Source organism: Dictyoglomus sp. DH, assembly GCF_055181375.1.
In genome coordinates this window covers 57,672-115,342 of the sequence record NZ_CM143706.1, presented here as the reverse complement: position 1 = coordinate 115,342, position 57,671 = coordinate 57,672, and the positions used below count along the sequence as shown (strand labels likewise).

50 protein-coding genes and 1 pseudogene (2 of these 51 cut by a window edge) are annotated in these 57,671 nt (G+C 29.6%); 18 read left to right on the top strand and 33 right to left on the bottom strand.

The features are described 5' to 3' along the window. Nucleotides 1-591, bottom strand: the 5' portion of a protein-coding gene (locus tag ACY3JJ_RS00535; RefSeq protein WP_463091872.1) for a serpin family protein. 609 nt of this gene lie to the left of the window's left edge; 591 of the gene's 1,200 nt are visible here — the first part of the coding sequence; it begins with the start codon at nucleotides 589-591; the stop codon falls past the left edge of the window. 168 nt (nucleotides 592-759) lie between these two features. On the opposite strand from ACY3JJ_RS00535, the gene ACY3JJ_RS00530 reads away from it, so the two are divergent. From ACY3JJ_RS00530 to ACY3JJ_RS00520, 3 genes are all read left to right on the top strand, one after another. Beyond that, entirely contained in the window at nucleotides 760-1,089 is a 330-nt protein-coding gene (locus ACY3JJ_RS00530) for a DUF262 domain-containing protein (protein ID WP_463091871.1), read from the top strand. Between the two features lie 146 nt (nucleotides 1,090-1,235). Then, nucleotides 1,236-1,559 (top strand): hypothetical protein, encoded by a 324-nt coding sequence (locus ACY3JJ_RS00525; protein ID WP_463091870.1) that lies wholly within the window; start codon nucleotides 1,236-1,238, stop codon nucleotides 1,557-1,559. A gap of 39 nt (nucleotides 1,560-1,598) precedes the next feature. Beyond that, nucleotides 1,599-2,555: a hypothetical protein gene (locus ACY3JJ_RS00520; RefSeq protein WP_463091869.1), complete on the top strand. Its 957-nt coding sequence runs from the start codon at nucleotides 1,599-1,601 to the stop codon at nucleotides 2,553-2,555. Here the strand turns inward: ACY3JJ_RS00520 and ACY3JJ_RS00515 are convergent. Next, complete coding sequence (locus ACY3JJ_RS00515) at nucleotides 2,552-3,916, bottom strand: ADP-ribosylglycohydrolase family protein (protein WP_463091868.1); 1,365 nt, start codon at nucleotides 3,914-3,916, stop codon at nucleotides 2,552-2,554. The genes ACY3JJ_RS00520 and ACY3JJ_RS00515 overlap by 4 nt on opposite strands. Before the next feature lie 19 nt (nucleotides 3,917-3,935). Continuing rightward, nucleotides 3,936-4,868, bottom strand: coding sequence for a ribokinase (gene rbsK / locus ACY3JJ_RS00510; protein WP_463091867.1), 933 nt, complete (start codon nucleotides 4,866-4,868; stop codon nucleotides 3,936-3,938). A 174-nt stretch (nucleotides 4,869-5,042) separates the two neighbouring features. On the opposite strand from rbsK, the gene ACY3JJ_RS00505 reads away from it, so the two are divergent. The 3 genes from ACY3JJ_RS00505 (at nucleotide 5,043) to ACY3JJ_RS00495 (ending at nucleotide 9,441) form a co-directional block, all read left to right on the top strand. Then, a complete protein-coding gene (locus ACY3JJ_RS00505) occupies nucleotides 5,043-5,600 on the top strand; it encodes a DUF2207 family protein (RefSeq protein ID WP_463091866.1) in 558 nt (185 codons plus the stop codon). 157 nt (nucleotides 5,601-5,757) lie between these two features. Beyond that, nucleotides 5,758-6,030 (top strand): hypothetical protein, encoded by a 273-nt coding sequence (locus tag ACY3JJ_RS00500; RefSeq protein ID WP_463091865.1) that lies wholly within the window; start codon nucleotides 5,758-5,760, stop codon nucleotides 6,028-6,030. A gap of 156 nt (nucleotides 6,031-6,186) precedes the next feature. After that, a complete protein-coding gene (locus ACY3JJ_RS00495; protein WP_463091864.1) occupies nucleotides 6,187-9,441 on the top strand; it encodes a hypothetical protein in 3,255 nt (1,084 codons plus the stop codon). A gap of 2 nt (nucleotides 9,442-9,443) precedes the next feature. On the opposite strand, the gene ACY3JJ_RS00490 is transcribed toward ACY3JJ_RS00495, so the two are convergent. From ACY3JJ_RS00490 to ACY3JJ_RS00475, 4 genes and pseudogenes are all read right to left on the bottom strand, one after another. After that, nucleotides 9,444-9,695, bottom strand: a complete 252-nt coding sequence (locus tag ACY3JJ_RS00490) for a hypothetical protein (protein WP_463091863.1) — start codon at nucleotides 9,693-9,695, stop codon at nucleotides 9,444-9,446. 66 nt (nucleotides 9,696-9,761) lie between these two features. Further along, nucleotides 9,762-10,058: pseudogene (locus ACY3JJ_RS00485) on the bottom strand (ATP-binding cassette domain-containing protein); the annotation flags it as partial. Nucleotides 10,059-10,218: 160 nt separating this feature from the next. Continuing rightward, nucleotides 10,219-10,515, bottom strand: coding sequence for an ABC transporter transmembrane domain-containing protein (locus ACY3JJ_RS00480; RefSeq protein ID WP_463091862.1), 297 nt, complete (start codon nucleotides 10,513-10,515; stop codon nucleotides 10,219-10,221). After that, complete coding sequence (locus ACY3JJ_RS00475) at nucleotides 10,512-11,207, bottom strand: ABC transporter transmembrane domain-containing protein (RefSeq protein ID WP_463091861.1); 696 nt, start codon at nucleotides 11,205-11,207, stop codon at nucleotides 10,512-10,514. The genes ACY3JJ_RS00480 and ACY3JJ_RS00475 overlap by 4 nt, the downstream gene beginning before the upstream one ends. Nucleotides 11,208-11,440: 233 nt before the next feature. Between ACY3JJ_RS00475 and ACY3JJ_RS00470 the strand changes: the two genes are divergently transcribed. From ACY3JJ_RS00470 to ACY3JJ_RS00460, 3 genes are all read left to right on the top strand, one after another. Next, nucleotides 11,441-12,490, top strand: a complete 1,050-nt coding sequence (locus ACY3JJ_RS00470; RefSeq protein ID WP_463091860.1) for a LamG-like jellyroll fold domain-containing protein — start codon at nucleotides 11,441-11,443, stop codon at nucleotides 12,488-12,490. A gap of 120 nt (nucleotides 12,491-12,610) precedes the next feature. Next, nucleotides 12,611-12,931: a nucleotidyltransferase family protein gene (locus ACY3JJ_RS00465; protein WP_463091859.1), complete on the top strand. Its 321-nt coding sequence runs from the start codon at nucleotides 12,611-12,613 to the stop codon at nucleotides 12,929-12,931. Nucleotides 12,932-13,047: 116 nt separating this feature from the next. Further along, nucleotides 13,048-13,389 carry a ribonuclease toxin HepT-like protein gene (locus ACY3JJ_RS00460; RefSeq protein ID WP_463091858.1) on the top strand — a complete coding sequence of 114 codons (342 nt, stop codon included), beginning with the start codon at nucleotides 13,048-13,050 and terminating at the stop codon, nucleotides 13,387-13,389. Here the strand turns inward: ACY3JJ_RS00460 and ACY3JJ_RS00455 are convergent, their stop codons facing one another. The 4 genes from ACY3JJ_RS00455 to ACY3JJ_RS00440 form a co-directional block, all read right to left on the bottom strand. Next, nucleotides 13,390-14,793 (bottom strand): peptidase associated/transthyretin-like domain-containing protein, encoded by a 1,404-nt coding sequence (locus ACY3JJ_RS00455; protein WP_463091857.1) that lies wholly within the window; start codon nucleotides 14,791-14,793, stop codon nucleotides 13,390-13,392. It lies immediately after the preceding gene. An 88-nt stretch (nucleotides 14,794-14,881) separates the two neighbouring features. Next, complete coding sequence (locus ACY3JJ_RS00450) at nucleotides 14,882-16,291, bottom strand: right-handed parallel beta-helix repeat-containing protein (protein WP_463091856.1); 1,410 nt, start codon at nucleotides 16,289-16,291, stop codon at nucleotides 14,882-14,884. A 216-nt stretch (nucleotides 16,292-16,507) separates the two neighbouring features. After that, nucleotides 16,508-16,792 (bottom strand): MjaI family restriction endonuclease, encoded by a 285-nt coding sequence (locus ACY3JJ_RS00445; protein WP_463091855.1) that lies wholly within the window; start codon nucleotides 16,790-16,792, stop codon nucleotides 16,508-16,510. A gap of 4 nt (nucleotides 16,793-16,796) precedes the next feature. Continuing rightward, nucleotides 16,797-18,047, bottom strand: a complete 1,251-nt coding sequence (locus ACY3JJ_RS00440) for a DNA-methyltransferase (protein ID WP_463092608.1) — start codon at nucleotides 18,045-18,047, stop codon at nucleotides 16,797-16,799. A 190-nt stretch (nucleotides 18,048-18,237) separates the two neighbouring features. Between ACY3JJ_RS00440 and ACY3JJ_RS00435 the strand changes: the two genes are divergently transcribed. The 3 genes from ACY3JJ_RS00435 (at nucleotide 18,238) to ACY3JJ_RS00425 (ending at nucleotide 20,147) form a co-directional block, all read left to right on the top strand. After that, the gene (locus tag ACY3JJ_RS00435) at nucleotides 18,238-18,813 is read left to right on the top strand and encodes a hypothetical protein (RefSeq protein ID WP_463091854.1); all 576 of its coding nucleotides are present in this window, start codon (nucleotides 18,238-18,240) and stop codon (nucleotides 18,811-18,813) included. Nucleotides 18,814-18,893: 80 nt separating this feature from the next. Then, nucleotides 18,894-19,457: a hypothetical protein gene (locus tag ACY3JJ_RS00430; RefSeq protein WP_463091853.1), complete on the top strand. Its 564-nt coding sequence runs from the start codon at nucleotides 18,894-18,896 to the stop codon at nucleotides 19,455-19,457. A gap of 36 nt (nucleotides 19,458-19,493) precedes the next feature. Beyond that, nucleotides 19,494-20,147, top strand: a complete 654-nt coding sequence (locus ACY3JJ_RS00425; protein WP_463091852.1) for a DUF7424 family protein — start codon at nucleotides 19,494-19,496, stop codon at nucleotides 20,145-20,147. 39 nt (nucleotides 20,148-20,186) lie between these two features. On the opposite strand, the gene ACY3JJ_RS00420 is transcribed toward ACY3JJ_RS00425, so the two are convergent. The 9 genes from ACY3JJ_RS00420 to ACY3JJ_RS00380 form a co-directional block, all read right to left on the bottom strand. After that, nucleotides 20,187-21,194, bottom strand: coding sequence for a sigma-70 family RNA polymerase sigma factor (locus tag ACY3JJ_RS00420; protein ID WP_463091851.1), 1,008 nt, complete (start codon nucleotides 21,192-21,194; stop codon nucleotides 20,187-20,189). After that, complete coding sequence (locus ACY3JJ_RS00415) at nucleotides 21,181-21,375, bottom strand: winged helix-turn-helix domain-containing protein (protein WP_463092607.1); 195 nt, start codon at nucleotides 21,373-21,375, stop codon at nucleotides 21,181-21,183. The genes ACY3JJ_RS00420 and ACY3JJ_RS00415 overlap by 14 nt, the downstream gene beginning before the upstream one ends. Before the next feature lie 17 nt (nucleotides 21,376-21,392). Further along, on the bottom strand, nucleotides 21,393-21,740 hold the full coding sequence (locus tag ACY3JJ_RS00410; RefSeq protein WP_463091850.1) for a hypothetical protein: 348 nt from the start codon (nucleotides 21,738-21,740) through the stop codon (nucleotides 21,393-21,395). 1 nt (nucleotide 21,741) lies between these two features. Further along, a complete protein-coding gene (brxL, locus tag ACY3JJ_RS00405) occupies nucleotides 21,742-23,175 on the bottom strand; it encodes a BREX system Lon protease-like protein BrxL (protein WP_463091849.1) in 1,434 nt (477 codons plus the stop codon). Beyond that, the gene (gene pglZ / locus ACY3JJ_RS00400; RefSeq protein ID WP_463091848.1) at nucleotides 23,172-25,511 is read right to left on the bottom strand and encodes a BREX-4 system phosphatase PglZ; all 2,340 of its coding nucleotides are present in this window, start codon (nucleotides 25,509-25,511) and stop codon (nucleotides 23,172-23,174) included. Before pglZ ends, brxL begins: the two co-directional genes overlap by 4 nt. Continuing rightward, the gene (locus ACY3JJ_RS00395; protein WP_463091847.1) at nucleotides 25,512-29,690 is read right to left on the bottom strand and encodes a hypothetical protein; all 4,179 of its coding nucleotides are present in this window, start codon (nucleotides 29,688-29,690) and stop codon (nucleotides 25,512-25,514) included. Further along, nucleotides 29,687-30,472 (bottom strand): hypothetical protein, encoded by a 786-nt coding sequence (locus tag ACY3JJ_RS00390; RefSeq protein ID WP_463091846.1) that lies wholly within the window; start codon nucleotides 30,470-30,472, stop codon nucleotides 29,687-29,689. Before ACY3JJ_RS00390 ends, ACY3JJ_RS00395 begins: the two co-directional genes overlap by 4 nt. Continuing rightward, nucleotides 30,469-32,817, bottom strand: a complete 2,349-nt coding sequence (locus tag ACY3JJ_RS00385) for a phosphoadenosine phosphosulfate reductase domain-containing protein (RefSeq protein WP_463091845.1) — start codon at nucleotides 32,815-32,817, stop codon at nucleotides 30,469-30,471. Before ACY3JJ_RS00385 ends, ACY3JJ_RS00390 begins: the two co-directional genes overlap by 4 nt. A gap of 107 nt (nucleotides 32,818-32,924) precedes the next feature. Continuing rightward, nucleotides 32,925-33,440, bottom strand: a complete 516-nt coding sequence (locus ACY3JJ_RS00380) for a hypothetical protein (protein WP_463091844.1) — start codon at nucleotides 33,438-33,440, stop codon at nucleotides 32,925-32,927. Between the two features lie 422 nt (nucleotides 33,441-33,862). Between ACY3JJ_RS00380 and ACY3JJ_RS00375 the strand changes: the two genes are divergently transcribed. Beyond that, nucleotides 33,863-36,763, top strand: a complete 2,901-nt coding sequence (locus tag ACY3JJ_RS00375) for a beta/gamma crystallin-related protein (protein ID WP_463091843.1) — start codon at nucleotides 33,863-33,865, stop codon at nucleotides 36,761-36,763. Nucleotides 36,764-36,856: 93 nt separating this feature from the next. Here the strand turns inward: ACY3JJ_RS00375 and ACY3JJ_RS00370 are convergent, their stop codons facing one another. From ACY3JJ_RS00370 to ACY3JJ_RS00330, 9 genes are all read right to left on the bottom strand, one after another. Then, nucleotides 36,857-40,414 (bottom strand): IPT/TIG domain-containing protein, encoded by a 3,558-nt coding sequence (locus ACY3JJ_RS00370; protein WP_463091842.1) that lies wholly within the window; start codon nucleotides 40,412-40,414, stop codon nucleotides 36,857-36,859. A 230-nt stretch (nucleotides 40,415-40,644) separates the two neighbouring features. Continuing rightward, nucleotides 40,645-42,882, bottom strand: a complete 2,238-nt coding sequence (gene hypF / locus ACY3JJ_RS00365) for a carbamoyltransferase HypF (protein WP_463091841.1) — start codon at nucleotides 42,880-42,882, stop codon at nucleotides 40,645-40,647. Beyond that, nucleotides 42,882-43,304: a hydrogenase maturation protease gene (locus ACY3JJ_RS00360; RefSeq protein ID WP_463091840.1), complete on the bottom strand. Its 423-nt coding sequence runs from the start codon at nucleotides 43,302-43,304 to the stop codon at nucleotides 42,882-42,884. The genes hypF and ACY3JJ_RS00360 overlap by 1 nt, the downstream gene beginning before the upstream one ends. Beyond that, complete coding sequence (locus tag ACY3JJ_RS00355) at nucleotides 43,301-44,725, bottom strand: Ni/Fe hydrogenase subunit alpha (protein WP_463091839.1); 1,425 nt, start codon at nucleotides 44,723-44,725, stop codon at nucleotides 43,301-43,303. The genes ACY3JJ_RS00360 and ACY3JJ_RS00355 overlap by 4 nt, the downstream gene beginning before the upstream one ends. Nucleotides 44,726-44,738: 13 nt before the next feature. Further along, the gene (locus tag ACY3JJ_RS00350; protein WP_463091838.1) at nucleotides 44,739-45,281 is read right to left on the bottom strand and encodes an NADH-quinone oxidoreductase subunit B family protein; all 543 of its coding nucleotides are present in this window, start codon (nucleotides 45,279-45,281) and stop codon (nucleotides 44,739-44,741) included. 15 nt (nucleotides 45,282-45,296) lie between these two features. Then, nucleotides 45,297-46,976 (bottom strand): 2Fe-2S iron-sulfur cluster-binding protein, encoded by a 1,680-nt coding sequence (locus tag ACY3JJ_RS00345; RefSeq protein ID WP_463091837.1) that lies wholly within the window; start codon nucleotides 46,974-46,976, stop codon nucleotides 45,297-45,299. A gap of 28 nt (nucleotides 46,977-47,004) precedes the next feature. After that, complete coding sequence (locus ACY3JJ_RS00340; RefSeq protein ID WP_463091836.1) at nucleotides 47,005-47,736, bottom strand: P-loop NTPase; 732 nt, start codon at nucleotides 47,734-47,736, stop codon at nucleotides 47,005-47,007. Beyond that, nucleotides 47,733-48,131, bottom strand: coding sequence for a hydrogenase nickel incorporation protein HypA (gene hypA, locus ACY3JJ_RS00335; protein ID WP_463091835.1), 399 nt, complete (start codon nucleotides 48,129-48,131; stop codon nucleotides 47,733-47,735). Before hypA ends, ACY3JJ_RS00340 begins: the two co-directional genes overlap by 4 nt. Nucleotides 48,132-48,235: 104 nt before the next feature. Continuing rightward, nucleotides 48,236-49,102, bottom strand: coding sequence for a homocysteine S-methyltransferase family protein (locus ACY3JJ_RS00330; RefSeq protein ID WP_463091834.1), 867 nt, complete (start codon nucleotides 49,100-49,102; stop codon nucleotides 48,236-48,238). Between the two features lie 70 nt (nucleotides 49,103-49,172). Here ACY3JJ_RS00330 and ACY3JJ_RS00325 point away from each other — a divergent pair, with 70 nt between their 5' ends. Then, a complete protein-coding gene (locus ACY3JJ_RS00325; RefSeq protein ID WP_463091833.1) occupies nucleotides 49,173-50,396 on the top strand; it encodes a glycerol-3-phosphate acyltransferase in 1,224 nt (407 codons plus the stop codon). Here the strand turns inward: ACY3JJ_RS00325 and ACY3JJ_RS00320 are convergent. Then, a complete protein-coding gene (locus tag ACY3JJ_RS00320; RefSeq protein ID WP_463091832.1) occupies nucleotides 50,393-51,106 on the bottom strand; it encodes a glycosyltransferase family 2 protein in 714 nt (237 codons plus the stop codon). The genes ACY3JJ_RS00325 and ACY3JJ_RS00320 overlap by 4 nt on opposite strands. A gap of 102 nt (nucleotides 51,107-51,208) precedes the next feature. Between ACY3JJ_RS00320 and ACY3JJ_RS00315 the strand changes: the two genes are divergently transcribed. The 3 genes from ACY3JJ_RS00315 to ACY3JJ_RS00305 are packed head-to-tail and all read left to right on the top strand — an operon-like array spanning nucleotide 51,209 to nucleotide 52,570. Next, a complete protein-coding gene (locus ACY3JJ_RS00315; RefSeq protein ID WP_463091831.1) occupies nucleotides 51,209-51,670 on the top strand; it encodes an RNA polymerase sigma factor in 462 nt (153 codons plus the stop codon). Further along, on the top strand, nucleotides 51,660-52,109 hold the full coding sequence (locus ACY3JJ_RS00310) for a hypothetical protein (protein ID WP_463091830.1): 450 nt from the start codon (nucleotides 51,660-51,662) through the stop codon (nucleotides 52,107-52,109). The genes ACY3JJ_RS00315 and ACY3JJ_RS00310 overlap by 11 nt, the downstream gene beginning before the upstream one ends. A 5-nt stretch (nucleotides 52,110-52,114) precedes the next feature. Then, nucleotides 52,115-52,570, top strand: coding sequence for a hypothetical protein (locus ACY3JJ_RS00305; RefSeq protein WP_463091829.1), 456 nt, complete (start codon nucleotides 52,115-52,117; stop codon nucleotides 52,568-52,570). 28 nt (nucleotides 52,571-52,598) lie between these two features. Here ACY3JJ_RS00305 and ACY3JJ_RS00300 read toward each other — a convergent pair whose 3' ends face one another. From ACY3JJ_RS00300 to ACY3JJ_RS00290, 3 genes are read right to left on the bottom strand one after another with little or no spacing between them, the layout of a single operon-like run. Beyond that, nucleotides 52,599-54,026 (bottom strand): phosphomannomutase/phosphoglucomutase, encoded by a 1,428-nt coding sequence (locus ACY3JJ_RS00300; protein ID WP_463091828.1) that lies wholly within the window; start codon nucleotides 54,024-54,026, stop codon nucleotides 52,599-52,601. Between the two features lie 42 nt (nucleotides 54,027-54,068). Next, the gene (locus ACY3JJ_RS00295; RefSeq protein WP_463091827.1) at nucleotides 54,069-55,241 is read right to left on the bottom strand and encodes a M20 metallopeptidase family protein; all 1,173 of its coding nucleotides are present in this window, start codon (nucleotides 55,239-55,241) and stop codon (nucleotides 54,069-54,071) included. Next, nucleotides 55,238-56,605 (bottom strand): HD domain-containing phosphohydrolase, encoded by a 1,368-nt coding sequence (locus tag ACY3JJ_RS00290; protein ID WP_463091826.1) that lies wholly within the window; start codon nucleotides 56,603-56,605, stop codon nucleotides 55,238-55,240. Before ACY3JJ_RS00290 ends, ACY3JJ_RS00295 begins: the two co-directional genes overlap by 4 nt. Nucleotides 56,606-56,700: 95 nt before the next feature. Here ACY3JJ_RS00290 and ACY3JJ_RS00285 point away from each other — a divergent pair, with 95 nt between their 5' ends. Beyond that, nucleotides 56,701-57,671, top strand: partial view of a competence/damage-inducible protein A gene (locus ACY3JJ_RS00285; protein ID WP_463091825.1) — the 5' portion only. It continues 265 nt past the right edge of the window; only the first 971 of its 1,236 coding nucleotides appear in the window; its start codon is at nucleotides 56,701-56,703; the stop codon falls past the right edge of the window.

The following is a 57,671-nucleotide window of genomic DNA, read 5'->3' as shown; positions in this document are numbered from 1 at the left end:
TTTTCCCTTAGAGTAAATTGCATTAACAAGTATTAGCCGTGTTAGAGCAGAGATATCTTCTGGATGTATTAAATTTTTAATTTTATTATTTGTCTTATCCTCTACCCATTTATTAATGGTTAATCTTGCTTTTTCTCTATTTTCTTCATTTACAAAGTCTACCTCATTAAATCCTGCCTCGTAATATTTATTTAACAGATTTATAAATTCCTTTTGGAAAGGATAATTAGTCTGTCCCCAAAGGGAATTTGCAATAGCCAGCTGATAACTTTTATTGGGTCTATTAAAGTATGAATTTAAGGATGAAAAAGCTTTGTGAAGATCTTCTTGAGAAAGTTTAAAATACAATACTTTTGCCATTTGTTTTTCTGTATTTCCTCGTGCTCCTGCATAAGTCATTGCTAAAGCTGATGATATGCTATAGGGCGATATAAAAATATTTCCTTTTTCTTCAGTAATTATTTTTTTATACAGATCTATACCAAAGGCATTATTGCTTGCAGATATTATTGCTGTATTATTATCCATAGACAGGGAAAAGGAAAGTATTAAAAGGAAAAGAATGGAAAAAACTATAAATCTCTTTTTCATAATATACCTCCTAATCGGGAATGATATTGTCCCATAAATAGTATGACACAATTTTTAATAAATAACAAAATTAAGTAATATTTGGAAAATTAATAAGTTGAAAGTCTTCTTTATATCGTGATATCATGTAAATATGCTACTTTATAAAATAGACGGAGGATATAAGAAATGATTATTCAAAAATTCTCAGTTAATCAATACCCTATATCAACATTACTTTCTTGGATTCAATCTGGTAAAGTGGTAGTTCCTGAGATACAACGACCTTTTGTGTGGGAATCTACTCAAGTTAGAGATTTTATAGATTCATTATATAAAGGTTATCCTGTGGGATATATCATTATTTGGCAAAATCCTAATGTGAAAGCAAAGGACGGAACATCGTCAAAAGGTAAAAAGATATTAATAGATGGACAGCAAAGGGTTACAGCTCTAATGTCCGCAGTTTTAGGTAAAGAGGTAGTAGATAAAGATTATAGGAGGAAAAAATTAGGATAGCCTTTAATCCTAAGAAGAAAATATTTGAGGTAACAAATACAGCTATAGAAAAGAACAAGGAATGGATTTCAGATATTTCAAAAGTTTTTTCCCAAGATTTTAATTTTTTAAAGTTAGTAGAAGATTATGTTTTATCTAATCCTTATGTGATTAAAGATGATATATTTTTGTCTCTCGATGCTCTAAGAAGTATAGTTAATGTACCTGTAGGAGTTATTGAATTAAACTCAGATTTAGATTTAGAGGAAGTTACAGAGATATTTATTAGAATGAATTCAAAAGGTACCCAACTTAGTCAGTCTGATTTTGCCATGTCGAAATTTGCTGTCAATGATAAATATGGGGGAGATATCATTCGTAAGGCTATAGATTATTTTTGTTATTTAGCTGACAAACCTGAATTTTATCATGAAATTTTAGAAAACGATAAAGAGTTTGCTAATACAGATTACTTTAAAAAGATGGCATAGCTTAAAGAGAGTAAAGAAGATTTATATGACCCATCATATGTGGATTTGTTGAGGACTATATTTACTTATAAATTCAAAAGGGGTAAATTACAAGATTTAGTTGCTTTATTATCTGGAAGAGATTTTAAAACCAAGGAATATAAAGAAGAAATAATAGAGGATACTATAAGCAAATTTAGAGAAGGATTATTTGATTATATAAATGAATCTAATTTTAAAAAATTTATTATGATAATTAGGTCTGCAGGTTTCATAGATAGTTCTATGATAAGAGCATATAACCCGTTGAGTTTTTCCTATGCTTTATTTCTTACATTAAAGGAGAAAGGGATACATCCTGCTAAAATAGAATCTTATGTAAGAAAGTGGTTTGTCATGTCTGTACTAACATCAAGGTATTCAGGATCGGCTGATTCTCAGTTTGATGAAGATATTAAAAGATTAGAGGAGAGTAATCCTGAAGAGTTTATAAATAATATTTTTGAGGCAGAACTTTCAGATTCTTTTTGGAGTAATACTCTACCAGAGAGTATGATTACTTCAAGCGATTATCCTTATTTTCAAGTTTTTCTTGCAGCTCAAGTAAAGATGAAAGATAGAGGTTTCTTGTCAAAGGATATTACTGTTGAGGATCTTATTTCTATAAAGGGAGATGTGCATCATATATTTCCGAAAGATTATCTAAAAAAGATTGGGTTTAGTGATCGAAAGGATTATAACCAAATAGCTAATTACGTTATGGCACAATCAGAGATAAATTTGGCTATAGGTAATAAACCCCCGAAAGAGTATATTAAGGATCTTATAAGTCAATGTAATACTAAGAATTTGAAATACGGAGGTATAAATAATCTTGATGATCTTGTAGAAAATTTTAAGATGCATTGTATACCTATAACCATTCTTGAAAATAATGATATGGATTATTCAGATTTTCTACAAGAGAGAAGGAAGTTGATGGCACAGAAAATTAGGAGATATTTTGAAATGCTCTAAGTTGGATTTTGTATCTTTTTAACTATATCCAGTGTTTTCTTGGCTAGATCAGAAATTTTGCAAATATTATAACCAGATACTCCTGATTCTACTGTGTCATTTAAGGGTTTTATCCAGTATTCTGGAAGATTTTTTGCTCCATATATTGCTCCTAAGATGGAACCTACTGTTGCCCCATTACAATCAGTATCAAGTCCACAAGATACAGCATTTGTTATTCCTTTTTCAAAGGAAAGGTCGCTATACAAAAGGGATGCAACCACAACTTGAGCGTTTGATAAAACATGGCACCAATTATGCCAATATTCTTCATTTTTCCTATTTTTCTCGTAGGTTTTATAAATATATTCTCTTACCCAATCAAAAGCTTTACCTCCTTTTTTAAATTCTATGATGTTTTTAATAGCTTCATAGAATCTACTATTTTTAGGGACTGTAGAAAGTCCTACTTTTATTATTTCTTCTATGTTATCCGTTACAAAAGCCCAGGAAAGAGATGATGCTATAAAAATCTCTCCATAGATTCCATTTTTTACATGAGACACACAAGCGTCTCTAAATGCGAATTCTGCTGACTTTTTGGGGTTTCCTGGATTAATATATCCCCAAAAATCAGCCCTTATTTGAGCGCCAATCCATTCTCTGTAAGGGTTTCTAAATTCTCCTGATTTAGGAGGCATAATTAAGTTTACAAGATTCTGATAAGCAACTCTCTCTGCGGTATATGTGTGAAATATGGGAAGATTAAAAAGCCATGATTCCGCTACATCTTCAGGAGTGAAGTTTTCTCCGTAATTCTTAAAAATGTAGAGTCCAAGAATAGTATAGTTTATATCATCATCTTCAATCATATGGTCAATTTTATTAATCCATCCTCGCCACTTTACATCCTCTATTCCATATTTTTCTTTTATCTCTTTATCAACATCCGAAGAAAGATACTTTTTTATGGGGAAATTATTAGTATCTTTCAAAAAATTCCATATTTTATTACGAGACCAACCTTCTATAGGTTTACCTAAAAGGCATCCTGCCATTCTCCCTAAGTAGGCACCATAGATCTTGTCTAAAAGTTTCTCATCAAGAGTTATTTTTACTCTATAATTTTCCTTTTCCTCATCAGACTCTCTAAATATTTCTTCCAATTTTGATGGTTCATTATATTTATAATCCTTTCTTATTTGAATAGCCTGAATCTTATCTAATAGCTTTTTGGCTATCTCTTCTCTTTTTTCCCAATCTTTTATTTTAGATATATTTTCTATTTCCTCCTTCAATGTAGATAAATCTTTTCCTTCATCGGTACTTTGTAACACTTCTACCTTTAATCTCTCATAGTAAGATAAATAAAATTTTTGCATGTTTCAAGTTTCTCCAAAGTTAATTGGAATATTCTTTCAAAAATCTTTCTACTTCTTCTCTGTAAGGCATGGAAGAGGCAGCTCCCATTTTTGTAACACTTAAGGCAGCTACTGCACTGGCAAAAGTTACTGCAGAGATTAAGTCTTTCCCTTCTGAAAGGGCTACTGCAAGGCCTCCATTAAAAGCATCACCAGCTCCTGTTGTATCCACAGCTTCCACTTTAAATGGTGGTATATGTTTTCTTTTGTTTTCAGTTACTACAAAAGCCCCATCTTTTCCGAGAGTTACAACTACCCCCTTTGTCCCATAAGAAAGCATTTTTATTGATGCTTTTTCTACATCTTCTAAGGTTTCTATCTTAATCCCTGTGATAATCTCTAATTCGTTTCTATTAGGAGTTATAATATCAGCTTTACCCAATATTTTATCATCTAATTTCCTTGCTGGGGCTGGATTTAATATGGTTAGTGGTTTCCTTTTATTTAAAACCAAATCCAATACATAGGATATTGTTTCTATAGGGATTTCTAATTGTAGTAGGACTACCTCAGAACTTAAAATTATATCTTTCACTGCATTTATCTGCTCAATATTAACCTCCATGTTTGCTCCAGGAGCTACCACAATCATATTTTCTCCTGTTTTATCATCTACTATTATTAAAGCTATCCCTGTATGAGTTTTATCGCTTACCTTTAGGTAATCTACTTTTACACTCTCTTTCAATAGGAAATCTTTTGCCATTTCTCCGAAGTTATCATTACCTATGCATCCTATAAAGTATACTTCTGCCCCTAATCTTGCAGAACATACTGCTTGGTTTGATCCTTTTCCGCCGGGCCCCATTATAAAAGGACCTCCTAATATTGTTTCTCCTGGTTTTGGAAGATGAGGGGCTTTAGAAACTAGATCAGTATTGTAGCTTCCTATAACTGTTATTCTTTTTCTCATAAAAGGTCCTCCATTGTTTATAATCTATTTAATGTTTATTGTTTATTATAAATGAAATTTTATAGTTTTCTGTAAAAAAGAATATTCTAAGATATTTAAGAAAATTAGCAAATTTTTGTTATAATTAATTTATGAAGAAAATTATTATCCTTTTTAACAATTTTATTTTTTCTTTTGAGTTTTGAGGTATTTGCAAAAGGCAAAAGAAGTACCTATATAGAGAAACAGTATGACGTAACAGTAAAAGAAAACAAAGGTCAATCAAAGGATTTATATATATCTCTATTGATTATTTTACTTTTCATGGGTTATTTAATAACATCTTTATTATCTACCTTTTTCTTAAAAGAGCCTGCGGTTTATTACAAAAATAAATATGAGATAAATCCTCCTCTTAAATTACCTCCAGCATGGGTTGAGCTACTTTTGAAAAAACATGGAAAAGTTTCGGAAAGAGCTTATTCTGCCACATTTATAGATCTTGCTTTTAATGAATATATTATTGTTAAGGAGGAAGATAAAAATTACAAAGTTATTATGACAGATAAAGAAATAGATGATAATTTAAGTGAAGAACAAAAAATATTACTTTTTTTATTAAGAAGAATAGGAAATGAGTTTAATTTATCCGATATCTCTAAATTAAATCTAAAAAATTTTGAAAAAGCTTTTAATAGAGCAATAGGAGAAAATCTTTATAAGAAGTTAAGATGGATTAATGTAAAAACCTAAAAAATATTTTCTATTAAATATTTACTTATGGGTTTTGGTTTTATTTATATCATTATTAATCTTTGATTTAGGCCTAATAATAATTTCAGCTCATAATCTAATTTTTGGATCAATATTTATTTCTAAATGTTCAACTTATACTTATGAAGGTAAATTAATGGCATTTAGATGGAGGGCTTATAAAAGATATATAAAGGATAATCTTGATGATTTGATTAAAAATAATGATGGTATAAATAAAATTAAAGATCTAATTATATATAGTATCCTTTTTGGATTTCATAAGAAGATACTGAAAAATTTGGGAGAAGATAATATACTTAAGGATATTTTTTCAAAATGGTTCATTACGCCTCAAGAAAAAGTCAATAAATTATTTAAGTCTTTGAATATTTTTATTGGAGAACTTAATAAAGTATTTAGAATATAAATAAAAGATTGAGAAGAGCAAGTTTTAAATCAAGAGATGAAAATTTGTATTACTTGAATGTTTGATCCTATTACAAAGGAATTTTTATTGCTTAGTAAATAAATGTGATATATAATAAGTTTTAGGATGAAACAAATTGAAAGTTGGGAGAGTATTATGAATAGCAAAGTTAAATACGAAGTGGATAAAGATAAAGATTTAACCTTTAATATATATAATTATAACTATGCATATCCTTTTTCCAGTTTCCTTCCTGGTATCTCTGGAATTATAGGTATTCCTATGTGGTGTTTTTATGTGAATAGGGCACAGTGTATTGCAAGTTTTGGATTTGAAAGTAAAGATGGTGCTATCCTTGAGTTTCATCCTGCTAATAAAGCTTATAGATTGACCCCTATATATGGATTTAGAACTTTTATAAAGATAAATGGAGTTATTTATGAGCCTTTTAGAGAATCCTTTGAAAATCAAAAATTTGAAAAAGAAAATTATATGAGTATTACACCATATGATCTTACCATATATGAGGTAAATAATACTCTTAATATTGCATGTAAAGTAAATTATTTTACTCTTCCTAATGAGCCTATAGGAGCTTTAATAAGGGTATTAGTTATTAAGAATCTTAAAAATAAAGATATTGATTTAGAAATTATTGATGGAATACCACAGTTTTTACCTTATGGACTTACAAATGAGGTTATGAAAAATATGTCCAGAACAATAGAAGCATGGTATCGGGTTGATAATGTAGAAAATAATGCTTCTTTTTATAGGTTATATACAACCTTTCAAGATGTAACTGAAGTTAAGGTTATAAAAGATGGACATTTTTATTTTTCTTTTGAAGAAGATAATAAACTTCTTCCTATAATTGTAGATCCGTCTTTAATATTCTATCCAGCTGATGATTTTTCATATCCATTTAATTTTGCAAAGGAAGATTTTAAGATTAATACCTTGTTTTATGGTGATAGGACCCCCTCAGCTTTTTCTTATTCTCAAATTTCTCTTTCGCCTTATGAGGAAAAGAGTATTATCTCTATTATAGGAAGATCTGACTCTGTAGAGAGATTGAATTCCATTATTAATGGGTATTCTAAAAAAGAATTTATTGAAAGAAAGGCAAAAGAAAATGAAATACTTATAAGAAGTATTATTGATAATTCCTTTGTTTGTAGTTCTTCAAAAGAATTTGATTCTTATGCTAAACAAAGCTTTCTTGATAATATATTAAGAGGTGGACTTCCTGTTACTTTAGAGTATGGAGGAAAGAAAGATGTTATTTACCTTTTCTCAAGAAAACATGGAGATTTGGAGAGAGATTATAACTTTTTTAGACTTGAAGCTAATTATTTTTCTCAGGGTAATGCCAATTATAGAGATATAAATCAAAATAGAAGGAATGATATATATTTCAATCCAAAGGTAGATTATTTTAATATATGGTATTTTGTAAATCTTATTCGACTGGATGGATATAATCCTCTTGTGATTAAAGGAATTAAATATTTGTTATCTGAGGAAAAATTAGATCAATTAAAAGACTGGCTAGATGAAGATATAGAAAAGGAGCTTTATGAGATCTTAAAAAGGCCTTTTATTCCTTATGATGTTATAAGGATTCTTGAAAAATACAAATATAGATTGAAAAAGGGGGATTTAATAGAGTTTATATCATTTCTTCTTACAAATTCTAAAAAGATTGAAGATGCAGAACATGGAGAAGGATATTGGGTTGATCATTGGTTCTACAATTTAGATCTTATAGAAAGTTATGAGTCTGTTTTTCCAGATAAAATGGCTAATCTACTTTTGGATTTAAATATCTTTACCTATTATGATAATTCAGAAATTGTTTTACCAAGAGATGAAAGGTATGTTTTAACAGATAAAGGTGTAAGACAGTATAGATCACTAAAAAGGGATGAAGAAAAAGAAAAACTCATAAAATCAAGGGACATAGAACCCAATAAAGTAAGGACAAAATATGGTAAAGGGGATATATATTATACTAACTTGATCTCTAAGTTGCTTACCCTTGCAGTAGTAAAATATTCAACTCTTGATCCTGATAATGTGGGAATAGAGATGGAGGCTGGAAAACCAGGTTGGAATGATGCTTTAAATGGGCTTCCTGGACTTTTTGGATCTTCTGTAAATGAGACTTTTGAACTTAAAAGGTTAATTCTTTTATTAATAAGATGGATAGATAAATATCATCTATCAGATAGAGAGATAAAAATTCCAATTGAAGTCATGGATTTGATTAATGGTCTTTTTGAAATTACAAAGAAAAATCTAATAGGGGAAATTTCTAATTTTAATTTCTGGGATGAAAGCTCAAAATTAAGAGAGTTTTATAGAGAAAGAACAAGATTGGGGATAAGTGGAGATGAGATGACAGTAAAGCTATCTGATGTTGTTGACAGGATAAAAGTTTTTTTAGAGAAAATAGATATAGGACTTGAGAAAGCATTTATTAAAGATAAAGGATTGTACCATACATATTTCTATTATGATCTAATAGATTATGAAATATTAGAAAAAGAGGGGAAGAAGGTAATAAAGCCTAAAAGATTTGAAAGAAATGAGTTACCTCTCTTTCTTGAGGGTCAGGTGCATTATCTAAAAGTAGAGAAAGACCCTAATAAAAAGAAGGAAATAATTAAGAGAATAAAAGAAAGTGATCTCTATGATAAGAAATTGAAGATGTATAAAGTGAATGAATCATTGAAAGACGCCCCATTGGAAATTGGAAGAATAAAGGCCTTTCTTCCAGGATGGCTTGAAAATGAGAGTGTATTTCTCCATCTTGAGTACAAATATCTTTTAGAGATTTTAAGATCAAAAGAATTTGATACCTACTATGAGGATATGAAAAAGTGTCTTGTACCATTTATGAGCCCTGAAGTATATAAAAGGAGTATATTTGAAAATGTCTCTTTTATTGTGAGTAGTGCTAACCCTGATGAAAATTTGCATGGTGCTGGTTTTTCAGCGAGACTTTCTGGAAGTACAGCGGAATTTTATAACATGCTTATTCTTATGACATTAGGAGGAAATCCCTTTTATCTTGATGAAAATAATAGACTTTGTTTTAAACCAGAACCCTCAATTCCTAACTTTTTATTTACATTAGAAGATGAAGAGGTAACATATTTTGGAAATGGAAACGAGGAAAAGATATTTGTACCACGAAATGCTTTTGTAATAAAATTCTTTAATACTCTCATATATTTTATAAATCAAAAAAGAAAAGACTTGTTGGGTAAGGATATAAAAGTAAAGAAATATATATTGTATAAAAGAAATGGAGAAAAAGAAGAGATAAGTAAAGAAGTACTTGAGTATCCATACTCTCTTTATTTAAGAGATGGAGAATATGAAAAGATAGAGTGCATAATTTAAAATTAACTTTGTATATCTAACATATCTTGGTCATTGCTTTCTTTAAATCCTTTTTCCCAAAGTTCCTTATATTTACCATTAAGAGATATGAGTTCTTCATGGGTACCTTCTTCTATAATTTTCCCATCATCAAGGACTATTATTCTTTCTGCTATTTTTATGGATGAAAATCGGTGAGCAATGATTAAAACAGTTTTATCTTTTAACTCCTCTTTCAATATATTTTGTAAGGTGTGTTCTGTTTCTGTGTCCAAGGCATATGTAGCTTCATCAAGAATAAAAAATCTTGCATCCTTTTTAAGTAGAGCTCTTGCAATGGCAATTTTGGGCCTTTCTCCACCAGATATTAAAATTCCTCTTTCTCCAATCTCTCTCTCAAAATCTATATTCTCTATAATAAAGTCATAGGCAAGACTATTTTTGGTAGCAGAAATGATATCTTCATCCTTTGCATTATAATTACCATATCTAATATTTTCCTTAATACTTTCAGGAAATAGGTATATATCTTGATTAGCAACAGAAATTTTTTCTCTTAGAGTTGATAGATTACAGTCCTTTATATTTGTTCCAAAAATTTTAATTTCGCCCTTTTGAGGTTTATAAAGGCCAAGTATAAGCTTAACGATAGTAGATTTTCCACTACCACTTTCTCATACAAAGCCACCTTTTCTCCTCTTTTTACTTTAAAACTTATACCTTTTAATATTTCTTTCTCATCATATGAAAAATATACATCTTCAAGTTCTATATCGTAATTACTTACTTTTTCTTCTTTTACATCTCCCCTTTTTCATCTTCTTGATTTAATAATTCCTCTATTCTTTCTGAAGAAGATTTTGCCTTTCTATAGGAATTTATTACATTAGGAAGCACATTCATAGGAGCTAAAAATACATTCATAAGCTCTATAAAGGCAATAATTCCTCCAAGGGTTAATTCTCCTTTAAGGACTAAATTTCCCCCATAAAAGAACATAAGTACAAAAGGTATAATCTGTAACATTATTTTAATTGGTTCAGAAAGGACTTCAAATCTGGCTGAATTAAGTCCTGATTTAAAAGACTTTATCAATTCCTTTTCGTATTTATAAAAAGTTCCTTTTCTAAATTAAAAGCTTTAAACAAGGTTATGCCAGAAATCGCATCTTGAGCAACAGAGTTTACATCGCTAAGAGCTTCTTGTTGTCTTTTTGTATATTTCTCTACTGGTTTGCTATTAATCAAAGCAAGAATGATGGAAATAGAAATTACAGCAAAACAAAATAAAGTTAGTTTCCAGTTTATAGATATAGCAAGAATAATACCGAGAATAAAAGTAATAGGATGATATAAGAGATCGTTTAAGGAGTTACTTAAAAAGCCTTGAATAAGGGAGAGGTCATTTGAAAGTCTTGATATATAATCACCAGTAGTATTTTTCTCTATATAACTAATATTCATATTTATTAACTTCTTACCTATATCATTTCTTATATCTCTTAATACATTTTCAGAGAATTTTCTTAAAAGGTATGCTTTAAAGTACTCTAAAAATATTTTTGCTAACATTATTGACAAAATCATTGTAAATATCTCTATAAAAAGGTCTTTATTTTTCAGCAAAATGGCGTTTGCAATATTCTTTTCAAGGCTAATGAGATATATGTTTGTGAAGGAAACAATAATAGAAAGAACTAAAGTAATAATAAGAAGTGTTATATTTTTCTTCACTATATGTAAAGTTTTATTTTTAAATTGTTTTCTTTTTATAAAAATTTCCTCCAATTTGGGCCTTTATTATTAATAATTTTAAAAATAAATTTTAGATTTTGTCAATATTAATTTTATAATTTTTAATATTTAACTTTAAAAATTATTTCAAAAAAGTGTGATCTATATCACTTTGCTAATTAATGTATTAAAGATAAAATATAATTAGAGATTAAAAAATTATAGTTAGGTCCTCTTAAAACTATAACTTTTTAATCTCTAATTTATTTGAAAGGGAGGAGATCCTAATGAAAACCTCTATATTAAAGCTTTTTGGGATTATTTTTATACTCCTTTTTATAGCAGGTGGTTGTGTGACTAAACCTGCAGTTTCAAATCAGCCACCTCTTGCTCCATCAAATCCAAATCCACAAAATAATGCAACTAATGTTCCAATTACAGTTACTCTTTCTTGGACGTGTAGTGATCCAGATGGAGATAGTTTAAAATATGACATATACTTTGGAGAAAATGATAATCCTCCCCTTATAAAAAGTAATCATGATTCCACAAGCTATAGTTTATCAGATCTCAATTATAACACTACTTACTACTGGAAGATAGTGGCAAAGGATGGAAAAGGAGGGGTAACATCTGGACCTATATGGAGATTTACAACAGTAAGTGAAGGGACAGTAATTCCTGTCTTTAAGGATAGTTTTGAAAATAATAAAACAAATAATGAAGATCAATATAAAAGTCCTTACTATCAAGAGACTATATCATCAGTAAGGGGTATTACCTTTACACAAGGGGTGGTTGGTGATGGAGTACATCTTGATGCTCTAAATAGTTATATCTGTTACAGTACTTCCTATATTAACCCAACAGAAGGAACTATAATGTTTTACTTTAAACCAGACAGCAATATGTATGAGTCTTATCAAAATTTAAGTAGTCACAAGGGTGGTTTTTTGATTGATACTGTAGGTTGGTTAGATGCATTTCCTGGTGCATTTTTTATTGCTGCTTGGTGTGACGGGGAAAATCATAATAGTTTTTGGTCAGGAACATGGAGTGGTTCTTCTTGGTCGTATGCACACACAGATCCTATTTATACTCTTTCTCCAGATAAATTTTATAAAATTGCCTTTACATGGAGTGCAAGTGACAAAAAAATAAAGCTCTATCTTGATGATCAGCTCATTGCAGAAGCAGCCTATAATACACCACTAAATAATGAGCAGCTATTCTTTATAGGACATAATCCATTTTATGATTATTGGCCCTATGGAGCGCGTTCTTTAATGGGAACCTATGATGAATTAGAGATTTATGATGTGGCTCTCGAATTTTAATAGTTAGTAGATTTAAAATGGGGGAGATAAATTTATCTCCCCCCCAAATTCAATTTTAATATATATAATCCATAGAGCAGTTAAATTTATGTTATACTAAATCATGTTTGATATATCTATTTGGGAAGAAAAAAAATTCTAAGAGAAAAAGAAGAAAGAGAGCTAAAGAGGAAAAAGCTATTAAAGGAGATTATTCCAAAACTCAGAGATTATTTCGGAGATAAAGAAGTAGAAAAAGTTTATCTATTTGGCTCCATACTTATGGAAGATTATTTTTACGATTCATCTGATGTGGATATAGCTGTTGGAGGATTAAAGGAGAATTATTTTAGGATTTTTTCCGATTTAGAGGATATTATAGGAAGAAAAATTGATCTTGTGGAACTTGAATATTGTAAATTTAAAGAAGAAATTTATAAGCATGGATTGAGAATAAAATGAAAAAGGAGAAAATTAGTTTACTTTTAGGATATTTTATCTCCCAAGAAGAAGAGATAGATAAGATTTTTAAAGAAATAAAGGAAACATAACTAGAAACAAAAGAAAAGACTATTTACTTGGCATACAATCTACATAACCTTTATAATGTCTTGGAGGATTTGTTTAGAGAGATAGCCAAAACCTTTGAAAATGAAATAGAAAACTTTGAATATTATCATAAAGAACTTCTAAAGAGAATGACTGTTGAGATTTATGGATTTAGACCTAAAATTTTATCAAAAGAAAGCTATGCTGTTCTTGATGAGCTTAGAGTTTTTAGACATATATTTAGACATGCATATACTTACGAGATTGTCCCTGAGAAGATTAATCTTTTAAAAGATAATCTCCTCAGGAACTGGGATCTTATAAAAAGAGACTTGTATAATTTTAAATCTTGGCTTAAAAGTATTTTATAATTATAAAGAAATCTTATATAGATAAATGTCCATATTTTGGTCTTGTATTAAATATCCTAAAAATATAAAGTAAATATCTTTCTCACTTATAACATCAGTGATATGATTGTTAAAATCCTTTCTTTCAATAATTTCTCCCATAAAATTCCAATTTAAATCTAACTTAAGGATATAGGAATTATTAATTTTATTTTCATTTACATATCCTGCCAATATATAGTTTTTAGAATTTTTTGCTATAGAAGTAACATAAGTATCTCTTCCCTTTTTTGAATAATTTTTCCTAATTAATATATCTCCTTTATCATTGATGTATATTAAGAAAATTCCTTGTTGCAAATTTTTATACTCATTGCCAACTATTACATAACCTTGTGGACCTGCAATTATAGCCTTTCCATAAACAGGTCCCTCACTTTTAATTTCTTTGTTCCATATTAAATTGCTGTTTTTGTCTATTCTATAATAGGTGGCATAAGAGGGTTTATCTGTTGGTGTTGTTGACCCAACAATTATGTAATCTCCATTTGATGCTTGAATGACTTTTTCAAAATAATCCTCACCTTTATCTCCATATACTTTATCCCATAATTTTTCACCATTTTTATTAAATTTAATTATATAATTATCACTCTTTATTGATTCATTGTTTCTTACCCTTACAAGTCCTACAGCTACAATTTCTCTCTCATTGGTTATAATAAAGTTCTTTATTATTTCATCCCAATCAGATCTTCCATAATTCTTTTCCCATATAATTTTCCCATTACTATCTAATTTTAAAAGATATATATCATGGCCTTTATCTTTATTTATTGCTGTTGCAGTTACTATATACTCATTGTCATTTATATCTACATATGCATTAAGCATATCTTCACCAATAGAATATGTTCTTCCCCAAACTTTTCTACCATACTTATCTACCTTCAACAAATATAAATAGCTTTTATTTGTATTTATGGGAGTTAGTTTTCCAGATATTAAATAACATGAATCATTAGTTAGCTTTATAGAAAAGGGGAATTCTTGATCAAAATTTCCAAAGTATTTTTTAAATAACTCTGATAAAGAAATACTAAAATCTATTTGATTTGTCCCAGCTTTAAGAATTACTGGTCTTCTCAGGACTATAGATTTCAAATTTGGTTCATAAACATCTATTGTAAAAGTTTCTTGTTCTCCAACTATCGGAATATTTTTTATTACATATCTACCATCCTCATCGCTAATACCTATGCAATCTGTTCCTAATATTCTTATTATTGCTCCTTCAATTGGTTTTCCATCATCTTTATGATATATGTTTCCTTCTAATTTTGCATATGAAAGATTAATTTGGCTAAAAGAAATACTCAACAAAAGAATTATTAATAATGGAAATACAAAATATTTTTTGGACATTTTTCCTCCTAAAATTTAAATATATATTATTTTATAATAAAAAAATTTCAAAAACAAGAAAAAGTAAAAAAATTCAAAAAATTATTAATCATTTTTCATAGGCACCCATATCAATTCCCTTACCAATAGGACGAGGTTTATTATCTAAATCATTAGTAGGAGCACCATCTAATGTGCCATTATCAATTGCAGGACTTCCATCTTTTAGATGATAGTCACCTAAATTTCCAAATGCAGTTTTAATAAATAATGGATCACCGTATAAATTGCCTTTTCCTATATTATTAATCTCTTTTGCCCCATATGTTTTATCTAAATGCTCAAGAACTCTTTCAGGATGTTTTGGCATATAAAATAGATTGTTTTCTATTTTAAATTTAACAGAATTTCCAAAGAAAATTGGGGAATTTGGACCCCTTGCACTAAATATATTGTTTTTCATTGTTAGATCAATTGGTATGTCAGGGTAGTCATATTGAACATACATAAGATAGTTATTACCAATTTCGTCATCAACAGTAACATTAATTATGAAGAAGGAAGAATTACTTTTTTCTGTACTAATTACAATAGCTGACCATGGGGTAGTTTCTCTTTTTCCATCTCCTCTTCCATATATGAGAGTATTTTCTATTTTACTATTATCACCCCACAATTTTATACCATCACATGAATTATTAGCTACAATACAGTGATGTATATAAGTATTTTCAGCCTTTGAATCAAGACCATCCCCTCTATTATGCTCAACTAAAGTATTTACTATTTCAATAGGTCCATTAGAGGTTTCAATACCAAATCCGTCTGGTCTATCATAAGGACCTGGCCCTTTCCCACCTTGATAATAATGGCCACTATAAGAAAGAATGCAATTTTTTATTAGAACATTTTGCCAACCGCCTTGTTGCCCCTCTGGTCCTCCAATACATCCAAATCCACAATAGCTTATCTGAGAGTCTAAAATCTGAATTCCATTAACATCTGAGATATTTATTCCAAATTCATCTATATGATGTATATAGACATTTTTTATTATGATATTACTAATTGGTCCATTGAGGGCTTCAATACCATCTCTAAAAGGCTCTCCGTTATCACTTGTTATTTCTAAATTTTCAGTTTTAATATAACTTTTTCCAGATATATCAATTGCTGTAAGGAGGTTATTTCTACCTGCGAGTATGGGCCTATTACCTTCTTCTCCTTTTATGGTTATCCATTTTTCAGAAGTTCCAGAATTTTGGGGTATTATTATGTCATCATCGTATTGAGATAGAATATATTTTCCACCTAAGATAATTAGAGTATCACCTGCTTCTAGCTTTCGAGAGGCATATCCTGGAGTTGCCCAAGGTTGTTCTTTTGTCCCTGGATTTGAATTATCCCCTTTTGGAGATACATAATATATTTTTCCACTTTCTTGTATATTTTGGAAACTATAACCATAAAAGAGAAATAGGGAAATTAGAAATAAGATTAAAAATATATGCTTTAACATGTTACCTCCTTAATTTTTTGAGATTATATAAATTTTTCAAGATTTAAGTGTTAAAAACAAAATCTAAAAATTTTATATAATCCCAGTTTATCTATTTTCAATTATACTACTATTTTAATATTTATTCACCAAGTAAAGATTTTCGATCTTTTCTGTTATATATTTGAAACATTATATTAATAGCATATATGGTCAGATTAAATACCTTAAAATAAATCATTCTTGTTTTCTTAACCTCTCAATCTCACTTTTAATTTCTTCTATTATTTCTTTATTATAGATTTCTTTTCCACCATCTTTTTTTATAGAGAATATTATAAAAACCTTACCACCAATTTCTTTCTCAAATTTTTCATGAGTTCTGCTTAACCATTCTTTCCATTTATAAATTTCTGGGGTTTGTTCATAAGTTATTGGTTTTATTTGTATTCCTATATATTTACCTGCAATTTCTATGTAGAAATCTAAATTTTTAGCAATTTCTTCAATTTCTGCTCTCATTACCTCAGATATCTTTATATACAGGTTCTCTCCAAAGGTTTATAAATTTTTCTTTGTACTTGTGTTGAATTGTAAGATCTGGGACACCTAAACCTGATTTTATAAGATAGGCATTTATAAAAATTTTATTTTGTAAATATACATATGCCTTTATATAATCTTCTTCTATAAAATTAGGATCAAACTTTAGAATGATATTCTTTCCTAAGAGGTAGTTTTCTAAATATTTTGAGGTTTCTTCTTTTCTTATAATTTTTACACCCAAAAATTTAACAAAAAGACCTGTATCCACCTGTAAAGTTTCTTCATCTATAATATCAACAACTTTATATAATCTATCTCTATCAAATTTGAATTTTTTAGGATCAACTTGAGGTTTGCTATCTTGTATTGATGGTACATAGTTGATTTCTGGCAGTATAATATCTTCTTCTCTCTCAATAATTTCTACATCAAATGGTTTTATTAATAAATTTTTGTTTATTCCAATTTTTTTCTTAATAATTTCAAGAAAATGTTTATTTATCTCATATCCTATTGCATTTCTTCCCAATTCTAAGGCAACTTTTACTGTAGTACCGCTTCCAAGAAATGGGTCTAATATGGTATCTCCCACAAAAGAAAACATTCTAATGAGTCTTCTTGGCAATTCATCAGGAAACATGGCTTCATGTTCTATTTGTTTTGCTCCCCCAAAATTCCAATGTCCTGAGAAGTATTCTTTCCATTCTTCTTTTGATAAGGAGGATAATTCTTTAATTTCTTTTGAAACTTTTTTAGTTTTCCCTGGTTTTTTAAAAATAAGGATAAATTCATAATCGATCTCTACAATACCATTTGGCGGATAAGGGAAAGACCCCATTATATTTGCACCACAAGTAGTATTCATTGTTGTTTTCTTTTGCCATATAATGGCTCCCATATAATCAAAACCTAAATTTTCACACTGAGTTATAATTTCCGCATGTAAAGGTATAACTTTATATTTCCCATAAATTATGGATCTTGCAAATTGATCGCCTATATTAATGCATAATCTGCTTCCTTTTCTTAATACCCTATAACATTCATTCCATACATAATAAAGATCTTTTAAGTATTCGTGTAGGGTTTGACCATAACCTATTTGATTAGGCTTACCGTAATCTTTTATATGCCAATAAGGCGGAGAGGTGACAATAAGATCCACACTCTCATCATCTACTTCTTTCATTCTTCTTGAATCTCCGATAATTATTTTACCTTTTATATCCATAGATGCTTTGTAAAACCCAAAATTTATTAAGTTCATTTTAACATAAAAAATAAAAATTTGACTTTTAAAAAACAGAAATTAATCTTTCATTTTCCATAATTAAATTCTTTTTTATCTTTTTTACATTTTTCTATAAGGTCAGGTTTTGACCCTTTATCTTATTATTATTAATTACAGGAGGTGATGTAAAATGAAAAAGATATTAACAATTTTTCTATTGTTTATTTTATTGTTCTTGATAGGATGTGATGCTCCAACATATAAAGTTAATATAAGTATGGTCTATCCAATAGAGTCGAAATTTTTGTATTTTGAGGATGATCTAATAAAAATTTCTTTTGGGTTTGTTAACAAAGGGATATATTGCATATTAGAGAACAAAAGTATATATGAATTGAAAATTTATTGGAACAAAACTTTATTTACATATCCATCTGGAAAATCAGTATCTATAATATGTTTTAACGAAAAAGATTTTCCTTCTTTCGGGAGTTATTTAGGTTCTGAGCCTAAATATTTTACAGAAAGTACTATTCTTCCTTTTTATAAGATGAGAGTATATCTTGTACCTTCTGATATGTTGAAAAGAAATAGAAGTACCTATGATTATTCCATTTATTATACTCTTGATGGAGATATTTACTCTAAATTTGATCTCGGAGAAAAATGCGTAAGTTTGAAAATTCCAATTTATTACGGGGATAAAAATAATTTAATAAAGTCATATTCTTTTGTATTTAGGATAGTAGTAACATTGGAAAAATAATTTACAAGATTACATAAAAATATAGATTTAATTGTTAATGGAGAGGATTAAAATTTTTATGAAAAGGGGGGCAAATCAAGATGAAAAAGTTTTTAAAAGTAATTTTATTACTATCAGTTTTAGGAGGCTTGTCTTTAGGGATTTTGTCAGGATGTAGTTTGTTGCCCCATGCAAAAGTAAAGATGCTTTATCCGGTGGAGTCTGAAAATCTTTATTTTGAGGATGATTTGATAAAAATAAGCTTTGTATTTTACGAAAACAAGATATATTATGAATTAGAAAATAAGGGAAATAGTGAATTGCAAATTAATTGGCGTAACGCAACCTTTACTCATTCTTCAGGAAAATCTACTTACTTAGCGTGTTTTAGCCCAGATGATGTTTATTACTATACATGTTACAATCCTTTTTATGTAAGTAATATTCTTCCTTATGGGAAAGTTAAAGCATACATGATTCCTTATGACATTTTGGAGTATGAATATGATAGCTATTGGGGTAGTTATTATTATTCTATAGAAGGAGAAATATATTCTGAATTTGAGAGGGGAATTTATAATGTAGGAATAAAGATTCCTGTATATATAAAGGATTCAGCAAAAACAATTACATATAGTTTTATATTTAGTATAGAAGTGATGTAGGAGTATAATAAAAAAATTAATTAGGGGGTGGGTTTATTGAAAAAGCTAATAATGGTTTTTTTGACTATATTGCTTGTTATCACATTATCAGGCTGTAAGTTGGACATCTCTTCAGATATTTATCTTAGTGACCTATATGATTTTGTTAATGATAGTAAAACTGATATGATTTGGGTTAATTCAGTGTTGAGACTTGAAATTGTCTCTAAGAATACTTTCAGGGAGAATAAAGATGAAATTACCAGTGTATTAGAAGAGTATTTTGATAATGTAGAAAATGTAAGGTATGAAGAAGATAATCTTCAAAGCTTTTATGTAGCAGATATTGAAATTCCCCTTACAAAAGGTGAGGAAGTAGAGGATAGAGTAATATCATTTTCTTTTAAGGATGATAATCTATATATTAACTTCAACAACTCTCTTTTTGAAGAGCTAAACAGTAATATTTTTAATAACTTTTATCAATCAATTGAATTAAATGATTTGTCTATTGAGGTAATACTCGTAAATGATCTGAAGAGAGACGTGAGTATAGAATTGCAAGGAGTATATGTAAATTTAAAGCCGTATCCATTTTTGAAGAAGTTAACAATGAAAAACAGAGATAAAATGATGATAAGATTTTCTAATGTTTTAAGGGATTATGTAGCTCAAGAAGGGAAAACAGCCTTTGTAAAGATAATTTGGTAAAAAAGATTATAGGGTAGCAAGTTTAAATTACTTGCTACCCTATATTAGATATTTTCTTCTTATTAAAAGATGTCTCATTTTCCTTATAGCTTTTTCCTCTATCTGTCTTACCCTTTCCCTTGTTATTCCAAATATTTTACCTATTTCTTCGAGGGTTTTGGGAGTTCCATCTTTAAAGCCAAATCTTAGGCATATAATTTCTCTTCCTCTTTTTGATAGAGTATTTAATAATTCATCTATGATCTTTTTTATAAATGTTATTTCCATTTGAGAGAAGAGGTCATAATTTTGGTCATTATTAGGTAAAATGTCACCTATAGTTAATGTAAAATCTTCGTTTTGGTCTATTAAGGGAGATATACTCTCAAATTCTTCCCATGAAAGATCCTCTATTGGAATGTCATATTGTATAGTTGTAAAATTACAATCCAGAATAGATTTTAATAAATCTCTACTATAACCTGAGTATATTGATAATTCGTCAATAGTTGGCTCTCTATTTAATTTTTCCATAAGTATTTTTTTGCATCTTTTAGTATAGTTTATTTTTTCTTGAAGATGGATAGGAACATGAATTGTTCCACCCTTTTCTGCAATAGCCCTTGTAATTGCTTGTTTTATCCACCACGTTGCGTAGGTAGAGAATTTATAACCTTTTCTCCAATCAAATTTTTCAACAGCGTTTATGAGACCTATGCATCCTTCTTGTATTAAGTCTGATAACTCTAAGCCCCTTCCTTTATATCTTTTTGCAATAAAATATACTAATTTGAGATTGGACAGTATTAATTTATCCTTTGCTTCTTTATCTCCTTGTTCAACTCTTTTAAATAATTCTTTTTCTTGAATAGGAGAGAGTAATTCATATTTTGAGGGCTCTTTAAAATGGATCTCCTCAAAATCATCTTTGTGTTCTTTAAGTTTAAATTTCCTTTTCTTAGGAAATACTTGTTGGGGTTTTGTTTGTGCTTCTTCTTGCTCTTTGCTTTTTAAAAAGTTATTAATTTCCTCTAATAGACTTTCTAAGTATAAATCATTCTCGTCCATTGGTTTCTTCTAAATATTTTTTTATATATTCGTACCCTTTCTCAGAAAGTTCCCATATACCACGAGGAGAATCTCTTTTCATCAAGCCTTCATGTACTAATGTCAGTCTACACCAATCTACATTTTTAATCCATCTTACAGTTCCTGAAGGTAATAGTTCTTTATCCTTTTGGGTTAATATATCCTTTAATTTTTCTTCTAATTTTTTAGGACCTCTAAGGCGGGGGCTTTACCTCCTAATTCATATAATGTGAGAAGTATATGGAGTCTAAAAAAAGCTTTAGGAGTTATTTCACCTTTAATTCTATTACCTTTTTCTTCATATTTAGAAGGTGATTGGGAGTTATTAACAAGATTTTTTAGCTTTAAAGTAATATATTCTAATTTTTTTGAAATATTCATAAGCTCTTTATTTGTTTTTTCTATTCTTTCTATGAAAGACAATATAATTTCTTGAATTTCTTCTTTATTTTCTTCATATTTGTTTAGAAATTCATCTATTTCACTTAACAGGTTTTCGAGTTCCCAATAATCTGAATCCATCATTTTAATTCTTCACCTTTATATCAGGTAGTTCTTCTTTATATTCAGGATCCATCAAGTGTAGTTGTTTTCTTATTATGCCTCTTTTTTCAAGAGCAGGTTTTAAGCAAAAAATTTCAAAGTCATCTTTATCAATGTCACTTGGGTCTTTCACATGAGGAAATAATAATTTCAGATAACCTGTGGCTAATTTCTTTATGGCGGTAGTATCTCTTGTATCAGCTTTAGGAGGTATTTCTAACATATCGTCTACAATAGAAGAGTATTCTGAGCGGTCTCTTAGACTATGCAATATTTCAGTGAAATACTCAACATTTAGTGCATATCCACTTATTTTTAAGTCCTCTCTAATTCTTGGAAGTCTCCAGCCCTCTATAAAACCGTGAAACCTATCAAATAAGGCTGATTCATGAAAAGATTCTGGTAAATCTTTAAAATAAATGGGATTTATAGGATTTAAATTGCTATCTAGTTGAATATTACCAAGGAGTATAAATCCAGCTGTTGATTCTCCATGGTAGTTTCCAACAGTAAATTTGCCCAATTCTAAGTAACTTTTTAATGCAGCTCTCATTTCTTCATCGTTTGAAAATTCTATGGTTTGTACTTCATCAAAAGCTACAAAATCATATCTTGTTATGAAACCAGGGATATTTTTTCCCATATCGTAAAACATTTTTGCTCTTGTTACCTTTCCTCCACTTACACACCATCCATACTTACTAAGATTATTAAAGATATATGATTTTCCTGTTCCTTTTGGGGCAAGTTCGATCATATTTAATCTTGGCTCTACAAAGACAAGGAGTCTTGATATAAATTGTAACTTTTGTTCAAAACTAGCAAATCCAATAGGATTATATTCCATAGATCTTATTAATAAATCTACCCATTCTTCAAGGGCAAATTCTTTTCTTCCTTCCTTAAAGTATTCTAAGTCTATGTCATAAGGTTTAAAAGGCTTATATCCTATTATGGCGATAAAGTTTTCTTTCGTATCTGCTATATATCTAAGAGTAAAAACTCCCCAAATTTCTCCACCTTTCAATTCTGGATGTTTTTCAATGACATGTTCCATAACTTTTCCTTCGTAATCTTTTATTTCAAGGTCAGGAATGGAGAATTTGAAAATTCCTTTTTTAATGTCAGGTTCTATTGATACTCTTGTTAATATATCTATAGATTCTTTATTATACATGAGGGTACCTTTAAGTTTTTTGGCTGATTCTTTTTGGGGAATATGTTTATCAATGAAGTCTATTATTTCTTCTTTATATACCTTTCCTTCATCATCAGAAAACTTTCTAATAAGCCAATCTTTAATAAAAGATGGAAGATTTTTACCATTAAAAACGCTATAATTCTCTTTAATTTTTAAGAGGGATACATCAGGAAAAACTTTTTTAATTTTTTCATCTAAATTACTGAGTTTGTTCATAATAACTCTTTTTCTTGTATGCCTCCTTTTATTATAATTTTATGTTTTTCCTCATAACCTCTTATATGAAAAGTTAATTCATAGGTACCAGGTTTGAGTTTACTTAAATTAATTGTATAACACTTTTTTTCTTCTGAATATATGGGTTCAAACTTTTCACCTTTGTATTTAACTACGACATCTTCTATAAACGGAGTGATGTAGAAAATTAGGAGAGGATTTCTAATACTAACTTCTTTATCTGGTATATCAATTTTATAAGATGGTATTTTTTCTTTTACTTTTGATTTTGTCACATAAATAATAGGTACTAACACTTCTTCTGGAGTTGCACCTCCATGTGTTTCAGGAGATTGAGGATAGGAAAAAGAGGTGTATTTTAATGCTATAACATATTTTTTATCATCATGGTCATGAACTATTATATCTTCTTTGGCTTTAAGAGCTATATCTTTCTCTAATACAGCATATCTTGGCTCATTTTCTTTTACCTTAAGTTCTGGAAGTTTCTGATTTTGTAAAACTTTATTGGAAAAGGCAGTAAATCCATGATCTGATAATATAACAAAATTATCACTTCCAGTTAGAAGTTTGTTTTTTATTATATTCTTTATTATTTCCATCTCTTTAATCAGTCCTGGATATATATTTGGATCTTTTTTTTCGTGGATAAATTTATCTAGAGTATCTATTCTTTCAATTCCTTCAAATTTATTTATCTCTGTTATTGTAGGGAGATTAGATACTACTATATGAGCTTCTATTTTGTATCCTTTTTCTTCTAATATTCCTGCTATTAGAGGTAGAAATTCTAAGGATAAAGCATCAATCCATAATTTTTCATATTCATCTTTTATTTTGTAATTATTAACTTTAGGAAAGGAATGATACCATTCGTAAAAAGTATCTTCATTTCTATTTTTTTTATTAAGAATTTCTAATAGTCTTTCTGTAGGCTGATTTTTTAATCGCGAGATATGGTATTCTTTAAAGTAATCTAAAATCCAATTTTGGTCTGGTTTTAAATTCACAATTTTAACATCTTTTTCTAAGTAAAAGTAAAGTTCAGGATATAGTTCTTTTAAGTTTTCTACTTTATCGTAATTTTGCATAATCCATGATTTTTCGAAATATGTGGTTCCAGTTAAATAGATTTTAAACTTGTCTGGAGGTAAAATATTACTTTTTTCTTTGAGAATTTTATCAATTTCTAAGATTATAGGCTCTATATTATTTATATCTTCTTTTAATAGATTTTTGAGGGTATTACTTCTTTCTTCTAAAATATCATTTTTAGGTTTTGAATCTTCAAAGATGAGGGTGTAATATTTTGTTAAAATTTCTTTTATTTCGTAGCTTTCTATGGATTTAAGAACTCTTGATGCATAAGTTTCTTTGTAATCTTCCTTGTTTATTATATAATTCTTTAGAAGCCATAAATGGAACTTATCATTTTTAAGCCAAAGCTTTAATAGGTCTGTTATATTGATCTTTTTAACATTTAGAAGATCTTCTGTTAATTCATAAAAGTTTGTGAATTTTTTATTTTGTAGTGTTTTACATAATATTTCCCAATTGTCTTTCTCTTCTTCTTTGTATTCTATGGGGATATTAATGTAAAATAGATGGTTTAAGTATTCTTTATAATTTTTAATTTTGTAAACATCAAATATATCATCACTTATCACATGGCTGGAGTGTGAATTTAATGTTTTAGAAATACATACAATATTAAGATAGTTATTTAAATTCTTTTCCCATATATTTAGAAAGTCTTTTGAATTTTCGATAACAAGTGTGTCATGAGTTTCTATTTTATCTAAAAAGTTAATGAAATATAAATTGTATTTTTCTCTTTTTCCTTCTAATATCCAAAAAGGTATTATCTCTCTTCTTCTTGGATATTTATCAAAAAAGATCTTTTCAAATTTATTTTTTATTCCTATTAATGGTATATATATTCTTCTTTCAAAATTATTTTGAGTGTTTTCTATGCTCATAATACTACTTAAAAGAGAGTAAAAGCTATCATCAGAGAGAAACCTGCAATATTCTGATATTGATAAGAGAAGATAATCTTTTTGGGGATTAAGATTATTTATTAAACTTATTATGTCATATATGGTGATCCATGCATCGTTACAATTTTTAAATATATCAAAATCTGTTAAATGTGAGAACTCTATATCTAAAATGGATTGTAGTTCATTTATAAGATTTATCAGATCCCGGTAATTATTTAATAATATAAACCTTACAGGAAATCTATTATAAGTTATACTTGATGTTTTCCTATCTTTCTCAATTGTTCTTAACAAGTCATTTATATTATCCATTTAAAGAAGTTCCTCCAAATCAGAAATTATTTGGGGATATTTATCTATGAGTTTTACTAATATTTCTCTTAAGTCTCTATTGGTATTTTTTATCTTTTGTGCTATTTTTTCCTTTTTCTCTTTGTTCAATATTTTTATGAGATTTTCTTTTTCTTTCAGAATTAGATTTTCTACGACAGTCTTTTTCCAGTAGTAATCTTCATTACGTGTTTTGGCTTTAATCTCACTTACTATTTTGGATACATCTTCTGTGGTTTTTAAAATTTCTCTCAACCATTCTTTATATAATTTTTCTATCTGAGTGGATTCCCAAATGGATTTAATTTTTTCTTTATTGTTTTCAAGCATCTGGTATAAACTTTCTATGTCAGTTAGTGAATAGTTTTTATCTGATGTTATATAGTATGATAGTTCCTCGGTTGTTTTCTTAACTTCATTATCGTCTATTAATCCAATAGCCCAGAAAGGATATATCATATTTGTAACTTGATTTTTGATTTTTATTTTTAGATCATCTGGTGTCTTTATGTAATTTTTATCTATATTAAAGAGCTCTGCTATTAGTTTTAGAAATTCATACAAGGTAAGAGAATTTTTTAAATCTTTTTCTTCCCATAAGTAAATATCCTTTTTTAGATTTTCTCTTGTAAAATCTAAAAAGTCGTTAATTTCATTATTATCTAATAATTTTTTACTATTTGTTTTTAGCAATTCTTGGATGCCCTTTTCCGCTGTTTCTGGATTAAGATTTAAATACAAGATTTTTTCACATGTGGGAAGTAAATTAGAGAAGTTTATTATATCTTCTTGAGATGGATCTTTATTACTTCTTATAAACTCTTCCAAGAAATTGATTATGTGGTTTATTTCTTCAAGTTTTAAAACATACTTTATGCTCCACAAGGGATACCTTAAATTGTTATTTATATAATTCTTGATATCTTCTCTTAATTCTTTAATATTATCTCTTTTCTGCAGATTAAATATATTACATAAATTATTTATAAATTTAATTTTATATCTCTCTTTATCTTTCTCTTTTGCCCAGTCCTTCAATTTTAAAAGTACATTTTTTTCATCCCATAACGCAACTTCTTCTTGCATGTGCTTATATAGGTAATCTATTACTTCCTCTATTTCTTCTTCATTAATTTTTACCTCTTTTTGCTGAGTTAATAACCAATTCTTAAATCCTTCTTTAACTTTTTCTTTCTTCAAAATTAGTTTTAAATCAGTTTTTACCTTCTTAAATAATTGAAGAAATGTTTTAACGTGCTCTTCGTTTAATTCTTTATCAAGACTTTTACTTAAGTATTCAATTGTTTTAATAGCATCTATTACACCTTCGTTTTGTTGTGGTAAATATTTTAAACTCCAAATAGGTAGATTTACTTCTTTAATCCAATTTCTTATTTCCCACTTTGCTTTATTTAGATTTTCAGCCTCCTTTAATCCAAAGATATCTTTTAAAATTTCAGTAAGTTCTAACTCATTTTGAGTTCCTAGTCTTACTTCTAACTTTTCTTTTTCCTTCCCCTTAGTAAAATACTCAAAAATATCTTTGATTTTGTCTTCCATAACTGTTGGGTTTATTTTTTTGCCTGTTCCTGTCTCATATAATTTATTTGTATATGGTCTTAAAACGAATCCTAATAAGGCATAATGTATCATATTAGGATAAATACCATATGGAGGTTCTTTTAAAAATTTTAATAATTCTCCTAAATTGAAGGTTTTACCAGCATGTTCTTTTATTCTGTTTTCTACTTCTCTGAAAATCTTAAAGGTTGGGTGATCTGGATCTATGTTGTTGTAAAATTCAAAATTGCTGTTAACAATATATTCACCACTTTTAGATTTTAATATTTCTAATATTGGCTTCTCTAAAGCGGTTTTTAATTCATCTTCTAATTGCTTTCTATTCTCAACTGTAAGAAATGTTTTAGCGAATTTTGTTGAATTTTTAAATGTCCAAAGATTTCTATTTTTAGTTAAACCTTCGATATTTTCTAATCCTGAGCTAAATATTTCTTTTGAATAATTCTTATTGATTTTATCTGCTATTGATGAGAAAGTTATCTTTTCCTCTTTGTCCCTAAATAATATGTCAACAAAATTTTTCTCAACATTTTCAATCCATATATTGATCAATTTATCTATATATTTTTCGTTGTTTTGGGCTTCTTCATTAAAAGAGTGTTTATAAGCTACTTTTTTCCTTGCGATATACTCTAATAATTTCTCATAGTCTTGCTCTCCAAATTCCCTATTTGATACTACAAATACTATATTTCGAGCTTTTGGATTTCCATTTATTATCTTCCTTATATTTTTTTTGATTATTGATATTTCCTCATTGATTTTTGGGAGGAAAAGAGCAATATTTATTTCATATGAATTTCTATAATCTCTGTCTATTTTTCTTAAAATCTCATTTTCAGAAAGTCCTGCCCAGTATATATTTAGATTAGGTTCTCTTAAAAGGTTATTTTTAATGGTATCTAACAGAGAGTTTTTGGTATCATCATTTATTAATTTTGTTATGTCCTCAAATTCTCTTTTTGCAGATTCTCTTTCTCTACTTACTTCTTCTACTGGGAGGGGAGTTTGGGATATTAGATATAATCCATCTGGGGTTTTAGGAATTATATTTTTGTCGATATAATCTAAAACTTGATCAATGTGATCTCTATAGTGAGTTCCTAAAAACATGTCTTCTATGTTTTCTCGTTTGGGTAGGAATAAAGGTGATTCGTCAGTTGAAGTAATGATTGATTGAAGAAGATTTAGAGTTAGTATGCCTTTAAAGATAGTCAGATATTCTTCACCTTTATTTTTTAAAGAATCATGATAAGAATAATATTTTGATAAAATATTTCCTATTTTATCATCTTGTCTTCTTTCCAAATCATTTATGAAGTAATCCCACAGTTTATCTGTTGTTAAGAAGTATTCATTATTTTTATCGGGGTAATTCTTTATGAAATTTATAAAACCTTTTTCTTCGTCATATAAGAAGCTAAAAATGCTTCTTTCTGTGGATCCTATATATCTTGAAATTCCTACCGCAAGTTGAGCTGTGTATGGATGGATAGGAAATAAATCTTTTAATACTTTTGCGGTCTCTGTATTGTCTGGTACGAGCTTATTTAATACCCTATTTAATCCAGGATACGTGTTATAAATATTATCTCTTAATTTTTTCCAATCTTCCTCTCTCTTTTTGTCTATAGTTTTCGAAACTATATGGAACGTGGTAATATTTTCCATAAAGTAATTTATGCTTAAAAATCTTCCTAATACTTTTTCTTGATCTTCTCTTGTGATTTGAGTTTGTTGAGGGTGTCTGTGAGATATTATAAAAAGAAATATATTTTCATTGAAACTTTTTTCTGCTATATTTTGAAGAATATTAAGCAGTGCAGGGCTTTGAGAAAGTTCTAAAAGAGGAGTAAATTCATCCCAATATATGGTTATATATTTTATACCTTGATCACTTAAATTTTTCAGTGTTTCACTAAGCCAATCCTCTATATTAGGGTGGACAATTTTTAAATCTCCTAATGCTTCTTCTATTAATTTTATTATTTCAGGATCATTCTGATGTAATTTATTTTTAAGACCATTTATATCGCCAACAAGGCTTTTTAAATGTGGATTTCCCTCTATAACATCTTTCCAATTGATTTTTGGATCATCTATGTATTTTAAATATTTATCAAATTCACTTTCTGCTATCACTGAAATGTTGTACTTTTTTAAGGATTCTTTAACCGCTCTTTCAATTATTAAGCTAAATTCTTTTGGAGAATATATACCAGAAATACCTTTTAGAGTAACAGGAAGTACTCTATTTTCTTTTCTAAAATTTTTAAGTCTCTCTCTTAATTGTACTTTTTCAATATTTCTGAGATAATCATCTATTTCCGAAAGATCATCCCATAAAAGATGTTTTATTACACCTGTTGCATGGCTTTTTCCTGTTCCATATGTTCCTTGAATCCATATAGATTTTCTATCCTTAGAATTTGTTGCTTCTAATGAATCAAGAAATTTCTCTAATATTTCTAAAAAAGATTTTGTTGGAATAAACTGTTTCCAATAGTTTTTTGGCTCTTGAATGATATCATAAACTGGCTGAAAATATTCATGAAGGCCAATTATTTCTTCATATCTCATTGTTTTTCTCCCCCTACATATTTCTCTAATATATTAATAGCCTTCAAGAAATCATAAAGAATAATGAGGCCTGGCCTGTCTAAGGATAATCTATATAAATTATAATATTGAGATTCATCTAACAATGATTTTTGCAAATCTTTTGTAGATATGGAAAATATTTTCTGAGGTGAATAGAGTTTATTTTCTAAGGAATAGAGGTCTATTTCATATAAATTTTCTCTCTCTGCATACTTGTATAGATTATACAGTATCACTATAGGATGTAAACTTTTAAGTCCAATTTTATTAAATCCTTGGATAATTTTTCCCTTCTTAATTGGTATACCTTGTCCTAAAATTTCACCTATTGGAGATTTTGAGAGAGTTTCTTTGAGAGTATTAAAACCACTTTTTAGAGATTTATTATTTTTACCATAATTTAATAACATAATATTAGTTATCTCTTTTCTGTTATATATTCCAGGAAAGAAAGTTGACCACCATAGAAATATAGGAGCATTAAAGCACAAGTTTATCCATATTATACACCAAAGAATCTGAGAATATGGTCCATCTTTAAAATATATCGATTTTAGAAGGTGAAAAAGATAAGTAAGATTTTTATTTTTATCTATTAATTCACAGTCTTTTAGGAAATAAATAAATGCTTCTATTTGTTTTGGCCCTAAAGTATTTTCTTTTAAAAAATTTTCACCATTTGTTAAGAAAGAGTATAACCACTCTTGTCTTAAGCCAAATGAATTATATTTGAATCCACTAATTTTTACATATGTATTCATTTTACATAATCTGGTATTTGAGCATAATCTTTTATATCTTCAGAGAGATGTATATTATCTAAATCAGCCACGATATCTACTTTTATTAATTCTCTTAGGGATTCTTGTAATCCTCTTAATATGTTTTCCAATGCTGGTCTTGATATTCCAAATATAAGATAAGGACCTCCATCTTTATTATCTTCTCTATAGAATTCTGAAACCGTAAGTCTATATCTATCTTTTGATATAGCGTATCTATATATAGAATATAGTATAGCTATTGGGTGAATATTGTCAGTACCAATTTTTTCAATATACCTTTGTCTTTTCTGCTTATTAATTATTCCTATCTTAAGTTGTTGAAAATAAGGTACGCTATCAAACATATTTGCTAAAGATGAAATACCGTTTCTTGCTGTTCTTTCATTTACATTGTTGGAAACTAAAATTTTGATGAGTTCATCAACAGATATAGTTGTATTCCATTTTATATTTTGTAGATACCACTTAACTACTGGCGAATTATAAAAAAGGTTTATCCAAATAATCTGATAAAATAATAATTTATTTATTTCAAATATTTTCTTCATTTTATTATAGAAATCATTTGTTTTTTTTCTTTTTATATCTATAAGTTCTGCATCTTTTAACCATTGAAGCATACTTTCTATTTGTACATTTCCTAATTTATTATCAGTTAACCAATTATCTCCTTTACTTATGAAATCTTCTAACCATGTTGATCGAATACCAAACGTGAAATATCTGTTAAAACCCTTTAAATTTTCTTCATTTCTCATGTTTACCCCCAAATTAGAAATGGATTTTACTAATAAACAACCATAGTTTACAAAATTTAAGCAATTGAAGCAATGAAGACATTTTTTATTATCAATAATTAATTTTTTATTGAAGGTAATTGCGGAGGAGGTACACTCAGCCTCACAAGTACCGCAGTGAGTACAATATGCTGTTTTATAAAATATCCTCTTTATATTTGTTAAAGTTATAGTATCTATATTTTTGGGTATTTTGGCAATAATAGTATGATCTGTTATGGTAGCATTAATATTTACGATTTTTAAGTTTGTAGATATTTCTATATTATACTGTTTATCATTTTTGTAAATATTGTAAGGACCTAAAACTTTTAACCATTCAAATAGATTTTCATTATAATTTCTAACAGATATTTGATAATATTCCTCTAAATCCATGAAATCAACTCTAATTTTTTCTTCATTGACTCCTCCTCCCCCACCTCTTTTTTTCCAATTTCCCTCTTTTATATATTTTTGAATACTATTTTCATTAGTTAAACCGAGATTAGTTACATATTTAGCTATTATATTTAAATAGTTAATAGTGATATCAGGATATAATTTTTTAATGAGATACTCTGACCAAGGCGATCCAAATGGACATATACTACATCCTACTCTTGATAAACCATATCTGTAAGCCTTATTGAAGTAGATTTTTCTGCTATATATGTATAAAAATACTTCTAAAAGATTCCAATATCTTATTACTCCAGAATTTATTTGAGTATAATGTTTTTTTTCTATTTCTATTCTATTGTAATTACTTCTTCTTGTACTCTCATCTGCTCTTACACCATCAAAAACTAATATTTTTAGATTTGTCTTATCAGGAAACAATGATTTTAATAATCTTATTTGGGGAGAAGTTTTGTATACGGAACAACACCATCTTATTAATCTGCTTGGTGGACCAAATACTTTCCAAAGATCGTAAGAATGTCTTTCATTTCTTGCAGTATAAAATTTTAATTTAGGGTATAATTTCTGGTATAGCTTTTTTGTTTCCTCATAAGTTTCATATGTGGAAGGTATCTCCATAGTAGTATCTGTAAAAATAACAAAATATTCATCTGGGGGTAATGTACGAGATACAAGATCCAAAACTACTTGTGAATCTTTTCCTCCACTATAAGCAACTATAAAGGCATCAACCTTATCTTTATAGTTTTTATATGTATTATTTATGAAATCAATAGCTTCACCTTCTATGGTTTTTATGGCATCTATATTTTTCTGTATTAATAAGTCAATATCAATAGGTTTTAAAACAAGGTTTTTCCCTTCCTCAGTTATTTTAATTTTGGGGGCTTCAAAAATATTACCTCCTTTTGCTTCAGCTACACACTTTCCCTTATAGTAATATCTTCTTCCAATGTTCCACAAAAGGGGCTCTTCTGATTTTGGATATTCCCAATACTTATCAAAACCTAAAAGATCAAGTTCTTCAAAAAAAACAGGCCTCGGAGGGGTGATTTCTTCATCAGTAGAATCTGATAATAATACTAAATTATTTTCTTTGTCCCACTTTACTTTATACATAGTCTGATATTAAATTATATTATTTTAACTATTTTAAGTAAATATATCCAAAATAAAGAGCCCCCATATGGGGGCTCTCTAATATTTTAGCTTTAGAGAGATAAAGATTATTTTGCAACTTGATCTAAATCACACCAACTCTCAGAATCTACTCCTTTCCAATTTAGAACCTGTACCTTAGACTTAAACTTGATAATTATATCGTTTGATGGACAATAATGATTGTTTACTGTTCTATTTTCAACAAGACGAAGTTGTATAGTCTTTCCAATATAACCTTGTCCCAGTTCAACCCATCTCCAAGGAGCATAATTAAAATGCTCTCCTACAGGATAAACATTGGAAGGTAACACAAGAGTTGTTCCAATTCCTACCCACTTATTTTTGGAAGAATCCCAAAAGTAAGGTTCTAAATTTACTTCGGTATTGTAGCGAGTCATGTAATAAAACCCATTATATCCTGAATCTACAGTAAATTCTACATAGTCTCCATCATGACAAAGGAGTCCTCCAATATATGGAAAAGCTGCTCCAGGGTAATTTCTATTTTTCCATGTACTTGCAAAGGCGAGAATTAAAAAGATAATTAGGAAAATAAAGATCATTAAAATCGACTTTTTCATTTTTGTACCTCCTATTCTAATATTTTAAATTAGGAGTCTACAAGGGAAGCGTGGGGGAAAAGAGTTTATAAGAGGTATTATTGATGAATTTTAATACTTTTTATATTTTCCCTCAATTATAGTGTAACTCATATATTAAAAAAGTCAATATATTAATTACTAATGAATCAATAAATGAAATAGTATGAAAAATCCGTGAGCTTTTTATATATTTTTGTCAAGCTATTATTATTTTTCCCAAAATATATTCATAATGTTAAGTAAATAAATATGTTTGAAGAAGCTATAAGAATGTGTTATTATAACTGAGAGGGATAATTATTACTGTAAGTTTTACTCTCCATAGTTACTCAGAATCATTTAATATTATTCCTCAATAAGATAGTTTTGAAGAGGCTTCAATTTAAAGGGGGTAATTAGACATGAGAAGGATAATTAGATTTAGTTTTTTCTTTATTACTTTAAGTATATTTTTATTAGAAATTACCTTTGGTTTCTCTATGGGTTATCATTATGATTTGATAAGGGAAGTTATGAGGGAAGTAGGTTTTAATAAAGATGCTTTTTCTTTAGCTCTTGTTGGTAATTCTTATGTAGATATTTTTCAGGAAAAGGCAGTTGAGTATGTAATAGATGATGATTTTTGTAGGGTTTCTAAAAAATTGGTAGATTTTTTACACTTTGATAATCTTTATAATGAGGAGGTTATTGAAAGATATTGGAAACAATTAATATTCAATACATATAATGCTATGAAAGAAAAAGTTAATAAAAATGATAAGTTAGGAGCTCTTCTCATTATTGGTATCTCTTTACATATTGTTCAGGATTTTTATGCTCATTCTAATTGGGTTGAACTAAACTTGAGTAGTTACTCTAAAATAAAGGATGCTACTTATTTTGATATTTTGAAAAGAGCTCCAAATGATTTAATTAAGGCAATAGAGGATGTTAAAAAAAGGGGTGGTATGTATTTTAATGTTAATAGGTTAACAACTTTTTGGGGAAAAACTAATCATGATGTATTAAATAAAGATCATGCGGGAAGACCATTATTTGATTCTGCATATAGAATTTCCTATAAAGCTTCCTTAGAATGGTTAAGACTTATAAAAAAATGGGTGACGGAAGATTTTAATAACAGCAAGTTTTGGAATGAGATTTTGATTTATGATTTTAAAGAAGGTAATAAAAAACATCTATATACATTAACGGATTTTGATGAGGGAACTATTAGATGGCTCTGTACTTATGGGGGAGCATGGAAAGCTCCAAGAATATGGGGAAGTTTTGATATTGTTTTTGATAATATGCCTAATGTTCCAGGAATAGGTTTAACATCTCAAAATATTCCAGATTATCCATTTTTGGGAATAGAATGGTTTTCAAATTGTACTTTAATAGCTAAGGATCTCTTTGAGGCATCTTATAAAGGTGGGTTTATAAAGGTAAATAGCATAGATAAATTGGAAGAAGGAATGAAAAAAAGAAGTGATTTTGGAGAAATAGTAAAGGTTAATTGGGAAGAGGTGCAAAACTTAGCTCCTCTTGATGACTCTATAATAAGAGAAGCTTTTAGTTTTTTGGGAAATTGTACAATAGATTATGAGAGAGATGTAAAATGGCTTCGTGTTAGAATACCAGAAGCTATGGATCTTGATACAGGAGAAGGTTTGGATAATATAAACAATGAAGAACCAGGAGGTGATAGTGATTACTGGGTGATGTTTGTGGTAAATAATGACGTTGATTATCCTTATACTGAAGCTGAATATGTAGATAAGAGTCATCCTTTTACAGTTTGGGGAATATTAAAACCTTTATGGGATTTGAAACCTGTAAGGATTCAAATAAGAATGTATGAGAGTGATAGTGGATTCCGTGGTTCTCAGCATAAAGATGAGGAGATGGATATTAAGCCAGGTTCTGGAAAAGATTTTCTGTTTGAATTTAATCCTAAAGATTTTAGTTACAGTTCAGTATTAGGAATGAAAGTATGGAATATACCACAGGGATATTATGTTAGAAGTGATGGAGAGGGAGATTTAAGGGCAAGAGTATATGTAAAGATTTGGATGATGGAAGATATTTCTCAAGAAATGATCTCTTATCCAGTATTTTATGAGGATAAAAATTGTGATGGTGCTTTTTTACCAATTTTTGACAATATAGATGATCTTTCTAAGCTTGGTTTCAATGATAGAGTATCGTCTATTTTTTTACCTTTCTATACTTGGAAGTTAGAGGTCTATGAGGATAGAAATTATAAGGGTAAGAAACTTTTAGTTGAAAGTACTATTCAGGATCTACATTCTGATGATTTGAAAATGGGAGATAAGATATCTTCAGTCAAGATTGCCAAAGCCTCTATTCCATCTTATGATTTTCCTATATTTTACGAAGACAAGAATTACAATGGATATTTTTTAAAGTTACCTTATGACTTGCCTAATCATTCTGTGTGTGGTTTTTACTCTGATCTTTCTATATATAAATTTAATGATCGTATCTCATCTATAAAGTTACCAAATGGCTGGAAAGTTATTATTTATGAGAATAGTCATTTTGAGGGAAAGAATGTAGAAATTACATCTTCAATTGCTGATTTAAGCACCATAGGATGGAATGATAGAATTTCTTCTATAAGGGTAATTCCTCCTTTTAAAATTGCAGAAGATCGGAAAATAAGTATTGTAGAGCAAATGAAGCCTTTAGTTTTTCCTATAGTGATATTAGATAAAAATCTATTAATAGATCTAATAAAGTTAGAATTGAAAAATTTTCCAGAAAAATACCTGAATCAAGATTTTTATTACAAAAGGGAAGATATAAAAATTCCTGATGATATTGATATAAGTATAAAAATTACATACATAAATGTAAGGGAAAACTGGGCATATGTGGAGGGGAGAGGAGAAAACTATTATGTAAATTTTTGTTCTTTACTTTATATGGAAAAGGATAGATGGAAGGTTAAAGAAATAGTTAATGCAGATTATGTGGTATGTGATGATAAATATGAAGGTTTAGATATTTATTCATGGATATATGAAAAACTTAAGAAAAGGTACTTGGGTATACCTATAGATATTTTTCCTAAAATACATCCAGAAAGAAAGATTATGTTGAGTATTTTAAGAGAGAAGATTTCTAATTTAGTATCAGACAATATTGGTTTCTTAGTAGAAGATTTTAAAGAGGAAAGGGAAATTGTGAAAATGGCTGTAAGACCAAGATCCTTAGATGGAGTATCTCAGTATGAAATATTGTATGTTACTCTTAAAAAAGATAAGGGTAAATGGAATGTTGTTAACTTGAAATAGGTTTTAAATTATTTTTTCTCTATATTAATAATACTTCTTATTTCCTCCTGATAAATTATACAAGTTTAAATCAGGATATCATTTAGAAATTATTTAAAATTGAATTGAAATCCAACCAGGAAGGATAAAGTCTTTTTGTACATCGTAGATTGTTTTATTATTCTCTACATCTATATAAAAACATCTGACTGTACAATTTATCTCTCCTTCTATTATTACTCCAATTACATTATTTTGATATTTCCAATCTCTTATTTTACCCTCAAATTTTCCTTTTACTATTGTATTCCAATAATCTCTGCCATCATCGAAGAAACTCCATTCAAAATAAACCACTAAATTTTCATCATCGTAAGATCCAGATGCTATAGATGTATGATATCCTTCTTCTTTAACCCCTTCTATGCTACCGTCAGAAAATTTAAGGTAAGCGACAGCAGGTGTTTCTATATACCATTTGCCCTCTCTATGGACCCACTCGGGTAATGTAAAACTTAACCCATGAATACCATTTAAATTTCTTTTTAGAGGAGTTTTAACTTTTGTCTTTGCATTAAAATTTACATCTTTATTTGATTCATAAGTATATTTTTCTCCAACATATACCACTACAGGACCTGTTTGAACATTTTCAGGAACTTTAATTTTTATCTCTTTATCACTCCAGCTTAAAATTTCAGCTGGAGTATTTCCTATCATAACTTTACTTTTGGATGATTGATTTTTTCCAAAAGAATATCCTTTTATTGTAATGATATCTCCAGGAGATCCTGTATTTGGTTCTATTGATAGAACTTTTGGAATAAGCGATATAACTGCTTTTATAGAGAAGGAATCTCTTACTAAATCTCCTTCCCATAATCCCACTCTTATTAATATCTCTTGTTTTCCATCTTTATCGCCAAGTGTTAAATCTCTTATATCTTCAAGTTTAAATTGATGATTATAAGTTATGTAGTTTGCCTCATTAAATTTTGCTTCAGGAAGGGTAAATTTAGCTCTATCGTAGATTATACGCTTTCCTGGAACTCCATATTTACTTTCATCTATTGTAGCATATACCTCTATATCTCTTTTATAACTGGATCCATTAAATATATTTAGTGTTAAATTTAAAACCTCTGCATCTTGAGGTATTACTTCTAATTTATCACCTGTTGATTTAACCCATATATAACCATCTTTACTTTCGGATGGTTTTATCTGTAGTTGATAAAGAGGAGATAATTTCTGAGTATTGGGATTTCTTACAAGAAAAGATAGATCGCCTGAAGTCATTGATCCTTTTTCATCTCTTCCCGGAAGTTCAATGGATAAAGATGGACTTTCAGCATAATTTCCATCAACAACTACTATTATGTACTTTTCGGTTGGAAATTTATGTCTATTTTTAATGAAATTCCAATCTCTGATGGTGTACATAGTTCCGTTTTCATTGTTTGCTGGAGAAATATTTTGGGGATCATGCATGATTATTTTTTCTCCATTTTCGGTATATCCAAGTAATACTACAGCATGATCTCCCCAGCTTAAAATAACGGGATGTCCTTTATCTATTTCAGAAAGAACCCCCCATTTTAAATGGTCTAACTTAAATATAGGTATTGAATAGGCGGTAAAACCTGTTTCTTTGCTAAGATAGTCTTTCAGTGAATATACTATTTGATCTTCGTCTAAGCCAAAATCAGAATCATTTGCTCCTAACTCTCTTAAAATGTCATATAGTTCAATATCTTTTCCTGAAAATTTAAGAAACATTAGTGCACTTGTTGAAACGCAAGATCCTCCAATCTGTTCATAGTATGGCATTCTTATGATCTTTTCTTTTTGTTTTGGGGTGTATTTAGGAATATATCCTATATATATGAATAGTCTATCTTTTAAACTAAGAGTATTAGAATCAGCGCTTATCTTTTCTAATGTGTTGTAACATAACTTTATATTTGACAGAGATGACCTATATATTAAAGATGGTGAGAGTTTTATTGAAATAATTCCTGTGGAAGGATTATATTCATATCTTAAATCGAATTTTTCTTTATTTATATGGTCATAGCCAAAGATGTTTAATTCATCATTTGTTAAAGCTTTTGGCCCATTTACAACAAGAGTAATTTCACCTAAAAGTTTTTGGATACCACTTATTTCAATCCTTTTTGCCTCCTTTGAGTAAAATATTGGATTTGTGATTGATTTTATGCTTATTTTTGTATCTTCTTTGATTGTATTTGGAGGGATTAAAAGTTTTGTTCCATCTGATAATACTATCTCACCACCAGAAGGACCGATATTCATTTCTGATTGAATGACTTTTTCTCCCTTATCATAAAAGGATACTTCTTCAGTATTTTCTGTTTTTGTTTTGATACTTGCCACAATTACATTTGATGGTAAACCCTCCCTATTATCGCTGTAGACAGGTATTGCTATATAAAAATATGAAGCACCTTCTTCTATATCTTCATCTATATAACTATTTTGGGTAGTGAAAAAAACCTTAGTTGGAGAATAAGACTTGCTATATAATATACCACGATATAATTTATATCCAGTTAAATTATTTGTGTCTTCTGGGGTATCCCATTCAAGAACTAATTTGTTATCTTTTAAATTTGCCCTTAAGCCTTTAGATGGTGTATCTTGTTCTTGGGATGGAAAAGTATCAGAAATCTTTATTCCATTCCAGAGATACCACTCTCCAGATTTATCAAATCTCCATTTTCCTGTGAAGGATTTACCGTCAGGAGATAATGTAAACTCAAATTCTCCTCCATCATTTGGTGGAGAATATGTAGGGGCTTCCAACCAAATACCTATTAATTTATTTCCTTTTACTTCACCAATAAGTCTTCCATTATCATGTTCATAACTTCCCTCAACAACATTTCCTTTTTGTATTAAATACATTTTTCCAAAATTTGTATTCCAAGTTCCAGTCCAAGTAAAATTTGTTATGATAATATTTTCTGATGTTTTACTTTGGGTATTAATCATGGATACACAAACATTATCAAAGTATCCACTATTTGCATAAGTCATGAAACCTAATTTTCCTGTTTTAAATGTGTCATCTTGAGCAGATAAAATTTCTTTGTCATCAATGAATACTTTTATTTGATTTCCTACCGCTTCAATAGTTATCCTATATTTTTTTCCAACTTCATAGGCGTTATTCTTATCAATAGCAAGCACTTGAAAGGGTTTGCCATTAACAATCTTGTCAATTCTTCTAAAAGGACCTTTATTTTGGGGGTCTTTTACCATAATAAATCTATAATAATTGTTTTTATCTTGATATCTAAAGACAGCTCCGATTCCATCATCGTCAGTAGCTGTTAGATCAAAAGAGAAAATAAAATCTGAGAAACTTTCTTTGGTAATTATGTGGGTACCTTGAAAATAGTCATACTCACTATCCGCTCTATACACGTTACTGTTCTGAACAAGTTTTCCATCTTGTATTTTCCAATCAGAAGAAGGAGCATCATCCACAATGATCCAGTTAGTACCTATTTCCTTTCTTTCGAAATCATCTTTAAATAGAATACAATCTTCAGAGTTTGTGATTTCTTCCCCTATTGTTAACTGAGATAAAAGGAAAAAAAGAGTTATGAAAAGAAAAAATGTTTTTAATTTTTTAAAGTTATTCATAAGCCCCCCTTATATAACTTAAAAATTAATTTTTTTTGAGGGAATCTTTTAAAAGGAGAAAATCTATATCCCTTTTAAAGATCTTAAATTGATGAATTTCCTGAAAATTTTCAGTATTAAATTTTCTGAGTTATGATTTTTCTAATGTGCATTTAAAATAGTCTTGTTATTTACCCTATTTACTTTATATTATATTAAAAAAAACAGAAAAAAGTAAATAGTGTAAAATTTTATTCTTTCCCTAAAATAATCTGTCCTAAGGAGATTCCTCCGTCATTTGTGGGTACATTTTTATGAGTGAATACTTCAAAACCTTTATTTCTTAATAAGGGTATAGTTGTTCTTAAAAGAAGTCTATTTTGAAATACACCTCCTGATAAGCCTATTTTATTGATTTTATATTCTTCTCTTAATATTTCTGAGATTTGTAGAATTATTTGGGTAATGGTGTTATGAAATTTTTTAGCGATATCCTTTTTCTCATACTTTTCTTTTTCTAAAATTATCTTTTCAATGGTCGGATATATATCAATCTCAAATGTTTCTTTTTCTTTTATTATTTTAAAGGGATAAAAGTCTTCTTCGTCAGATTCCATAGCTTCCATTTCAAGTTCTATGGCAGCTTGACCTTCATAATCTATTTTTTCCCTTATCCTTAAAAGGGCAGAGACTAAATCAAAAATTCTTCCACAAGAGGATGTGTAAAATATGTTTTCATCTTTTTCAATTAATTTTTTTGTTATCTCTTTTTCAAAGGGATCAATATGGGGGAATATCTTTTCAATTTCAGATGGTAAATATTTGGTTATATAAGATAGTGCAATTAATCTTGGGTTTTCTATGGCATAGTCTCCTCCAGCCACTGGAAAATATTTAAAATGAGCTACTCTTTTTACTTCCTCCAAATTTCCTATAAATACTTCTCCTCCCCATATATTTTCATCTTCCCCATATCCAGTACCATCAAAGGAGAAACAAATAATATTATCAGTGATTCCTCTATCTAAGAGTAGAGAGAAGAAGTGAGCCTTATGATGTTGAAGGGCTTTTACCTCCATATATTTTTTAAATTTTTCTGCAAAATCTGTGGATAAATATTGGGGATGTAAGTCATGTACTAAGATTTCAGGCTCTATCCTAAATAGTCTGATGAATTCTTGGATTGTTTCTTCATATACCTGAAGGGTATCTTTATCTTTTAAATCTCCAATATGGGGACTCATGAAAACATAATTTTCTTTACCTAGGGAAAAGGTGTTTTTCAATTCTCCACCAAGGGCAAGAGTAGGCTTTATTTTTATAGGAATTTTTATAGGATCTGGAGCATATCCTCTTGCTCTTCTTATAATATTTAATTCTTTGTTTTCTACAAAAACTACGCTATCATCTACTCTGTGGGCTATATTTCGGTTATGAAAGATAAATACATCTGCTATGTTTTTAAGTCTTTCCTTTGCATGATCATTATCTTTAATAATGGGTTCATCAGATATATTTCCACTTGTCATTATGAGAGGTTTTGGAAAGTAATTAAATATGAGATAGTGATAAGGCGTGTAGGGAAGCATTATGCCTAAATATTTGTTATTAGGAGCCACATATTCGGATATATCTCTTGGATCTTTAATTTTTAAAAGGACTATTGGTCTTTCTTTTGAAAGTAATATTTTTTCTTCGTATTCACTCACATAGCAGTATTTCTTTATCATATCCATATTTTTCATCATAAGGGCAAAGGGTTTAGATGGTCTTTTCTTTCTCTCTCTTAATTTTATAACTGCCCTTTCGTTAGTGGCATCACAAGCTAAATGGAAGCCACCAAGCCCTTTTATAGCTAATATTTTTCCTTCTTCCAAATATTTTCCAATTTTTTCAAAAATTTTTGAATCTTCTTCTCCATCTATCCAGAGAGTTGGTCCACAATCATAACAAGATATAGGTTGGGCATGAAATCTTCTTGATTCTGGATTGTGATATTCTTCTTCGCATCTTTCACACATCTGGAATATTTTCATGGTTGTTTTATCTCTGTCGTATGGTAAATCTTCAATAATGGTATATCTTGGTCCACAATTAGTACAATTAATAAATGGATAATTAAATCTACGATCTTTTGGATCTCTCATTTCTTTTAGACAGTCTTCACATATGGCTATATCTGGGGATATGAAGTTAAATCCAGTATCTTCTTTGCTTTCAATAATTGAGAAATCTATAATGTTTTCTGAGAGATTTATTTCTTCTTTTTCAATTTTTTCTATTTTGGAGAGAGGAGGAGCTTCTTTTACAAGATCCTCCAGAAATTTTTTTATTTTTTCTTCCTCTCCTTGGATTAATATATGAACAGATCCTGTAGAATTTAAGATCCATCCTCTAAGATTTAGGCTTTTAGCAAGCCTATATACAAAGGGTCTAAATCCAACTCCTTGGACAATTCCCCAGATTCTTATTTTATAGGTTTTTTCCATTATATATTTTCAAGAAATCCTTTTATAAATTCTAATCCTTTTCTTAGATTTTCTGAAGCTCTTTCTGAGATTTCTTCTCCAAAATCAAAGTCATAACCTCTTATGGATAGAAGATAAAATTCCGGATTTTTGTCATAAAGAGCTTTTGTCCAAGAGAGTAGCTCTTCACAAGATGTATGATGAGTAAGAGGGGAAAAAGTTTTTTCCTCTGTGATTTTTTTAAAGGATATTTCATCTCCTTCTATGGAAGCATCAATGAATATGACCATGTCATAATCTTTAAGGATTTCTGCCATATCAAAAGTAAGCTCCTGGACCTTAAGTTTTTCTACCTTATCATCTATAAGGTCCAGGAGCTTTATTCCTAATCCATCATCTCTTCTATAAGGATTTCCAAAACCTACTAATAATACTTTTTTCAATCTCTTTTTATTGTATCCAAGAGATTTCCATCTTTATCATAAAGCTCTATTAGAAGAGGCATCTTTCCTATAGCATGGGTAGAGCAAGAGAGACATGGATCATAGCATCTTATAGCTCCTTCAACCCTATTTAGCATCCCTTCTTTTAAGTTTTTCCCATCTACAAATGCTTTTGCTACTTCTTCTACTGCCTTATTCATTGCCCAGTTGTTATGTCCTGTCGAAACTATCAAGTTTACTTTTTCAATAGTACCCTTTTCATCTACCCAATAATGATGAATTAGAGTACCGCGAGGAGCTTCTACTACCCCAATTCCTTCCTCGTTGACTACTTCGCCAAGTCTTAGTACATCTTGGCTCATGGCGTCTGGATCTTCAAGAATTTCTCTTGCTCTTTCTAATGCATAGATGGTTTCAATTAATCTTGCATAGTGATAATATATGGATCCTTCTACTGGTTTTCCATTTCCGAGAGCTTTGAATTTTTTGAATTCTTCATTGGCTAAAGGTGTGCTTATTTTTTCCGCCACATTTAGTCTTGCAAGAGGTCCTACTCTATATACTCCCTCAGGATATCCAAAAGGTTTGTAATAGGGGAATTTTAAGTATGTCCAATCTTCCACTTTTTCTCCAATGTATTTTAGATAATACTTAGGCTTAAATTCTTTTACTATATTTCCATCTTTATCCATGAATCTTATTTTTCCATCATAAAGTTCTAATGATCCATCATCTTTTACAAGTCCCATATAACCTGTGGAGAAGCTGGCAAATTTATCACAGGTTTCTTTATTCTTCTCTATAAAGTCCTCTGCTATTTTTATACCTTCTTTTATGTACTCTATCATCTCATCTATTCCTTTTAATATCTCGTCTCTTGCTTCAGTAGAGAGAGCAGAGTTCACGCCACCTGGTACTGCAAAGGTTGGGTGTATTCTTCTTCCTGCAACAAGTTCAATGATTCTTTGTCCAAATTTTCTAAGCTTTACTGCTTTTAAGGCAAGTTGAGGATTTGCTTGAATTAATCCTACCACATTTCTTATTTTAGGATCCGCATCCCAACCAAGTATAAGATCTGGCCCTGCAAGTTCAAAAAAGTGCATTGAGTGGGATTGAATCATCTGTCCCATATGGATTAGTTCTCTTAAGAGTTTAGCGGTTCTTGGTATATCTACACCTATAATTTCATCAGTAGCTTTAGCAGATGCTAAATGGTGGCTAATGGGACATATTCCGCAGATTCTTGGTGTAATTACTGGCATTTCAGAGAAGTGTCTTCCTTCAGAAAATTTTTCAAAGCCCCTAAATTGGTCTACATGCATAAAAGCTTTTTCCACTTTTCCATCTTCATTTAAATGGATTGTAACTCTTGCGTGTCCCTCTATTCTTGTAACTGGGCTTATGGTAATTTTTCTTTCCATAATTCTCACCTCATTATTCATACTTAAGAAGTTCGCCTTCTAATTTAGGTACTCTTCCCTCTAATATTTCTTTTAATACATAATAAATGGCATCTGCCGAAGGTGGACATCCGGGAATATAAAAATCTACTTTTATAACTTCATTTACTGCCTTTACCTTTGATAGATGTTTTCCTATCTCTTCAGAAGAAGGTATTTTACCTTGTACTGTACTTTCTGTGTTTATATAGCCTCTTTCAAGAAGTTCTTCTACAGAAACATAATTTCTCATGGTAGGAATTCCACCAAATACAGCACAATCTCCAAGGGCAACTATAAATTTACATCTTTCTCTCATCATTTTTACTTCTTCTTCATGATGGTCTGTGGCTACTGCTCCTTCAATTATTCCTATATCCGTTCCTTCGTCAGGTATCTTTAAATCTGTTATAGGAGTTGCATTAATCTCCAAGCCTTTATTTATAAGTTCTACAAGTCTTTCATCCATATCCAAGAAGGACATATGGCATCCAGAACATCCCTCACACCATATGGAAGCTACTTTTATCTTACCCATTGTTTTCACCTCTTTTTAAGAAACTTTTTCTGTTCTTCCTAAGATTTGTGAAAGGAAAGTCTTTAAATCTACAGTATCATATGTTGGTCTTAGTACTTTTTCTCTCTTTAACTTCTTTTCTTCTAAATTATAGAAAGTTCCTTCTCTCTCAAAGCTGTTAGATATTCCGACTAATACAGTTGCTTTGTGAATTTCATCATTTTCATATGGTGTAAATACAAAGACTGTAGCATCCTTTATGTTTAGATTCTTTAAGCCTTCTAAATTCTTTCCGAATACAAATATGTATTCAGCAGTAATGTTGTTATGTTTTATTCCTAATTTTTGAAGCCCTAAGGAATTAGTCTCTTTTGGTAGATAGAGGAATTTAGCATTTGTTAGTGATGATAGGAGCTTTATTTCATCGCTATTTATATCCTTATATATAACTACTACATCATCTTGTTTCTTAATTATTTCCAAGGCCATGGAGATATCTTTTATGTTAAATACGTAATCAGCAAGTTTAGCAAGACTATTAAATTCCTTATCTATTACCATAAGTTTTGCTTTATTTCCTATAACATTTCTTTTCACTATGGATCCTACGGTACCATATTCTCTATTGAGATCTGCACCAACAACAACGTAGAAGTTTCTATTATCCAAATCGTTTAAGGTTATATTAGATGATATTGGAATTTCCTCAGGATAAAGGGCATATACTTTATCTTTGAATAATTCTTTAATTAACTCTAATTCTTCATTAAATAAAGTACCATCTACATAAGCGATCCCTTTATCTATCTTATCTTTTACTAACTTTATAAGTTGATCTTCACTAATTTTTCTATATCCAAAGTCATCTTTTACTCTTACTCCTGTTAATCTTTCCTTTTCATCATAAAGGGATAAGTATCTTCCAACTTTGCAAAGAACTCCTTGAGATACATCAGAGTTCCAATCTCCATAGATTTTTACTATGAAGTTTGCTCCTTTCTTTTTATAAACCTCTATTCCGCATCCTACAGGACATAAGTCACAGTTTGTATAGATAACATCCGATTGTACTTCTCTTCCTAAGTAGGCAGATCTTTTATCTATTATAGCTCCTGTTGGGCATACTTGGGCACAAAGTCCGCAAGATACACAAGATGATTTGCCAAGAGGTGTATCCATATCTGCGATAATCATAGTATCAATTCCTCTTTCCATTTCACCAAGTACAAAATGTCCTGCTACTTCAGAACATGCTCTTACACATCTTCTACATAGTACACAGCGATTGTGATCCATCATTATGAAGGGATGGGAATTGTCTACAGGGAATTTTCTCTCGTAAGTAGGAAACTCAAAGTGATCTAATCCAAATTCGTATCCCAGATCTTGAAGTTCACATTCACCAGTGACTTCACAATACATACAATAATGGTTCCTTTCGGTAAATAGGAGCTGTAAGACCAGTTTTCTTGAATTGATTACGTTAGGTGTATCGGTTTTTATGTCCATATTTGGCTCTACAGGAGTTGTACAAGCAGTTTTTAAAACCCCTCTATCTTCTACTACACACAGTCTACACGAACCTTGAGGCATAAGAGGTTCATAATGGCAAAGTACAGGTACATGTATACCAAGTTCACTTAAGACTTGGAGTACAGTTTTACCAGGAGAAACTTCTACCTCATTTCCATTTACTTTAATCTTGATGTTCTCCATAGTCCACCCTCTCTCTTATACAAGATTTTTATACAAAGAAATTAACTATTTGAGAGATTTCTTCTGAGATAGGAGAATTTATTATTTCATTATTATCTTTGTAATAATCTTCTAACTTATGGTAGAAGGAAATTTTTCCTAAATAGTTTATACCTAAACTATTACATTTTTCTTTTACAAAATCATGATCTCCTATTTTCATGTTCTCAATGAGCCCGATTATGGGTATATTTTGATCTTTTAAAAATATTATAAGCTTTTCTACTGTTTCCATGGCAATTTTTGTAGAGTTTGTTACTATAAGAAATTCCAGTCTATTGATTAATCTTATAAGATCTAAGAGTATTTCTCCCATTCCAGGAGGCATATCTATAATAAGGAAGTCAAGAGGATTCCATCTTGTAATTGTGAATAGCTCAATCAGTGTGTCTGTTAATTCTTTCCCTCTCATGATAAGGGGTTTGTTTTGGGTAAAGTAAATAATGGACATGAAATCAATATTATTAATATTTACTGGTTTTAGGCCATATTCCTCTTCGGGGAAGGAATGTTGATTGTTTAAAAGAATGTGTAACGAAGGACCATATAAATCAAGATCTAAGAGTCCTATTTTATGATTTTTTTCCTTTAACAAAAGGGCCAAAAGTGCAGATATAGTGCTTTTTCCAACTCCTCCTTTTCCACTTGCTACAGGTATAATTCTTTTTATGTTTTCTAACCTTTTTTCAATTACTGATAATCTAGGATCAATGAGTTTCATAATACATCCTCTATAAATACTCCTCTTCCTTCTGTTATTTCAAAATCAGGGCTTCCACATTTTGGACATTTAATATATACATGGATGGTTTCTGGCACAAAGTGAATTGCTTCTTTTTCTTCTTCGTTAAGTCGGTTGAAACTTTCGTAAAAAGTCCATTTATGTCCACAAAAATTGCATAATAGATAAGCTGGAAAATTCTCATATTTTATTTCTGCATTCTCTAAAATTGTGTCTTTAGAAAGTTCTTTTAATGCAAAATCAAAAATTTCTAAATCTATTTGTTGAATTTCTCCTATTTTTAACAATAAAGTTTTTACCTCTCTCAGATTTTTATTCTGAGCTATTTCTAAAGCTGTGTTTACAACACCTTCTGCTAAAGCCCACTCGTGCATTTTTTAACAAATCCTTTTTGTTTTTGATTTTATCTAAATTTTGCACAAATATCAAGAATTAGATACATCAAAGGGTATATGAAATTATAGGTTATTAAAGATTGTTATAATTTAGGATAGAACTCTTTGAATACACCTATATGTGTAGGGGTAGTACCACAACACCCCCCTATAAAATCTATACCTAAGTTAAGCATCTCTTCTACAAATTTTTTAAAATCATTAGGATTAGCGGGATATATAAGTTTTCCATTTTCCCATTTAGGAATTCCCGCATTAGGTTGAATAAGTATTGGAAGATCTGTAGTTTCTCGTATAATTTTAGCAATCTTAACCATATCTTCTATACCTCTTCCACAATTTGCTCCCACAAAGTCTGCTCCTTCTTCTTGTAATCTTTTAATAGATGTTTCTAAGTCATCCCCAAAAGGAGTTCTTCCTTGATTGCAAATCCATTCAAAACTCATAGTTACCCCAACTAAGGTGTTGTATTTTTTCGCAGATTTTAGTGCTATCAAGGCTTCTTGGAGAGAAATCATGGTCTCTATAAGTATGAAATCAACACCAGCATCTACTAATATTTTTATCTGTTCGGAAAATACCTCTTCGGCTTCTTCCTCAGTTATATCTCCAAAGGGTGCCAAAAGCTCACCTAAGGGACCTATTGAACCTGCAACGAATACTTTTCCTTCTGATGCTTTTTGGGCTATCTCTACCCCTTTTCTATTTATTTCCTCAATCTTGTCCTCAAGTCCTGCTCTTCTTAACCTTATTCTATTACCACCAAAAGTATTGGTTTCTATAACCATAGCTCCTGCTTTTATGTAATCTCTATGTACTTCTTCAACTAAGGATGGATTCTGAAGGTTTAATATTTCAGGAGGAGATCCTAGAGGAAGACCTCTTCTCTGTAGCTCTGTGCCCATAGCTCCATCAAAAAATAATTTTTTGGGAAGATTTATTCTTTTCATAATGGGAAGTATAGCATAAAATGAATTAGAAAGGGTAGTAATAAGAAATAAAATTTTTGGGGGCGTAAATATGACCACTTTAGTTAGGGTTCTTATATCGTCCTTAATAGGATATCTTTTTGGTTCCTTTTTACCAGGTTATTTTTTACCTCTGTGGATTAAAAAGATTGATATTAGGAAAGTAGGAGATGGTAATCCTGGCACATTGAATGTAAAAAGGACAGTTGGAGGATTCTTAGCTTTTATTACTGCTTTATATGATGTTCTTAAAGGATTTATACCTATGTTTATAGTCCATAATCTATTTAAATATTCTTTTCCCTATGCATATTTATCAGGTTTTTCTGCTATTTTGGGACATAAATTTCCCTTTTATTTGGATTTTAGAGGAGGAAGAGGGTTTGCTACTTCTTTAAGTCTTTTCTTTTTTATATTTTTTAAGGTAATTTGCCAAAGCTTTTCAGTATTGCAGGTCTTTTATCTTTTATCATATATTATTCTTTATGCTTTATTGCTTAATATGGCCATAAAGGGTAAGGGTGATGTATTTACTATGACCATGTTTCCTATTATAGTTAGTTTTGTAGGGCTTAATATTGGCTTGAATGCAGACTTTTGGTTTATGTTTTCTTTAGTTTTTATTATTGTTATGGAGGCAGTTAAAAACTTAGTAAGAGATGGATTTAAATTTTATGCTGAAAAACATACATTTTGGAGGATAATGTCACGTCCCTTTGCTTTACTCTTTATACCTCTTACTATTATATTTTCCAAAATATTTGTAATTATATTGATAGGCGTAATTCTTGCTCTTTTCTTTACAATTGATCTCTTAAGGATTTTATTATGGAAAGTAGAGAACTTTTTCCAGTTTGAATTTTTTAAAAACTTCAGAATTTTTAAGGAGAAAGAGAAGGGTAGAGTTTCTTCTATAACAAACTTTCTTCTTGGAATATTTTTGAGTTTTGTCCTTTTTGATATAAATATTTCTTTTGCTTCTCTTGGATTCACATCCCTTGGAGATATGATGGCAAAATGGATTGGAATCAATTTTGGTGAAAGAAAGATATTTAAGAGTAGTAAAAAGACATTGGAGGGTTCTCTCGGTTTTCTATGTGCTAGTATAACTTGTGCTTTCTTTCTTTGGTATTTTAATATATTACCCTTTTATTTAGTGTTTATAGGAGCAATAATAGCTTCCATTGTTGAAGCTGTTCCAAACCCTATTGATGATAATTTTAGTGTGCCTATAATATCAGGAACAGTAATGGAATCATTATATAGGCTTTTTTAACGAAGTACTTTGTATTTGATCTTTTTCTTTTTATTATAGGGCAGGGATGCATAGTACATCCATTGGAATAATTGTTTTATCCATCCATTTTTCTCAAATCTTCTTGTGGATGAGTAGACCTTATTAGTCTTAAAGAAGAAATATTTTGCCCTTTTCCTACATTGTCTTATCATCATGGTATCTTCATCAAAGGTTAAGCTTTCATCGTATCTAAGATCCTTTAGAAGATCCCTTCTTATTATCTGTATAGATCTTGTTGTTTTTGTGGTCTTATTGGCAAAATTATAAAAATGGTACCAACATCTTGCTTTTTTTGAATCTGGATAAGGTAGAAGTGATACCATACCACATCCTAAATTTTCATTAGCATGTTCATGTAGATATTTGTTAATATCCTTTAAGAAATCTTTTTCAAAGTAGGTATCCGCATCTAAGAATATTACCCAATTACTGTTTTCAGAAAGATTTTCAATGCCTATATTTTTGGCTTTAGAAACACCTGATTCCTTTATGGATATAATTTTAAACCATGAAGGAGAAAATTTTTCGATTACGTCAAGGGTACTGTCTGTAGATCCGTTTTCTACTATGATTACTTCTAATTTTTCTTGAGGATAATCTATTTCTTTGAGATGTTCGATGGTGTACTCCACATATCCTACTTCATTGTGGGCGGGTATTACAATTGAGAAAAAGTAATAGTCATCCAAGAAATATGTCTCCTTTCATGTAATTTAGCATTTATTTTATAATATGAAGAGGGCTTATGCAATTTTTGGAAAATTTATATATCTGTTATATAATTTTATTAAATGGATTATATTGAGCGATATTTTAAGATTTATGGCGAAGAGATTTATAGATTTCTAAGAAGGTTTTTGAAGGATGAAGAAATAGCAAAAGATATCCTTCAGGAAACTTTCCTGAAAGCCATGAGAGTATCCTTGGAAGAAGAAAAAGCGAAAAATTATCTTTTTAAGATAGCGAAAAATCTTGCTATTGATTATTTAAAAAAAGAGGGAAGATTGGTTTATGAGGAAGAATTATTAGAAGGGAGTGTAGAAGATCCTGAATGTATAATAGAGAGGGAGGATATATGGAGACCTCTGAATGAAATTGAGAAGGAAATTTTAATTTTTTATTATTATAAAGGCTATTCCTATGAGGAGATAAGTAAAAAACTGAGTATTCCTCTTAATACCGTAAAAAGTCATATTTATAGGGCTAAAAAAAAGATATATAATTATTTACAGGGAGAGAAAAATGAATTGTGAAGAATTTAGAGAGAAAATGTTTTTATACCCTGATGTAGATGAGGCTTTCTTTTTACATCTTCAATCTTGTGAAGAGTGTAAAAAGGAATTTGATAAGTTTTTACAAGTAGAAAAAATTATCAGTGAAAAAGTTTATGAGGAAGAAATAAAAAAGGAATGGGAGAGAATATCCTTTGATATACTTAAAAGGTTAAGATTAGAATTAATAAAAAGAAAGATTTTAACTATCTTCTTAATATTTTTAGAACTAATTTTCTCCTTTTTATTTATCTTTGTTATTTATAGATTTTTAAAGGTTTTTTCCTTTAATTTTTCATTTATTTATTTGGTCTTTAAAGGTCTTTTAGCTCTTATTTCTCAAATGAACTTTTATCTTTTTTTATTGACTCTTATATTATTTGTCTTCTATACAGAATTTAAAAAAAGATCCTTTAGGTGAAAAGATTGGATAGAAAAGAAATTGATTTAGAGAAATTAGAAAAATCTATTAGGAATATAGTTAGGAGAATGAATATAGAGGATATAGTGAGACGAGCTATTGAACATTATGATCCTCCTACTCTGAATGGTATTGTAGCTTTAGATCTAAAAACAGGTGAGGTTTTTAGCTATTCTTCGTTAGAAAATCCTATATTTAATAACACTATTGTTACCCTTTATGTACTTCCTATATCTCGTTTCCCTTTAGATAGACTATTTTCTGAAAAGGATTTAAATCTCGCTAAAATGCTTCTTGGGGATAGTTGGAATTTGAGTGCCAGGGATATTGCGAATGCTCTTGGTAAAGATTTTAAAGAGATAGAGGATAAAATATTTGAAATTATTATGGATGAGGATTCACCAGAAGAAGAGATAATTGAAAATGTTCTAAGTTATGTAAGAAAAGTTATTTCTTTGTAGAAGAGGAGAAGGGGCTTAGCCCTTCTCCTTAGCAAGCTTCTTTGATTATACTTTCAAAAATCTTATAGTAAAATTCCAATTTTTCAGGGGAATTTGCTTCAAATCTTAATACAATTACTGGTTCTGTATTACTTGCTCTTGCTAATGCCCATCCATCAGAAAATTCAATTCTTACACCATCTATTGTTATGACCTTCTGTATATCTTTTTCTATTTCAGGATACTTTTCTTTTAATCTATCAAAGAAGGTCTTAATGATCTCAAATTTTTTCTCTTCACTGCAATGGACTCTGATCTCTGGTGATGCATATACTTCGGGAAATTCTTTAAGAAAATCAGAGAAAACAAAATTTGGATTATTAAGCTTTTCTATTGCATATAGTTCTACGAGTCTGAAAGTTGCATAAATGGCGTCATCGTACCCGAAAAATCTATCATTAAAGAATATATGTCCACTCATTTCTCCTGCAAAAAGTGCATTTTCTTCTCTTAGCTTTTTCTTAATAAGGGAATGGCCTACAGGGGATAGTACTGGAAGTCCTCCTAATTTTTCTATTAGGTCAAAAAGATATTTGGAGCATTTGACTTCTCCTATGATTTTTCCTCCTGGTCTTTCCTTTAATATTCCTTTGGCAAAGATATAGGCTAATCTATCTCCATATACAACTTCTGCCTTTTCGTCTACGATTCCCAGCCTATCAGCATCTCCATCATAAGCTATACCAAAATCAGCCTTTTCTTTTAATATGGTTTCTCGTAATGTCTTTAGAGTTTCAATTACTGTAGGATCGGGGTGATGATTTGGGAAGTTTCCATCAGGTTCTGAGAATAAGTCAATTACTTCAATTCCAAGTTTTCTAAGTACATCAGGAGCTACCAATCCTCCACATCCATTTCCAGAATCTACAACTAATTTTATGCTTCCTTTAGGGAGTTTTGTTATGGCAGAATTACCAAATTCATTAATGAGGAATTCTTTGTATAAAGATATGATATCAAAGATTTCATAAGTGCCCTCTTTATTTGGTCTTTGATCTTTAAGATTTGTGGCTATCTCATATAACTCTTGAATTTGAGGACCATAAATAGTTTCCTTTCCTACACAGATTTTCATACCATTAAATTGGGGTGGATTATGGCTTCCTGTAATCATAATACCACCATCTACAGGAAGCTTGAAAAGTGAAAAATAAAGAAGTGGGGTAGGACAGAGCCCTATATCTATAACGCTTATACCTGAAGATCTTAAACCTTCAATAAGTCCTTCTGAAAGTTCTTTTGAAGATAATCTTGCATCTCTTCCTACTGAAACCTTTAGATCTTCTTTATTTATTCTTTTTTTAATAAATTCTGCATAAGCTTTTCCAATTATTTTGGCTACTTCTTTATTTAGATTTTTTGGTACTTCTCCCCTTATATCATACATTCTAAATATAGTTTTATCTAAGTTAAACATTTATTACTTCCTCCCTCTTAACATTTTTTATTTTCACAAAAATTATATCAGATTTTGTAACGCTATTCTAACAAATATTTCTATACCAATTGCTATGGCTTCTTCATCAAAATCAAAATAGGCTGAATGGTGGGGATGAATAAAGCCCTTTTCTTCATTTCTTGAGCCAAGAAAAAACATGGCTCCAGGCCTTTCTTCCAAAAAGTATGAAAAATCTTCTCCTCCCATGGAAGGAGTCATTTCCTCTATATTATCTTCACCTATAACTTCTTTAGCTATATTTTTAACAAATTCTGTCTCATGATCATCATTTTTCCCTGGAGGATATCCAAATTGATATTCCAGATCTACCTTACAGCCAAAGGCTTCTCCTATTTTTTGAGATATGGTTTTAATTCTGTCTCCTACTTTTTCTGCTATTTTTCCATCAAAGCTTCTTACTGTACCTTGTATTTCTGCTTCCTCTGGAATTACATTAAAGGTATTACCGCTTTGAATTTTACAAACACTTAGTACAAATGGAGTTAAAGGATCTATCTCTCTTGATGGAATGGCTTGAAGGGCTTGAACCATATTTACTGCTACGATAATGGGATCAATAGTGTGATGAGGAGCAGATCCATGTCCTCCCTTACCCTTTATCTTTATAGTAAAGGCATCTGCTTGTGCGCAGAATACCCCTTTTCTTATCGCTATTTTCCCTTTTGGTAAAAGATTCCATAGGTGGAGTGCATAAACTTTCTCTACATATGGATTTTCAAGGATTCCTTCTTTAATCATAAGTTCTGCTCCACCTGGAGGAAGCTCTTCAGCGGGTTGGAATGCAAATTTAACATTTCCTTTTAATTGATCTCTAAGTTTACTGAGAATTTTAGCAGTGCCTAATAGTATGGCTGTATGTCCATCATGTCCACATGCATGCATAACTCCTTTGTTCTTTGATTTATATGGGACATCATTCAATTCTTCCAGAGGTAAAGCATCTATATCAGCTCTGAATAAGATAGTCTTTCCATTTTCTTTTCCCCTTAATAAGCCTAAGACTCCTGTTTTAGCCACATTTTTCCTTACCTCAATTTCATTTTTTTCAAGATATTCTGCTATTTTTTCCGAGGTTCTAAATTCTTGAAATCCTAACTCAGGATACATGTGAAAACTTCTTCTAAGCTCGATTACCTCTGGAAGTATTTCCTTGATCATCTCTTTTAAATTCATAGTCTTATCCTCCCTTTGTCTATGGCATATAGTAAAGCATCAACCACATCAGGATCATATAAAATACCTCTATTATTATTAATTTCATCTATAGCAACTTCTAAAGGTAAGGGGGGACGATAAGGTCTATGAGATGTCATAGCTTCTAACACATCTGCTACTCCTATTATCCTTGCTTCTATAAGAATCTCATCATTTTTAAGGCCTAAAGGATATCCTGATCCATTTATTCTTTCATGATGTTGATATACTACAGGAGCCACTTCTTGTAAAATATTTATTCTTTTCAGGATATTATAGCCTGTTTCTGTATGTGTATTTACGAGTCTCTTCTCCAATGGAGTTAGTGGACCTGGTTTGTTTAAAATCTCAGAGGGAATAGAAAGTTTTCCTATATCATGTAATAAAGCACAAATATTTAAAAACCTTATCCTTTCTTGAGTGAAACCCAACAGTTTCCCTATAACTGAAGATATTTTAGCAACCCTTTTTTGATGTCCAGAGGTATATGGGTCTTTTAGTTCTACAAGCTCGGAAGATACTTTTATTACTTGATATAATGAGGATCTTGCTCTTCTTTCTTCTATGGTTTTCTCTTCTAATTCTTTTTCTAATATTTCGTATAACTTGGCATTTTCTATTGCAAGACCAATAATAGGTATCATGAAATATAGTTTTTCTATATCTTTTTGAGTAAACGAATAGGGCTTGTCACTATCAAGACCTATGATACCCATAAGATTATTGTTATATATGATAGGAATTATCAGATGAGATTTAATCCAAGACGTCTCTGGTATATATACCCAATTAGGATATTCATCAGTATTTTCTATAAGTAGGGGACTTTTGGTGGATATAACGGTTTTTATTGTGTAAAACTCTTTTTCTGTCAGTTCTAAAGTCTTGATAAACTCTGCTACATTGTATTTTTCATATCCTCTAAAAGCTAAAAATTTAATTTTATCTTCATAAAGTATTCCAATATTTGCAGATGTGTAGCTTACCACTTTTTCTATTTCTTCTAATATCTTTTCTAAGATTTTTCTTATATTTTCACTTTTACTTTTAACTTTTAAGTCTTTTAAAAATTCCTTTATTTCAAGGAAGATAATCTCAAATAGGCCAATGTCTAAATTTGTAAGCTTCTCTTCTCCCTTGATTATTAACGTTAAAGATTTTTCGGATGTTTGTATAAGTTTTGAAAATTCATTTTCAGAATTTATATGTTTGGGACTTGGAAGGTAATAAATATTTAGCTTATAAGGTCTAAGTTCATTATTTATTCTATTTATACAGTCTTCAAGATTTTCAGACCTTTTTGTTGCGTCTTTAATCTTCAATAGAAGATTAAAATATTTCAATGTTTTTCTCCTTAATTAACCATAATTAAAAATTATTGTAAACTATTATAATAATATCATGTAAAAATAACTTTTAAAAGGAAGGAAAAATAGAGATGATTTGTGAAGTATTATCAGTAGGGACAGAGCTTCTTCTTGGAGATATTTTAAATACCAATACACAATACTTAAACAGACGACTTGCTGAACTTGGTATAACGGTATATTTCAATACTACTGTAGGAGATAATCCAGAAAGATTAAAGAAAGCTCTTGAAATTGCTTTTTCAAGAAGTGACATGGTAATTGCCACAGGAGGGCTTGGACCTACTAAGGATGATCTTACTAAAGAAGTTTCTGCCGAATTTTTGGGTAAAAAATTAATTTTACATGAGGAATCTTTAAATAGAATAAAAGAGTTTTTTGAAAAAAGAGGTTTACCTCTTACAGAAGGAAATATAAAACAGGCGTATATGATTGAAGGGAGCAAAGTGATACCAAATGATTGGGGAACAGCTCCTGGAATAATTTATGACAATAACGGAAAAATACTTATTCTTCTTCCTGGTCCACCAAGAGAGATGATACCTATGTTTGAAACATACGTGGTACCATATCTTCTTACTCTTTCTTCCGAGACTATTCAGTCAAAAGTATTAAGAATCTGTGGTTTAGGGGAAAGTTTTATGGAAGAGAGGGTAAAGGATCTAATAGAAAATCAAACCAATCCGACAATAGCTCCATATGCAAAAGAAGGAGAGGCTATTTTAAGAATAACAGCTAAGGCAAAAAGTAAAGAAGAGGCAGAGAAATTAATAGAAGAAGTGGAGAGAAAGATAAGAAGAAGATTAGGAGACTTTATTTACGGAGAAGGAGATGTTACTCTGGAAGAGGTAGTCGTTAAATTATTGATGGAGAAAGGAAGAACTTTTGCTATTGCTGAATCATGTACAGGAGGAATGATATCATCAAGAATTGTTAATGTACCTGGGGTTTCAAAAGTGTTTAAAGAGGCAATTATTGCTTATAGTAATGAAGCAAAGATTAAGAGGCTAAATGTTTCGGAAGAGACTTTGAGAAAATATGG

Coding starts and splice junctions, on each gene's coding strand:
- ACY3JJ_RS00530 (WP_463091871.1), top strand. CDS start 760: ATGATTATTCAAAAATTCTCAGTTAATCAATACCCTATATCAACATTA.
- ACY3JJ_RS00515 (WP_463091868.1), bottom strand. CDS start 3,916: ATGCAAAAATTTTATTTATCTTACTATGAGAGATTAAAGGTAGAAGTG.
- rbsK (WP_463091867.1), bottom strand. CDS start 4,868: ATGAGAAAAAGAATAACAGTTATAGGAAGCTACAATACTGATCTAGTT.
- ACY3JJ_RS00500 (WP_463091865.1), top strand. CDS start 5,758: ATGGCATTTAGATGGAGGGCTTATAAAAGATATATAAAGGATAATCTT.
- ACY3JJ_RS00495 (WP_463091864.1), top strand. CDS start 6,187: ATGAATAGCAAAGTTAAATACGAAGTGGATAAAGATAAAGATTTAACC.
- ACY3JJ_RS00470 (WP_463091860.1), top strand. CDS start 11,441: ATGAAAACCTCTATATTAAAGCTTTTTGGGATTATTTTTATACTCCTT.
- ACY3JJ_RS00455 (WP_463091857.1), bottom strand. CDS start 14,793: ATGTCCAAAAAATATTTTGTATTTCCATTATTAATAATTCTTTTGTTG.
- ACY3JJ_RS00450 (WP_463091856.1), bottom strand. CDS start 16,291: ATGTTAAAGCATATATTTTTAATCTTATTTCTAATTTCCCTATTTCTC.
- ACY3JJ_RS00445 (WP_463091855.1), bottom strand. CDS start 16,792: ATGAGAGCAGAAATTGAAGAAATTGCTAAAAATTTAGATTTCTACATA.
- ACY3JJ_RS00440 (WP_463092608.1), bottom strand. CDS start 18,047: ATGGATATAAAAGGTAAAATAATTATCGGAGATTCAAGAAGAATGAAA.
- ACY3JJ_RS00435 (WP_463091854.1), top strand. CDS start 18,238: ATGAAAAAGATATTAACAATTTTTCTATTGTTTATTTTATTGTTCTTG.
- ACY3JJ_RS00430 (WP_463091853.1), top strand. CDS start 18,894: ATGAAAAAGTTTTTAAAAGTAATTTTATTACTATCAGTTTTAGGAGGC.
- ACY3JJ_RS00420 (WP_463091851.1), bottom strand. CDS start 21,194: ATGGACGAGAATGATTTATACTTAGAAAGTCTATTAGAGGAAATTAAT.
- ACY3JJ_RS00410 (WP_463091850.1), bottom strand. CDS start 21,740: ATGATGGATTCAGATTATTGGGAACTCGAAAACCTGTTAAGTGAAATA.
- brxL (WP_463091849.1), bottom strand. CDS start 23,175: ATGAACAAACTCAGTAATTTAGATGAAAAAATTAAAAAAGTTTTTCCT.
- pglZ (WP_463091848.1), bottom strand. CDS start 25,511: ATGGATAATATAAATGACTTGTTAAGAACAATTGAGAAAGATAGGAAA.
- ACY3JJ_RS00395 (WP_463091847.1), bottom strand. CDS start 29,690: ATGAGATATGAAGAAATAATTGGCCTTCATGAATATTTTCAGCCAGTT.
- ACY3JJ_RS00390 (WP_463091846.1), bottom strand. CDS start 30,472: ATGAATACATATGTAAAAATTAGTGGATTCAAATATAATTCATTTGGC.
- ACY3JJ_RS00385 (WP_463091845.1), bottom strand. CDS start 32,817: ATGTATAAAGTAAAGTGGGACAAAGAAAATAATTTAGTATTATTATCA.
- ACY3JJ_RS00380 (WP_463091844.1), bottom strand. CDS start 33,440: ATGAAAAAGTCGATTTTAATGATCTTTATTTTCCTAATTATCTTTTTA.
- ACY3JJ_RS00375 (WP_463091843.1), top strand. CDS start 33,863: ATGAGAAGGATAATTAGATTTAGTTTTTTCTTTATTACTTTAAGTATA.
- ACY3JJ_RS00370 (WP_463091842.1), bottom strand. CDS start 40,414: ATGAATAACTTTAAAAAATTAAAAACATTTTTTCTTTTCATAACTCTT.
- hypF (WP_463091841.1), bottom strand. CDS start 42,882: ATGGAAAAAACCTATAAAATAAGAATCTGGGGAATTGTCCAAGGAGTT.
- ACY3JJ_RS00355 (WP_463091839.1), bottom strand. CDS start 44,725: ATGGAAAGAAAAATTACCATAAGCCCAGTTACAAGAATAGAGGGACAC.
- ACY3JJ_RS00350 (WP_463091838.1), bottom strand. CDS start 45,281: ATGGGTAAGATAAAAGTAGCTTCCATATGGTGTGAGGGATGTTCTGGA.
- ACY3JJ_RS00345 (WP_463091837.1), bottom strand. CDS start 46,976: ATGGAGAACATCAAGATTAAAGTAAATGGAAATGAGGTAGAAGTTTCT.
- ACY3JJ_RS00340 (WP_463091836.1), bottom strand. CDS start 47,736: ATGAAACTCATTGATCCTAGATTATCAGTAATTGAAAAAAGGTTAGAA.
- hypA (WP_463091835.1), bottom strand. CDS start 48,131: ATGCACGAGTGGGCTTTAGCAGAAGGTGTTGTAAACACAGCTTTAGAA.
- ACY3JJ_RS00330 (WP_463091834.1), bottom strand. CDS start 49,102: ATGAAAAGAATAAATCTTCCCAAAAAATTATTTTTTGATGGAGCTATG.
- ACY3JJ_RS00325 (WP_463091833.1), top strand. CDS start 49,173: ATGACCACTTTAGTTAGGGTTCTTATATCGTCCTTAATAGGATATCTT.
- ACY3JJ_RS00315 (WP_463091831.1), top strand. CDS start 51,209: ATGGATTATATTGAGCGATATTTTAAGATTTATGGCGAAGAGATTTAT.
- ACY3JJ_RS00310 (WP_463091830.1), top strand. CDS start 51,660: ATGAATTGTGAAGAATTTAGAGAGAAAATGTTTTTATACCCTGATGTA.
- ACY3JJ_RS00300 (WP_463091828.1), bottom strand. CDS start 54,026: ATGTTTAACTTAGATAAAACTATATTTAGAATGTATGATATAAGGGGA.
- ACY3JJ_RS00295 (WP_463091827.1), bottom strand. CDS start 55,241: ATGAATTTAAAAGAGATGATCAAGGAAATACTTCCAGAGGTAATCGAG.